Below are 54,508 nucleotides of genomic sequence, written 5' to 3'. Positions count from 1 at the left end.
AAGTTGCCGCCTCCGGCGGTGAAGGCGTCGAGCACGGCGTGAGAGCTCGCGGCATCCGACGTCCAGCCGAAGGTGTTGCCGCCGAGGGCGAGGGGGAAGACGTCGAGGTCGGATGATCCGATGGTGGGCATGCAGCGGGCCTTTCGTCAGGGATGGGGCACTCCTCGTGCAAACCGGAGCGACGGGCGAGGCATTCCCCCGGGACGTCGATCGCCTCTCAGAGGGCCGGGGAACCGAACGCCCGCCCGCCCGGCCGTGCTTCGCCGTGGACCGCATCCGTGCCGCTGCGAACAGGCTTCTCGCTATTGGTTGATGTATCATCTTTCTCATGCACTACGGCCACGCGCTCGAGTTCGGAACCTTCATCACCCCGACGCACGACCCCGCCACCGGGCCCGTCGCGCGGGCGCAGCTGGCCGAACGGTTCGGCTTCGACCTCGTCACCTTCCAGGACCACCCCTATCAGCCGGCCTTCCACGACACGTGGACCCTGATGACGTGGGTGGCCGCTCAGACCGAGCGCATCCGCATCGCCCCGAACGTGCTCAACGTTCCGCTGCGGCCCGCCGCCGTCACGGCCCGAGCGGCCGCGAGCCTCGACCTGCTCTCCGGCGGTCGCTTCGAGCTCGCCCTCGGCGCCGGTGGATTCTGGGACGCCATCGAGGCGATGGGCGGCCGCCGCCTCACCCCGGGGCAGGCCGTCGACGCCCTGAGTGAGGCGATCGACGTGATCCGGGGCATCTGGGACGTCGACGACCACCGCGTGCTGCGCCTCGACGGCGACTACTACAGCCTGAACGGGGCCAAGCGCGGCCCGGCTCCGGCCCACGACATCCCGCTCTGGATCGGGGCGTTGAAGCCCCGGATGCTGCGCCTCATCGGCCGCAAGGGCGACGGCTGGCTGCCATCCCTCGCCTACCTCCAGCCCGGCGACCTGGCCCGCGGCAACACCACGATCGACGAGGCCGCCATCGAGGCCGGGCGGGACCCGCGCGAGATCCGACGCCTCGTCAACATCTCGGGCCGCTTCACGCCGTCGTACGGCGGGTTCCTCAACGGTCCGAGCACGCAGTGGGTCGACGAACTGCTCCCCTACGTGCTCGACGACGGCATCGGCACGTTCATCCTCGCCTCCGACGACCCCGGCACGATGCAGCGCTTCGCCGAGGAGGTGGCTCCGGCACTCCGCGAGGCCGTCGACGCCGAGCTGGCCTCACGCGGAGCCGGCACCGGCGGCGGCGGCGGCGGCGGGACAGCAGCAGCGCGCGTGCGCAGCACCACCGCACTCGCCAAGCGTCGCGATGGCATCGACTACGACGCGGTGCCGGCCTCTCTCGCGGGCTCGGTCATCGAACCCGGCGACGTGAAGTTCTCCCGGGTGCGCTCCACCTACATGCGCGGCGGATCGCCGGGTCTCGTGATCCCGGTCCGCTCCACGGCCGAGGTGGTCGATGCCGTCGCCGTCGCCCGCGCCAACCCGACGGTTCCGCTCGGCATCCGCAGCGGTGGCCACGGCATCAGCGGCCGCTCCACGAACGACGGCGGCATCGTCATCGACCTGTCGGCCATGAATGCGATCGAGGTGACGGATGCCGCGACCCGGCGCGTGCGCCTCGAGCCGGGCGCCCGCTGGATGGACGTCGCAGCCGCCCTCGGCGAGCACGGCTGGGCGCTGAGCTCCGGCGACTACGGCGGGGTCGGCGTCGGCGGGCTCGCCACGGCCGGCGGCATCGGCTTCCTGGTGCGCGAGCACGGGCTCACCATCGACCACCTGCGCGCCGTCGAGATAGTGCTGGCCGACGGCTCCGTGGTGCGGGCCAGCGATGAGGAGAACGCCGAGCTGTTCTGGGCCGTGCGGGGCGCCGGCGCCAACTTCGGCATCGTGACGTCGTTCGAGTTCGAGGTCGACGAGGTGGGCGACGTGGGCTGGGCCCAGCTCACCTTCGACGCCTCGGACACCGCCGGATTCCTCGAGCGCTGGGGCGCACTGGTCGAGGCGTCGCCGCGCGACCTCACCAGCTTCGTGCTCGTCGCGCCGCCCCGCGGTGGACGCGGAGCGACGGCCGTCGTCTTCGCCATGGTCGACTCCTCCGAACCCGACGTGATCATGGACAGGCTCACCCCCTTCGTCGACCTCGGCCCGCTTCTCGACCAGTCCGTCGTGCTCACCAGCTACGCCGGCGTGATGGCCAATGCCAGCGATGCCGCGCACAACGGACAGGGACAGCCGGCATCCAGGTCGGGACTGCTCGACCATGTCGACGCCGACTTCGCCGACGCCGCGTCCCGGTTGATCCACAGCGGGGCCGTGCACTTCTTCCAGATCCGTGCGGCCGGCGGAGCCGTCGCCGACATCGCGCCCGACGCCACCGCCTACGCCCATCGCTCAGCCAACTTCTCCGTCGTCGCCATCGGCGCCGACCACGAGCGCGTCGACGCCGCGTGGGATCGACTCCAGGGGCACTTCAGCGGGCTCTACCTGAGCTTCGACACCGACCTGCGCCCGGAGCGGGTGACGGATGCCTTCCCGCCGGCGACGCTCGCCAGGCTGAGGGCGCTCAAGGCCGAGCTCGACCCGCAGAACCTGTTCCGCGACAACTTCAGCGTGGTGGAACGCACCCCCGCTCGCTGAGGCCCGAGCGCAGCGCGCGGGCGAAGCGCGCCTACAGCTTGTGCACCACCGCGGGAGCGTCCTCGGCGAGGCGCTCGAGCACGGCGCTCGAGATGGAGCTCAGCGCGGTGAGCTGCTCGGGCGTGAGCACCTCGCCGAAGTAGCGCGACACCGCGGCGGCATGGCAGCGCCGTGCCGCGTCGATCGCCTCGCGACCGGCATCCGTCAGCACGATGGTCGTGCCGCGGGCGTCTTCGATGCACGCCTCCTTCGCCACGAGGCCGCGCGCCTCCATGCGTCGCAGCTGGTGCGACAGCCGACTCTTCTCCCAGTCGAGCCCGCAGCGCAGAGCGAGGGCGCGCAACGACTTGTCCTCCGACTGGTCGAGGGCGAAGAGGATGTCGAAGTCGGCCTCGGACAGGCCCGTCGACTGGGTGAGCTCCCGGTTGATGCGACCGGTGAGCTGGGTGCGCAGGCGCTGGAACGACGCCCACGTCTCGTCGACGCTCGAGACTGTCGACTCGGCGGTGCTCATTCCTCGATTCTAAACCGGTTGACGCTGTCATCCAATCGATCGCGAGCCTCGGAGAGGGCGGGCAGGATCGGGTCGTCCGCCGTCGGCTGCGCCTCAGCGGGAGACCCGTCTGGATTCCTCTGCACCTCGACGCGGTGGTGCAACACGGCCATCCGATCGCCCAGGTAGGAGATGACGACGGCGGATGAGGTGCCGACGATCGCGATGCCGCCGACCATCAGCAGGACGGCGTAGGCCCGGCCGCCGAACGTGACCGGATAGGTGTCTCCGTATCCGACCGTCGCGACGGTCACGATGGCCCACCAGATGGCGTCGCCGAACGTGGTGATGGTGGCACCGGGCGCATCGCGTTCGGCATGAAGCGTCGCCAGGGCGATGAAGTAGACGAACACGATCGCGTACGCGGCGGCGTAGGTGATCACCTCTGCGCGGATCCCTGCGCGACTGCGATCGCGGAAGTACGGGATCTGGCGCAACAGCACGAGGACGCGCAGAGCGCGGAACAGCGGCAGGATCACCGACAGGAGGTCGATCGGATTGCCGCGCACGAATCGCCAGCGCAGCGCCCGCGGCGTGAGCAGCAGCCGCACCAGGTAGTCGATGAGGAACACCACCCAGGTGATGAGCAGCTCGACGCCGACGAGGACGTGCAACCACTCGCCGTCGTTCGGAAGCAGCACGAAGAGCGAGTAGAAGAGGATGAAACCGCCGCCGAGCACGACGAGCGGCACCGTGGTCACGGCCTCCCACCGTTCCCGCCGATCGATACGGCGATCGGAGTCCAGCGCGCTCTCGGTGCTGTCGGTCATGCCCATCACGGTAGACGGTCATCCGGCATCCGAACAGGAGGGAGCTACTCCGAGTCGCCACCCGGTGCTGTCGCCTCAACCGTGTCCTGCTCCACGGCGTTGTCCGCCACGGGGTCTGCGGCCGATCCCGGGTTGGCGCCGTTGGCGGTCTCGGGATCGTCGGGAAGGGGTGGGCGCGCGCCCTCGGTTCGAGCAGTGGGCGGGTCGTTCGCATCCGTCATGGCGTCACATCCTGTCGGTCACGCCCGAGTGTAGGCCGCGCGAGGAAACGGGCGCGGGGGGCTTGACAATCTCGTGCGGATCGGCGGGGCGCCCCCTGTCGCACGATGGTCATCCGGCCGCTGCATACTGGGGCCATGACACCGGTCCGTTCCCTCCCCTATCCCCTCGGCGTGACCATCGTGGATGGTGGGATCAACGTCGCCGTCTACTCCGAGACGGCGGATGCCGTTCACTTCTGCGTCTTCGGCGATGACGGCGAGCAGCGCACAGAGCTCGACGAGCGCACGGGCCACGTGTTCCACGGCCGCGTCGACGGGGTCGGCGTGGGCGCGCGCTACGGACTGCGCGTCGACGGACCGTGGGACCCGGCCAACGGCCTGCGCCACAACGTGCACAAGCTGCTCCTCGATCCGCATGCCCGCGCCGTCGAGGGCGAGTACTCCTGGGGCCAGGAGGTCTTCGGACACAACCAGGCCGATCCGCTGCTCATGGACGAGTCCGACGACGCCGGCTGCGTTCCACGCTGCGTCATCGTCGATCCGGCATTCGACTGGGGCGACGACGCTCCACCCGCCATCCCGCTGGCCGACACCGTCGTGTACGAGACCCACGTGAAGGGCTTCACCAAGCTGCACCCCGACGTGCCGGAGGACATCCGCGGCACCTACGCCGGCCTGGCGCATCCGGCAGCGATCGAGCACCTCACCAGCCTCGGCGTCACAGCCGTCGAGCTCATGCCCGTGCACCAGTTCGTGCAGGACAGCCACCTGCTCGAGAAGGGCCTGCGCAACTACTGGGGCTACAACTCCATCGGCTTCTTCGCCCCGCACGGCGAGTACGCCGCGGCCGGCGATGACGGCAGCCAGGTCGGCGAGTTCAAGCACATGGTGAAGTCCCTGCACGCCGCCGGCCTCGAGGTCATCCTCGACGTGGTCTACAACCACACGGCCGAGGGCAATCACCTCGGTCCGACGCTGAGCTTCAAGGGCATCGACAACGCGTCGTACTACAGGCTGGTGGCCGACGACAGGGCCAACTACTTCGACACCACCGGCACCGGGAACAGCCTGAACGTCGGGCATCCGGCGGCACTCGGCCTCATCATGGACTCGCTGCGCTACTGGGTGACCGAGATGCACGTCGACGGGTTCCGCTTCGACCTCGCCACGACCCTCACCCGGCAGGACGGCGACGCGGAGCTGCACAGCGCGTTCCTCACGCTCATCGAGCAGGACCCGACGCTGGCCGGCGTGAAGATGATCGCCGAACCGTGGGACACCGCCGGCTACCAGGTGGGCGGATTCCCGGCCACCTGGTCGGAGTGGAACGGGAAGTACCGCGACGACGTGCGCGACTTCTGGAACGGAGCCGACGGCGTGCTCGGCACCGTGGCCCAGCGCGTGCTGGGCAGCCCCGACGTGTACGAGGCGTCGCGCCGCTCACCGCTGTCGAGCGTCAACTTCATCACGGCGCACGACGGCTTCACCCTCGCCGACCTCACCTCCTACTCGAAGAAGCACAATGCGGCGAACGGCGAGGACGGCAACGACGGCGAGGACGACAACCGCTCCTCCAACAACGGTGCCGAGGGCCCGACCGACAACGCGGCGGTGAACGAGCGCCGCGCACGCCAACGCCGCAACTTCCTCGCCACCCTGCTCCTCTCCGCCGGTGTCCCGATGCTGCTCGGCGGCGACGAACTCGGCCGCACCCAGGGCGGCAACAACAACGCCTACTGCCAGGACGACGAGATCTCGTGGTTCGACTGGTCGTCGACGGATGCCGACCTCCTCGCGTTCACGCAGCAGCTCATCGCGGTCCGTCGCGACAACCCAGCGCTCCGCCCGCCCTGGTTCCGCCAGGCGCCGGAGCACGGCGACACCGACACCGTGGTGACGCTGCGGAGCGACGGCGAGCCGTTCTCCGAGGACGACTGGGCGAACCCCGATGCCCGCTCCATCCTGTTCCTCCTGCAGCACGCCGGAGCCGACAGCTTCGCGCTGGCGCTCAACGCCGCCGAGAACGGCGTCGAGTTCACGATCCCGGCTCCTCCGGGCGGTGCCTGGGAGCTCGTGGCGAGCAGCGACGACGAGCAGGCCGTGACCGGCGAGGGAACGACCATCATCGTGCGCGACGTCTCCTTCACCCTGTTGCGCTCAGCGTCAACCCCCTGACGGACGTCGCACCCGCTGCCTACTCTGCAGACATGACTGACAGCACCGGCACCCAGGACTCCCCCGTCGAGGACGGCAGCGACGACGCGACCATCGAGGAGAAGCTGCGCGGGCTCGTGGCGCAGATCCGCCGCGACTTCCACACCGGAGTGAGCCCCGACCCCGAGGAGGATCTCCGCCGGCGCCTCGGAGACTCCGGCATCGAGATCTCCGACGACGAGTTCGAGAAGCTGCTGGCGGACATCAACGCGGAGTGAGCCGCGATGCCGCAGCGGTTGCCGGCGCTCTCGTTTCGCCGGCGCTAGCCCCAGACGTGCAGGCCGAGGAGCAGCCCGATCACGAGGCCGATCACGGCGTTGGCGATGGCGACCAGGGCTATGAAGCCCATCGAGGCCGTGCGCCGGCCGTCGGCATCCCTCCGACGTTCCCGGCGCGCCCGGCGGGTGCCGCCGCCGTGCCGTGAGCGCTCGTCGAGGATCGACGCACGGATGAAGTCGCGCATGGTCCCGGCCACCTCGTGCGCCGTCGGGCGCGCCGCCGGGTCGGCGGCGGTCATGCCGGCGAGCAGGCGCACCCATTCCTCGGGAAGGCTCTCGGGGATGCGGGGCTGGCGGTAGAGCCTGGCGAGCGCGGCCTCGAGCGGTGCGCCGCGGAACTCGCGCTCACCGGTGATGGCCTCCAGCAGCACGAGGCCGAGCGAGTAGATGTCTGTCGGGGTTCCGACATCCTCGCCACGAGCCTGCTCCGGCGAGATGTACGACGCCGTGCCCAGCACCGAGTCGTGGTTGGTGAAACGAGACCCGTCGATGAACTGGGCGATGCCGAAGTCGGCGAGCTTCGCGATGAGCGTGTAGCCGTAGGCCGCGTCATCCGTCACCAGGATGTTGTCGGGCTTCACGTCGCGGTGCACGATGTCGCGGGCGTGCACGTAGGCGAGGGCATCGGCGACCTGGGCGCCGATGTCGGCGACCTGGCGATGCGTCGGGAGACCCGCACGGAGGCGCGCGGCCAGGGAGCGGCCGGCCACGTACTCCATCGCGATGTAGCGGCGGGAGCGTCCACGGTCGTCGAAGACCCCGGCGTCGTAGATCTCGACGAGACCCGGGTGGTGCAGGGCTCCGAGCAGTTGGATCTCGCGCTCGCGACGCAGCTCGTCGAACGGGCTGCCCGTGTTCTCGCGGAACAGCTTGATGGCGAGGTCGCGCCCCAGTTCGCGGTCGCGCGCCCTGTACACCTCGGCCATGCCACCGCTACCGAGGTGCTCGAGGAACTCGTACCGCGAGGTCGACTGCCGGGTGGGCTCGCCGCTCGGAGTATCGATCGAACCGAGCAACTCGTCCCCCACAATTCAGCCTGCCGACTCGGCCGGATGGCTTCGCCCATGTATCTTACCTGGTTAGCGACCACGCCGAGAACGCGGAAGCCAGAAGACAGCAGGACATGAACGGATGCCTCTTGTCAAGGGTCTGCAGCGCGTTTGCGCGGCACGTAGAGTAGGCGCTCGATCGGGTTCTGGGTGGATTCCCGATCGAGCCGGTTCGTGCGTCACGCCGAGCCTGCCGCGGCCCCTCTCTCAGGCGAGGGGCCGCGCTTCCCCTCCCCGCTCGGGCCGAACGGGTTGTTCGGCGTTCAGCCGGGTTAGGCGTACTCTCACTCTCGTGGGCCTCCTCTACTACGGCGAGATGTCATCGCCCCTCGAATTCGACGACAGGCTGCTCGCGCACCTCAAGGTCGCGATCACCCAGAAGCTGCGTCGCGGCGAGTCCTTCACCCTGTCCTGGGTGCATCCACCCGGACGCGAGGGTGGACGAACCTCCCTCTGGATCGGCCCGGCCAGCTTCATCCGCTACGAATTCGAGACCGCCACGAGCCCCGAGATCAACACCGAGTGGATCGAGCGCCTGCTGCGCGCGGCCAGCACGACAGGTGGGATGGTCATCGTCGGCGAGGACGCGACAGCTCCGCCCACGCCGGACAAGGCCGCGGAACTCTCCGAATAGCAACCCCCTGCCGCCCGGCAGCCGGCGCGGGTAGCGTCGAAGGCATGACTACGACAGCAGAACGCCCCACCACCACGTCGGCCCCGGCCGGAGCCGGCGCCAAGCTCACCCGACGTCAGAACGCCGAGAAGGGCTTCACGGCCTCGAAGAAGCTCACGGATGCACTGCAGGAGGTGCTCGTCGACCTCATCGAGCTGCACCTGCAGGGCAAGCAGGCGCATTGGAACGTCGTCGGCAAGAACTTCCGCGACCTGCACCTGCAGCTCGACGAGATCATCGACGACGCCCGCGAGTTCAGCGATGTCGTCGCCGAGCGGATGCGCGCCCTCCACGGACTGCCCGACGGACGCAGCGACACCGTGGCCGCCACGACCACGCTGCCCGAGTACCCGCACGGCGAGGTCCTCACGAGCGACACCGTCGACCTGATCACGCAGCGCCTCGAGGCGACTGTCGGCACCATGCGCCGCGTGCACGACGACGTCGACGAGGAGGACCCCACCAGCGCCGATGTGCTGCACGCGATCATCGAGAAGCTCGAGCAGTACGCCTGGATGGTCAGCGCCGAGAACCGCACGCCGGCGAAGAAGCGGTAGCCGCCGGGCTGAGCGGTAACCGCGGGCTGACAGCGCCACTAGCTGTCAGCCTGTCCGCCGCTCGCGGCGATGGGCTCGGCCGGCGGCTCGTCGGAGCGCTGCAGGCGATCGCGCAGGTGACGGGCGTACCCGCCCGGTGAGCGGCCGACGAACCGCCCCGAGGTGAGGACCCAGCACTCGTCGGTGTCGACCTCGCGCAACGACGGGTCTGTGCGCAGGCTCTCGACCAGCAGCACGTCCTCGTGCTCGGCGAGGGCCGCGAACCCTCCGACCGAGAGGTAGCTGTCACCCCGCACGCCGAGGTTGGCGCCGTGCACGTGCCCGCCGGCATGGCCGAGCACATGGGTGTCGAGCCACGCCGCCGTCTGCTCCACGGTGAGGTCGGCGAAGTCGGGTCGCACCGTGCCGACGATCAGGTCGGCGCCGTCCTCGGCGATGGCGATCTGCGCGGCGAGCCAGTTGCGTGGCACGACGGAGTCGGCGTCGGTGGTGGCGATCCAGACGTGACCCGGTTCGATCTCCGCGCCGCTGCTCTCCGCTCCTGCGGCGACCCGTGCGAAGACCTCGTCCACTCCGGCTGCGCGCGCCGCGCCCACATTGCGTCCGTCCGTCGTGATCGCGGTGAAACCCGAGGCCGCCGCGATGGCGGCCGAACCGTCCGTGCAGGCGTCGAGGACCAGCACGACGTGCACGGCGGGCGGATGCCGGTGGTGAACGGCGAGCTCGTCGAGGGCCTCGCGCAGCGCCGCCAGGCAGCGCGGGAGCAGCGCCTCCTCGTCGTTGATCGGGATCACGACCCCGATCGCGTCGACGACGTCCCTCCAGAGCCCGTTCACAGGAGGCCGGTCTCCCGCGCGACCGAGGCGCCGGGCGGGCGACGGAAGACCTCGAGCACGAAGTCCTCCTCGCGGTGCTGCACCGTCGCGACGAGTTCCGACCGCGCAGCGATCGCGGCGTGGACATCGTCTCCCGTGAGGGGGTACTCGGAGACCGGATGCCGCCAGTGGCAGGCCACCAGGACTCCGTCGGCGTCGAGGGAGTCCACCACCCGATCCAGGGCGAGATCGAGGTCGGCCCGGCTCCAGTAGTAGCCGACCTCGGAGAGCACCACGAGGTCGAAGTGACCGTCGGGCCACTCGGCCGGCGCCGATGCCACGCGCAGCTCGACGTTCGAGTGCTCGGCCAGGCGCTTCCGAGCCGCGCGCAACGGCTCCGGCGAGATGTCGATGCCCAGCAGCGCATCGGCGCGTCCGGCGAGCGACGCCGTGAGCTTCCCCGTCGAGCAGCCGACCTCGAGTGCAGTCGTGTAGCGCTCGTGCGGCAGTGAGGCCAGCAGGATGTCGCGCTTGCGCTTCTCGTACCAGCGCGTCTCGAAGCCCCAGGGGTCGTCGCGACCGGCATAGAAGTTGTCGAAGAAGTCGCGTTCCAGCGTGGCCGGCTGCGCCGAGGGGGCGGCATCCGTCGCCGCGGTCTCCCGGGTCTCGGGTGTCTCTTCCCGCTGCGCATGGCCGTCAGCGAAGAACACCTCGAACGGGCGCTCGAAGTGGCTGCGCATCTCGACGCCGATCACGGCCTCGTCTCCGGCCTGGTCCGAGAGCGGAGCGGTCTGGCTGACGTGCTCGATCAGGGCCGAGCTCTTGGCCATACGGGTGTCGGCGTCGAGGTCGATGGCCACCATGTCGTTCCACGGGAGGCTGTCGTCGTCGGGGCGGCCCCAGTGCCACATCCAGATCGGGTACTCGAGCAGGGCGCTGCCGGTGTTCTCGGCGGCCTGTCGCGCCGCAGCGGCAGCCGCCCGGTGGTCCCGATGCCCGTCGCCGCTCCACGGGGCGACGATGGTGGCCCCGCCGCCGGCGTCGTTGACGATGCCGACCACGCAGTCGACGACCTCGTCGACGTGGTCGATGAGTTGGCCGTCGGGAATCTCGCAGTGGTGGATGACGGCATCCGGCGCCAGGTGATCGATGGCCTTCCGCATCTCCCGGCGACGGATGCGACTGAGCTGCCACGGCGTGTGGGTCGGCGACGAGGGGTGCGAGGCCTCGCCATCGGTCGCGACCACGATCGAGATGCGCGTGCCGTTGCGGCCGGCGCTCTCGATCAAGCCGCCGGCGCCCAGGGTCTCGTCATCGGGATGCGCGGCCAGCACCACCAGGTGTTCGATCGGCCTGGCGTAGCGCGGCAGGCGCTGCCAGCGATCGGCATCCGCCCACTCCGATTCGAGTGTTCCGGTCTGGGAGCTGTCGAACGTCACCACGGTGCACCTCCGGCCTCGAGCAGCGCACGGCCGAGGGCCGCATCGTCGCGTTCCGCATGGTGTTGCCTCAGGTAGATCTGCAGGTCGGCCACCCGGCTCGCGTGGGCCTCGTCGGCGACGAGGGGCAGCGGGCCGAGGGCATGCGCGACATGGGCGAGCGTGGTCTCGGCGGCCGCGGCCACGATGGACCGCACCCGCTTCGCGATCACGCTCGGCCGCTGCGACGGCTCGGCCGCCCCGTCGACCACGGCCGACGCGTCGGCGAGCGCAGCCCGCGCCGTGTCGACGGCGACGTCGACGGCCCCGAGGTGGGCCAGCCCGATCTGGTCGGGCTCCCGGGCTTCGGATGCCGCGTACAGCGTGCGGGCCAGACCGACGGTGCCACCCCACCAGCACGCCGCCACCCCGATGCCGCCCCAGGCGAAGCCGGGCCGCTGGAGGTACCAGCCGTCGTCGCCGACGGGGACAGCGGGCACCCCGTCGAAGGTGACGGGTGCGCTCACGATGTCGGGCAGCCCGCGTGAGACCCACGGGCCGTCGGATGCCGTCACGCCGTCGTGGCGCAGGGCGACGGCGAACAGTCGCCTGCCGTTCTCGGTGTGAGCCGTGACGAGGGCATGGGACAGGCGACTCGCGAGGGAGCACCACGGCTTCACGCCGTCGAGCTGCCATCCGTCCGGGGTGGCGACAGCGGTCACCCGCACGCCGGGTCCCTCGGCGGCGAAGACGCCCCAGGTGCTCTCGTCCGTCGCGCCGATGCCGGAGAAGGTCGACGCGATGTCGACGATGCCCGCCTGCTCGAGGATGGCGAGGGCGTCGAGGTGCGGCTCGAGGGTGCGCGCCGCGGCCAGGTCGACAGCGGCCACCGACGCCAGCAGTTCCCAGACCAGGGCCGTGTCGCCGAAGCCCGGCCGCGGGAGCTCGATGCCGATCGCCGCACTCCAGTCGAGGAGTGCCTGGACTCCGGCATCGCGGCCCGGCAGGGTGGAGAGTGCGGCCTCGAGGATCGGCGGATTGTCCTGCCATCCCGGAGCCCCCAATGACACGGCTCGGGCAGCGGGACCTCCCGAGGCGAGCCCGGCAGTGTCGGGGGGCGCCGTCGGCGCGGACAGTGTCTGGGGAAGCATTCGAGGAGACTACGCCGGAGCCCGGTTCCATCATCAGGGGGTTGACGCGACGCCATCCATGACCATCGCCTGCGCTCGATCCGCCGAAAACGTGCACGGAATGGCGAAACCGTCGACGGCGGAAGTGAGATGCTTGCCCGGTGGGAGAACTGATCTACGGGGCCGGCACGTCATACGAGATGGATGACCGCACGCTGGCGCACATCAAGGTGGCGACGGGGCTTCGGCTTCGGCGGCAGGAGTCGTTCTACGTGTCCTGGGCCATCCCGTCGAACCAGGGTTCCGGCCGCATCAGCATCTGGGCATCGCCGTCGATCCCGCTGCAGTTCCACTTCTCGGGATCGCGCCCGCCCGAGCTCAACCGTCAGTGGCTGCAGGCCCTCGACGCCAGCGCCTTCAGTGAGGGCGGCATGCTCGTGATGCGCGAGAGCGACGCCGCGTCCTACCTCCAGCTCGAAGCCGAGCGCACGGCCGCTTCCGGCGATACGCGCTGAACGCCCACCGGTCCTGACGGCCGGGCGAGCGGCCCGCTCCGTCAGCGCCGATCGAAGCGCCCGGATCGCTCCTGGCGCGAGGGCCTCGTGGAGTGGCGGGTCGCTGACGTCGCCGCTGGCGCCGAGCCGGCGGCATCCGTCACAGCGGGATGCTCCGGCGGGAGGGCATGACGAGAGCCCGCCGCGGCCAACGCCACGTTCTTCGCCTCCCACTCGCGCAGCACCTGCTGCTCCGAGCTCAGGATGCGGTACTCCGGGCAGGCCGTGATCGACTTCCCGCAGGTGCAGGTCGAGCCACCGCTCGCCGCACTGTGGAGGACACCGAGACGCCACAGCACCGCCATGATGCGATCGGTGCGGCGGTTCGCCAGCTCCGTCGCCCGTTCGGCACGGCGTACGAGGTCGCTCTGCAGCTGTTCGCGCACCCCGGATGCGGGAGCCGCGTCGAACTGGCCGATCACCGTGGCCGACAGATCGGCGACCGTGGCCTCCAGCTCCGCGATCGAGCGCGCGGCGGCGGCGGCATCAGCCGCCGCCAGCGCTTCGGCCTCCGACGCGGCGATGGCCTGCGCCTCGCTGATCGCCGACCAGAGCGCGATGTGCGCGAGGTCGCGCCGCTCGGCCTTCTCCGGTCCGAGGTGCGATCGGCAGTGCACGCAGACGACCTGGTCGGAGTCCGCGGTGAAGGTGAACGGCTGCAGCGAGCCGCAGCAGAGGCAGCGCGCCTCGAGCGGAGTGTGCAGGGGGTAGTCGTGGGGCATCGAGCCCAGACTATGCGGCGCGAGGCTCCGAAGCGACGAGGTCCGGCCGAGCGCCCCAGCAGTGCCGGCGAGCGCGACGTCGAAGCCTCCGCCGCGTGCAGGGGAACATTCCGCACGCACGGCTCAGCGTCGCGATAGCGTGACCTCGACGCTCGCACGCGATCGACCCATGAACCCGAGATGAAGGGAAGCGGATGCCCCAGGCCATCGGAGCGCTCCTGCCCATCGCCCTGGCCATGGCCCTGAGCTCGGTCCCCTTCCTGACCACGGTCGTCCTGCTGCTGTCGCCGAAGCGCGGCCGCACAGCACTGCCGTACCTGATCGCCTACCTCGTCGGCCTGTTCGTCGTGGCCGGGGCGCTCAGCTTCGGCCTCGCCGCCCTGCCTCGCCGCGTCAAGCTCGGGACGACCGTCGCCATCGTCGAGATCGTGATCGGCCTCCTGCTCGTGGCGGTCGGGGTCATCCATTGGCTCCGCACCCGTGACCGCGAACCGGCGTCGACGAACGCCCTCCTCGACCGGGTGTCGACCTTCGGCGTCGGCGCGTCCATCGGGTTCGCACTGCTTCTCAACATCCGACCGAAGGCCATCCTGCTCGCCACCGCGGCCGGCCTCGCCCTCGGCACGGCCAAGCTGTCGCCCACCGAGTTGGTGACGTGCCTGGTGATCTACACGGTGCTGAGCTCGGTGACGGTGAGCGTGCCCGTGATCATGACTCTCGCCCGGCCGGACTCGATGGGGGAACGGCTGCTGCGCATGCGCGACTGGATCCTCGCCAAGAGCGGCGTGATCACCTTCATCGTGACGATCACAGTGGGCGTCACCATCTTCGGCGTCGGACTGGGCGACCTCTGAGTCGACCCGGCGCCGACGTCAGTGCTGACCTTCGGCCGTCATCTCGAGGTCGGATGCCGGCGGAACACGCTGCGTGGCGATGGCCGTGCCGGCAGCGGCGCACACCAGGCCGATGGCCAGCACCTGCACGACGGTGAACTGCTCGGCCAGGATGAGCCATCCGAAGATGGCGGCGATCACGGGCCCGAACGACGTGATGATGGCGTACACCCGTGCCGGGATGCGCCGCAGGATGAAGGTGTCGAGACTGTAGGGCAGCGCCGAGGACAGCACGCCGATCGCGAGGAGCAGGCCCAGCACCCGCCAGTCGATGACCGAGACGTCGAGGGTGATCAGCGCAGCCGGCACGAGCAGCACCAGGCTGACGATGCTGGCGACGGTGAGGCCCTCGAGGCCGGGGAGCTTGAGGGCGACCCGCCGGGTCAGCAGGATGTAGGCCGCCCAGCTCGCCGCCGCTGTGAGCGCGAGCGCGACGCCCAGCGCGTTGATGGTTCCGTCGAGCCCGGTGAGCAGCACGACGCCGATCCCGGCCGCTATGGCGCAGACGACGTCGAGCGCGCGACGCGACGCCGTGAGGGCGAGCAGCAGGGGTCCGAGGAACTCGATGGTCGCGGCGACGCCCAGGCCGAGCAGGTGCACCGACTCGTAGAACGCGAGGTTCATCACAGCCAGCACGACGCCGAGGGCGAGGGCGGGCCACAGTCGCGTCCAGGTGAGTTCGGCCCGCTTCGGCCTGTAGAGCGGGAGCACCACCACTGCCATCACCAGTTGGCGCACGGCCACGACGACGAACGATCCGACGATGGGGATGACGACGCCGGCCAATGACGAGCCGAAGTTGATGCTGACCTCTGTGCCCACCTGGGTGAGCGCGCCCACCGTCGCCCGCCGCGAATCCGGGGCGGCACCTGGGACCTCGGTCACCGCCTCGTCCGTCACCAGTCGATCCTACGGGCACGCCGCGAGGCGGTCTCGACCCGCGGATGCAGCAGTGCCAGACTCGCAGGAGCATCGACCGCGAACGGAGGGGCGTATGGGCACTGACACCGACGGCGTCGCTCCGCGCGACCAGCGAACCCACCCCGACATCAGGCTCGACCAGCCGGTCCTGCCCGCGGACCATCACGCCGCGGATGCCGAGGCCGACGACGTCGCCGACGCCCCGCCGAAGACGGGCGAGACCCTGCTCACGGTCATCATCGCCTTCGCCGCCAACGTCCTCATCGCCGTGGCCAAGAGCGTGGCCGCCGTCATCACCGGCTCAGCATCGATGGTCGCCGAGGCCGCGCACTCCTGGGCCGACGCCGGAAACGAGGTGCTGCTGCTCATCGCCGAGAGGCGATCGCAGCGCCCGGCCGACTCCCGGCATCCGCTCGGCTATGGCAAGGATGCCTACATCTGGTCGATGTTCGCGGCCTTCGGGCTCTTCACCGCCGGCGCCGTGCTGTCCATCCAGCACGGAATCCAGAGCCTGCTCGAACCCGAGCCCGCCACGGACTACGTCATCGCCTACGTGGTGCTCGGGGTCTCCTTCGTGCTCGAGGGGATCTCGTTCATCAGGGCCCTCCGCGAGGCGCGAGCGGCGGCCCACGAGCTGAACCGCGGCACCCTCGACCACGTCATCGCCAGCTCGAACCCGACGCTGCGAGCAGTGTTCGCCGAGGACGCCGCCGCCCTCATCGGCCTGGCCATCGCGTTCCTCGGCATCCTGCTGCATCAGCTCACCGGATCGTCGGCGTTCGATGCCATCGGTTCGATAGCAGTGGGGGTGCTGCTCGGTGTCGTGGCCGTGCTGCTGATCGCCCGCAATCGCGCCTTCCTGCTCGGCGAGGCCATCGGTGAGGCCGACAGGCAGGCCGTGCTCTTGCGCCTGCTCGCCCGGCACGACGTCGATCGCGTCACGAGCCTGCACGTCGAGTTCATCGGGCCGGGCCAGCTGTTCCTCATCGCCGCCGTCGACCTCGCCGGCAACGTCGCAGAGGACGCCCTCGCCGTTGAACTCCGCCGCATCGAGCGCGAACTCGAACGCGATCCCCACCTGGCCCGGGTGGTGCTGACGGTCTCCGCCGCCGACGAGGCCTCGCTGGAGGTGCCGGCGACGCGCCGGTCGACGCCGTGACAGCCCCGAAACATACTCATGGGAGCATGAGTTCCACGCGGATGGCGAAGGGAGCGGCGATGGCGACGGAGAACCCGGAGCGCCCTGCAGCTGCATTCCCGCCCCGTCATGGACGGCTGCGCCGCCCGCACGCCGTCGTCACGGTGCTCAAGGCCGCTGGCATCGCGGTAGCCGTCGCCGTGGTCGCCGCCGGCGGGATCGGCGCGTTCGAGCTCAATGACCTCGGCCAACGAGTCGCCGACAACGGCATCGACATCTCCAACGGAGCGGATGCGGCCACCGCGACGCCGCTGCCCGTGCCCCGGATCGGAGCGATCGAGGGCGGCTTCAACTTCCTGCTGGTCGGCACCGACAACGACGCCGCCCAGGGCGACGCCTACGGGGTGCGCGACGCCACCCTCAACGACGTGAACATCCTCCTGCACGTCTCGGCCGACCACACCTCCGGCGTCGTCGTGAGCCTGCCCCGCGACCTCATCGTTCCGCATCCCGAGTGCGTCGATCCGGATACCGGCGAGGAGTTCTACGCGATGTCGGGCCGCCCGCTCAACGAGGCCTGGTCGCGGGGAGGCCTCGGTTGCGTCGTGGCGACGGTGTCCGAGCTCACAGGCCAGACTATCCCCTACGCCGGAACCGTCTCCTTCAACGGCGTCATCGCCATGACCGACGCGATCGGCGGAGTCCCGGTCTGCGTCGAGGAGGCCATCGACGATCCCGATGCCGCCCTCGTGCTTCCGGCCGGCACCAGCACGATCTCCGGGGCGACCGCCCTCGGCTTCCTGCGCAGTCGTCACGGAGTGGGCGACGGCAGCGATCTCAGCCGCATCTCCTCGCAGCAGACGTACATGTCGTCGCTGATGCGCACCATGAAGAGTGCCGACACCCTGGGCGACCTCAGCAAGCTCTACGGACTCGCGCGAGCCGCCGCGTCGAACGTGAAGCTGTCGAGCAACCTCACGAGCCTCGACTCGATCGTGGCGATGGCGTATGCCCTGAAGGACATCGACCTCGACCACCTCGTCTTCGTGCAGTATCCCGGCGGGACGGGCGATGCCGACTATCCAGGCAAGGTGGTGCCGTACACCGACCTCGCCGACGAGCTCTTCGCCGCCATCGCGGCAGACCAGCCGTTCAGCCTCGACGGCGACTCGCTCGGTCGCGGAACAGTTCTCGACCCGAACGCGACTCCGACGCCGGTGGCGCCGACCCCCACCCCCACGCCGACCGAGGACCCCGAGGTCATCGCGGCGGCCGCGCCGGCTGCTGCTGCGCCGGCAGCAGCTCCGGCGCAGGTCATCTCGGGCCTGAAGGGCATGACGGCCACGACGCAGACCTGCGCAGCGGCCTACAGCGGCTGAGCGACGCCGCGGCCACCCGCGCACCCGTTCCGCCGGGTGACGCAAGGGGGTGAATCCGGCGAGACGCGGGCGTACTGTGAGGAAGGCGACGACCAGTCGCATGGGTGGGAAGGATGACGATGGCGATCAACGACGAAGACATCACGAACGAGGCCGCGACCGGCGGCGAGGGCGTCGCAGACGGCGGAGCCAACCCGGGCGGCCACGACGGCGGCGCCGACGGCTCGGCATCGGGCGGAGAAGGCCCCGCAGACGGCGGAGCGAACCCCGGAGGCCACGACGGCGGAGCAGACGGCTCGGCCGGCGAGGGCACGGCCGACGGCGGAGCGAACCCCGACGGTCATGACGGCGGCGCCGACGGCTCTGCCTGAGATGAACGACACGGAACGCGGGCCGGGCGACCGGCCCGCGCTTTCGCGCTGCATCCGAATTCCGGTCGACGAGTTCGCCCGTGACTACTGGGGTCGGAAACCGCTCCTGTCGGAGGCCGCGACGTTGTCCGGCACCTTCGACGACCTGTTCTCCACGGATGCCGTCGACGAACTGGTGACCGAACGCGGGCTGCGCACGCCGTTCATCCGTATGGCGCACGAGGGCTCGGTGTTGAAGCCGGCCTCGTACACCGCCCCGGGCGGTTTCGGCGCCGAGATCGGCGACCAGGTCAGCTCCGACAAGGTGCTGGCGGAGTTCGCCGGCGGAGCCACGATCGTGCTGCAGGGCCTGCACAGGCTGTGGCCGCCGCTGATCGACTTCACCCGGCGCCTCATCGACGACATCGGGCATCCGGCGCAGGTAAACGCCTACGTCACGCCGGCGTCGTCCCGCGGCTTCGACCCGCACTACGACGTGCACGACGTCTTCGTGCTGCAGATCAGCGGCGAGAAGCACTGGCGCATCCACGCGCCCGTTCACATCGATCCGCTGCGCGACCAGCCGTGGAGCGATCACAGCGAAGCCGTCGGCGAGGCGGCCTCGCACGAGCCGGTGATCGATGCCGTGCTGCGTCCGGGCGACGTGCTCTACCTGCCCCGCGGCTGGATCCACTCGGCCGAGGCCCTCGGCGACACCTCGGTGCATCTCACGATCGGCATGGCCGCGTACACGCGAGCCGACATCGTGCAGACCCTCGTCTCCGTCGCCGGCGACTCCCCCGCCCTGCGCTCATCCCTTCCGCTCGGCATCGACCTGGACGACCCGGCGTCGATGCGGACCATCGTCGAGCAGACCCTCCAGGACCTGCTCGGCGTGCTGGGCGCGTCGATGGCGGATGCCGACACGACGGGCAGGGTCGCACGCCGCCTGGCATCCAGGCTGACCGACGCCACCCGCCCCGAGCCGATCGCACCTCTCGCCACGGTCGCGGCTGCGGCCAGGCTCGACGGCGCGAGCCGGGTGCGGTGGCGCGGATCGCTGGGCGCCCGACTCCACGAGGCCGACGGCCGGGTGCGGGTGGTCTCCCGGCTCGCGACGCTGTCACTGCCCGGGGAGGCCGGCGCGGCGCTGCACCACCTCATCACCGGACGCGAGAGCGTGGTCTCCGAGCTTCCCGGCCTCGATGAGGCCGACGCCGTCGTCGTGGTGCGACGGCTGCTGCGCGAGGGCTTCCTCGTGTGGCTCCAGTGACGGCCGGGAGCACCGTGACCGCCGACGACGCCGACGAACCCTTCGGCGATGGCGGATGGCAGCCGTGCAGCGACCGGGCCCGGCAGCGTGGCGACGCCCTGGCCGGCACGGGTTCGCGGGGCCTGCAGTGGTTCCTCATCGAGATCTCGGGGCCGTGGGGCTCCCGCGCGTTCCTCGATCCCCCGTTCGACACCACTCTCGGGCGGGCGCTGATCCACCGCATCGAGGGCGCCGGCATGCGAGCTCTCGCCATCAGACGCACCGGACGCCGACCTGAGCAGACCACATGGTCGTGGGCGAGTGTCGATTCCCGTCCCGGCCACGAGTCGGTGCGATGGGGATCCGTCGACAGGCCGGAGGACCTGCTCGACGTGCCGCTCGACGGCTCGACGGGAGTGGCATCCGACCGGAGGATCTTCGCCGTCTGCGCCCACGCGCGTCACGACCAGTGCTGCGCCGTGCGTGGACGCCAGGTCGTCACGACGCTGTCGCGGGCCTTCCCCGAGGAGACGTGGGAGTGCTCGCACCTCGGCGGCGACCGTTTCGCCGGCACCCTCGTGATGCTGCCGCACGGCCTCTACTACGGCAACGCCGATGACGATGATGCGGTGCGGATCGGCGAGGCCTACCTCGACGGGCGGGTGGTCGAGGAGCACTACCGCGGCCGCAGCTCACTGTCGCATCCGGTTCAGGCGGCGCAGCACTACGCGCGTCTGGCTCTCGGCGACGACGGAATCGACGCGTACCCGCCCCTGGCCGAGCGATCTGGGACGGCGACCGGGGGCGGCTGGACCGTGACGTTGGGGACGGATGCCGGCCCCGTGACCGTCGAGCTCGCCGAGACCGAGTCCGAGCCGCTGCTCTCGACCTGTTCCGCCACCCGCCGCCTGCGGGTGCGGCAGTGGGAGCTCGCATCGCTGACGGCGCCTCCGGCGATCTCCGCTCGCTGACCAGCTCAGACCTTCGGAAGCAGGTCGGCGGTCGCCGGATACGCCTTCTGGGTGGGGCAGGTGTCGAGGATGCGCTCGATGGCGTCGTGCTCCGCCTGCGTCACCCACAACCCGTAGACGGACTTCACCGAGACCTGCCTGGCGACGTAGCTGCAGCGGATCGACTTCTGCGCCGGCAGCCAGGTCGCCGCGTCGCCGTCGCCCTTCTGCATGTTGGAGTGCCCGTCGACGGCCAGCAGGTTGAGCGGATCGTTCGCCAGGGCCTCGCGCTGAGCCTGCGTCAGCTGCTGGGCCCCGGTCTGCCAGGCGTTCGACAGCGCGACGAGGTGGTCGATCTGCACGAGCGCGCTCGTGCCCTGTCCGCGCACGAAGTCGATGGTCGTGCCGGTGTACGGCGAGACCAGGATTCCCGTCATGACCTTGCAGGGTCCCGACGTCGCGATCTCTGTGAGGTCGCGGGCGAGGACGTCGTTGCGGGTGTCGCAGCCGTTGTGGTCGACGTCCTTCCAGGCGTTGCCGAAGTCGCCCTCGCGGTCGTAGCCGGTCTTCGGGGCGCGACCCTTGATCTGCAGGGTCTCCAGGGCCGCCAGTGCCGTGCCGACGGGAGCCGGCGTCGTCGTGGAGTCCGGTGTGGCGGTCGGGCTCGCGCTGGGCGTCGCCGACGTGGTCGGGTTCTCGCTCGGGGCGACGTCGGTCGGCATCGACGTCGGCGACGGCGTCGGCGCTGAAGCGGCATCCGTCGCGACCGATTCCGCCGCAGCGCCCTGCGCAGCCGGACCACCGGCATCGGGGCCGGAGATGCCGGCGCCGACGGCGACACTGACGATGGCGATCAGGGAGGCGGCGAGCACCGAGGCGACGGCGACGGCTCGCCGGCGCAGACGACGCGTCGGGCCGGACGGGGTCGACGCGACGCGCGTCGAACGCGACGACGGAGGCGGGGGCGTCGTCGACGTCGGCCGGGGGCGCGGGGGCGGGGGATTCATGTACGGAAGTCTCGGCAGGATGGTGATGGTGATGCTGGCAGATCGCCTCCGCGACGCTATCAAGGGGCGGCTGGGGAAACGCCCGGCACCGCTCTGAATCGTCTCGTTGTGGGGGTGCCGTCACAGGAGTACGGTGCAGACAGCATCTGGTGATGCCCTCGCGACAGTCCGTCGACCCGAACGTCTCTCTCGCTGTTCCCTCCACGCACAAGGACGTGCCATGTCACTCCAGCGGAACCTCCACACCCTCTCGCTCTCCGTCGCCACGGCGGCCGTCCTCGTCGTCTCCGGCCTGTTCGGTTCGGTCGGCGCCCAGGCGGCCACTCCGCCACCGGGATCGATGGCCGCACTCGGCGATTCGATCACGCAGGCGCTCGACAGCTGCGGCTACAAGGACTGCCCGGCGAACAGCTGGTCGACGGGGACCTCGACATCGGTGGTGTCCCATGCCAGCCGACTGCGGTCAGCCGGCGCCACCACTCTGGTCGTCTCGAACGACGCCGTCTCGGGCAGCACCTCGGCCAGCCTGCTCGCGCAGGCGCAGAAGGCCGTCGCGCAGAAGGCGCAGTACGTGACCATCGAGATCGGTGCGAACGACGCGTGCACCCCGACTGTCGCCGCGATGACGCCTGTCGCCACCTACGAGGCGAACGTGCGGGCGGCTGTGGCCCTCATCGCCACCTCGCTTCCATCGACCAGGGTCTTCGTGGCGAGCGTGCCGAACCTGAAGACGTTGTGGGCCGTGAACAAGGGCAAGCTGGGGGCCCGTCTCGTGTGGGCAAGCGCCCGGATCTGCCAGTCCATGCTCGCCCGGCCCACGAGCACGTCAGCCACGGACACTGCGCGACGGGATGCAGTCCAACAGCGTGTGACCGAGTTCAACGCGGCTCTCGTGCGGGTGTGCGCGAGCTTCGCCGGCTGCAGCACCGACCGCGGCGCCCTGGCAGGCTACGCATTCACCTCAGCCGACATCTCGACGCTCGACTACTTCCATCCGAGCGTGAAGGGTCAGGCCAGGATCGCGGCGTTGACCTGGCCTGTCTCTCCCTACGCTGTCGCACCCTGAGGCCGCGGCGGTCCGAGCTCTAACCGCGCAGCGCCAGCACGAACGGCAGCACGGCCGGAACGCCGGCGCGCCGCAGCTCCCGCGCGGCCACTGTGATGGTCCAGCGGCTGTCGACGAGATCGTCGACGAGGAGCACGGGGCCTGACGCCGCCGCCAGGTCGAGGGTGGAGCTGTCGAAGCGATCCCACAGTCCTCCGAGCCTGTACACGCTGTTGCCGCCGGGCTCTCCCGTCGGTCCACCGTTGCGGGTTCCGAGCTCGCCGAGGTAGGGCAGGCGGCCGACCGACGCGAGTCCCCGGGCGAGGGAGTCGACGAGGAGCGGATGCCGCCGCGACGGCATGGCGATGACGCCTACGGGCCTGTCGCTCCAGCCCCACTCGGCCAGCACCCGCACGCACGCGTCGAGGAGCGCCGGCGTCACCGGCGCATCGGGGGCTCCCGCGGCGAAGGTGCTGCGCAGGGTTCCGCCCCAGCCCAGGTCGGTGAGCCGGGCGAGGGCGCGACCCTCGAGCATCCGTTCCTCCGCCGGGATCCGTCCCTTCACCGGCACACCGAGCTTGTCGGCGCCCGTCGGCCATTGCGCCCGTGGATCGATGGGAACACCGACGCGATCGAGGGCCGTCGATGCCGTCGCGGCGGCTCCCTCGGCGAGGTCCTGCGGGAACCAGACCCCGGCGCAGTTGTCGCAGCGGCCGCACGGCGCGGCGGTCTCGTCGTCGAGCGCACGCTGCAGGAACTCCATGCGGCATCCCGTCGTCGTCTCGTAGTCGAGCATGTGCTGCTGCTCGGCCGTGCGTTCGGCCGCGATGCGCGCGTAGCGCTCGGCGTCGTAGGTCCACGGTTGACCGGTGGCGACCCAGCCACCCTGCACGCGCTTGACGGCACCGTCGACGTCGAGCACCTTGAGCAGCAGTTCGAGCGGGGTGCGACGGATGTCGACCAGGGCCTCGAGCGCCGGGGTCGACGTCGGCGTCGATGATGCTGCGAGCTCGGCGATCACGCGCTCGGCGCGGATCTGGTTGGGCATCGAGGCCGTGGCGAAGTAGTGCCAGATGTCGGGGTCCTCTCGGCCCGGCAGCAGCAGCACGTCGGCGTTCGCCGTGGCACGGCCGGCTCGGCCGACCTGCTGGTAGTAGGCGACGGGCGACGAGGGTGCGCCGAGGTGCAGCACGAATCCGAGGTCGGGCTTGTCGAAGCCCATGCCGAGAGCGCTCGTCGCGATGAGCGCCTTCACCTCATTGCGCTTGAGCATGCCCTCCGACTCCTCGCGCTCGGCCGGGTCGGTCTGGCCGGTGTAGGCCCGCACATCATGGCCGGCCTGACGCAGCAGCCTGGCGGTGTCTTCGGCGGCGGCCACGGTGAGCGTGTAGATGATGCCGGATGCCGGAAGCTCGCCCAGATGGCTGAGCAGCCAGGCCAGCCGGGCCTGGGCGTCGGGCAGGCGCAGCACGCCGAGGCGCAGCGAGGCTCGCGCGAGCGGACCCCGGATCGTCACGACGTCGACCGCCGTGCCGTCGGCACCGGCGCCGAGCTGCTCGGCCACGTCGGCGACGACGCGGCTGTTGGCCGTGGCCGTCGTCGCGAGCACGGGGACCGACGCCGGCATGCGGGCAATGAGCTCACGTAGTCGCCTGTAGTCGGGCCTGAAGTCGTGGCCCCAGTCGCTGATGCAGTGCGCCTCGTCGACGACGAGCAGGCCGACGCGCTGCACCAGGGCGGGAAGCTGCTGCTCGCGGAACGAGGGGTTGTTCAGGCGCTCAGGCGAGACCAGCAGCACGTCGACCTCGTCGGCGGCCAGCTGGGCCAGCACGTCGTCCCACTCGTGAGCGTTCGTGGAGTTGATGGCGACGGCACGCACCCCGGCGCGGGCGGCGGCGGCGATCTGGTCGCGCATGAGGGCGAGCAGCGGGGACACCAGGATGGTGGGGCCGGCGCCACGTTGGCGCAGAAGCAGCGTGGCGACGAAGTAGACGGCCGACTTCCCCCAGCCCGTGCGCTGCACGACGAGGGCCCGTCGGCGGGCGTCGACGAGAGTCTCGATCGCCTCGAACTGGCCGTCGTGGAAGTCGGCCTTGTCATTGCCGACCAGCCGTCGCAGCACCTCGAGCGCTGCATCCTTCGTCGATTCGGTCATCAGGCCATGGTCGCAGCATCGGCCGACAGTCGCTCGCACACCATGCGCCCGGGCGGCTCCGACCCGGCGGTCCGACGAACGCTACTTCTGGCAGATCGCGTCGGCCTTGAGCTTGTCGGCCATCTGTTCGGCCGACCAGGGCAGCTCGATGACGGGCTTGTCGAGCGCCGACTCCTTCGCGGCGGCGGTTCTGGCACCGAGCGAGGCCAACTGCAGCGCGAGGTTCTGGGCGAAGTCGGCGCCGGCCGTGGCGTTGTTCAGCATGACGACGACGGTGAGGCCGCTGTCGGGATCCGAGTACGCCGCGCTGATGTAGCCGCCGAAGCTGGCCGAGCCTCCGCGCAGCGGGCCGATCTGGGTTCCGCCATAGCCCCTGCCCTCCCACTGCGGTGCCGAGCCGCCGAGAGGCACCGTCTGCCACTGCTTCGTGTGGGTCTTCTCGGTGAGCGTCGTTCCCGAGGCGAGGGACTGAACGAGGGTCTTGAGCTCGGGGACGGTCGACACCGCGCCGCCGGCGGTGCCGGCCATCGACGGCGAGAGCGTGGAGACGTCACGCACGGCATCGCATTTCAGCGCGCCGTCTGCTGACGGGACGAGGTAGCCGGCCGGGTGCTCCCCGGGCACCGTCACCTCGGAGTCCGCGGGGATGCCGGTCTGCTCGAGTCCGAGCGGATCGAGCACGTACTGCTTCTCCAGATCCGCCCAGCTGCGCCCCGTCGCCGCCTCGAGGGCGAGGCCCAGGAGCATGTAGCCGCCGTCCGACCGCGCCCACTTCTCGCCGGGGGCGCCGGTGCGCGGCAGGGCGAGCGCGTTGGACACGATCTCGATGGGCGGCCACGGCCGCTCGGGGTTCTTCGTGAACTGCGAGCCGAGCGCCGAATGCGTGTCGGCGATGCCCGAGGTGCCCTGGCAGAGCTGCCCGAGGGTGATGCCCTCGGTTCCCGGGATGGACGGGAGCACATGCGAGACGAAGTCGTCGAGCGTCACGGTCTTCTCGTCGACGAGACGCATGAGCACCGTGCAGGTCATCCCCTGCGTCAGCTCTCCGATGCGGAAGTGCGTGTCCGTGGTGACGGGCTTCTTGTCCTTGATGCCGAGCTGGCCTGTTGCGGCGAGCCACTGCCCCGCCCACGGGGCCCACACTCCTGCGACGCCGCCGGTGGAGTCGGACAGGGCTACAGCCGTCTTCAGGGTGTCGCTGAGAGATTCCTCAACGCTCTTGTCGAACGGCGTGTCGACCTGCTCGGGGAGGGCCGCACGAGCGGCTCCGGTGGCGGAGCAGGCCGTTGCCAGGAGGGCGACGGCGGCGAACATCGCCGCTGTGGCGAAGCCACGAGTCCTGGTCCTGCCGGTCACTTCGATCCCCCTCGAGTTCCGCTCACCTGATCTTATCCGCGCGCGTGAACCGGGCCGGTCGGACGGGGTAACGAACAGCTCCCAATCCGATCCCGTCCTCCGCGGCGAACCATCTGAGCGCGACAGACGTCACGCATGATCAGCGCGGCGGATGCCGCGTCGACAGGAAACTGGAGGCGAAAGCCATGAGTTCATCACCCAACCGCATCGTCGGTGTCATCTTCGGAGCCGTCTACCTTCTCGTCGGCGTGCTCGGCTTCTTCGTGACCAGCGGAGTCGACTTCGTCGCCACCCGCGGAGGCCTGCTCCTCGGCATCTTCGAGGTGAACCCGTTCCACAACATCGCCCACCTGCTCATCGGCGCCGTCCTCCTCATCGGCGGCCTCTCGGGTGTGAAGGCGGCGAAGGGCGTGAACACCGTGATCGGTGCCGCCTACCTGCTGCTCGGCATCGTCGGCTTCTTCCTCGCCGGCACCTCCGCCAACATCCTGGCGCTCAACACGCCTGACCACTTCCTGCACCTCGCCAGCGCGATCCTGCTGCTCGGCGTCGGTCTGGGAGCCGAGCGCGCCGTTCGTCAGAACGCGGCCGTGGCATAACGCCATGAGCGCTCGGATGAGCCGCCCGCGCCCCTCGATCGGAGCGGTCCCCCCGGCCGCCCCGATCGAGCCGGCCGCGACGACCCCGGCCCAGGTCCCGTCGACGAGGTCGCCGTTCCCGTCGGCATCGTCGCTGGGCCTGGCCTGGCCACCGCTCGCGGCCCTGGGCGCGGGTCTCGTCCATCTCGCCGTCGCGGCGAGCGCCCCCGTCTTCCTCGCGGGTGCGCTCGTGCTGCTCGGCGTCGCCGAGATCACGTGGGGCATCGCGGTGCTCCGAACCTCGCGCCTCCTGCTCGTACGCCTGGCCCTCGTGGTGTCGGCGTCGTCGTCGGCGCTCTGGGTGGCCGTGGCCTTCTCGCTCGTGGCCGTCGGAGCCGCCGAGCCCGCGGCATCCGTCCCCCTCTTTCCCCTCGTGGCTGCGAGCGTGTTCACCCTGTCCGTCGCGGCCATCTGCGCTCGATCGCTGCGGCGCGCGGATGCCGCAACCACTGTAACCGGATCAACCGGTTCGACTTCGTCCGCTGTCCCCGCCCCGCCTGCTGCGTCCGCGGGCGGTGGTTGGCGCTTCGTCGGGGCGTTCGCGGCGAGTGCCGCCCTCGTGTCGGCCATCGCGACCCCGGCCCTCGCCGCCACCGAGGCCGGGCAGTACGCCCACCCGCACGGTGAGCACGGTGTGGAGCTCGTCGTGCCGGGTCACGAGCACTGACGCAGACGGGGTCGACGCGGGCCTCAGAGTGCGGCGTCGGCCTCGATCGCCGGGATCTGCTGAGCAGTGTCCATGAAGCGGCGCACGTCGTCATCGACGATGATGTCGCTCGGTCGCAACGGGCGCGTCAGGTAGAGCCCCTCCAGCCGCGTCAGGCGGCTGAGCGCCACATAGGTCTGGCCCGGGCTGAACGCCCGCGGACCGAGGTCGACGATGGCGGTGTCGTAGCTCGCCCCCTGGGACTTGTGGATGGTGACGGCCCAGGCCAGACGCAGCGGGAACTGCGTGAACTCGGCGACGATGTCCTTCGACAGCTTCTTGGTGGCGGCGTTGTAGGTGTACTTGAACTTCTCCCACGTGGCCGGCTCGACGTGGTGGACCTCGCCGTCGACCTCCACCTGAACCGTGTCCGTGATGCCCGTGACGACGCCGATGGTGCCGTTCACCCAGCGCGGCCCCCCGTCGATGGCCGAGTCGTTCCGCAGGAACATGACCTGCGCCCCCACCTTGAGCTCGAGCTTGAGGTCGGCGGGGTAAGCGCGCCCGGCGAAGTCGCCGGAGATGTCGGCCTCGTTCGCCTGCGACCTGCCCGTCAGGCGCGCCAGGGCTGATGCGTTGATGCGGTTGACGGCATCGTTGCGGGTGGCGAGGGTGATGGCGCCCTCCTCCGGCAGCGGACGCCGGGCACCCATGTAGTTGAGCCGACCGCCGATCTCCGCCGTGACCTGCCCGTGCCGGACGGCGTTGAGCATGTGGCGGAACTCGGCATCGTTCTGCCGGTGGATCTGCCCGAGCTCGAAGATGCGCAGGTCGGCCTCTGCCCACACCTTGGCGTCGAAGAACCACATCGACCTGTAATGGTCGGTGAAGTAGGCGCGCTCGTCGGCGTCGCCCGGCACCGGCGCGAGCTGGTACGGGTCGCCGAACAGCACCACCTGCACGCCGCCGAACGGGGTGAACGGCTTCTTGCGGGCCTGCCTGAGGCTGCGGTCCATGGCGTCGACGAGGTCGGCGCTCACCATGCTCACCTCATCGATCACGAGGGTGTCGATGGTGTTCAGCAGCTTCCGCGTGGCGTCGTTCTGGTCGATGTCGTGATCGGCGATGAGCCCGATGGGAAGGCGGAACAGCGAGTGGATCGTCTGCCCGCCGACGTTGAGCGCGGCCACGCCCGTCGGAGCCGCGATGACGATCTGCTTCTCGGTGTTCCAGTTCAGGTGGTTGAGCAGGGTGGACTTGCCCGTGCCGGCACGTCCCGTGACGAAGACATGGTCGCGAGTGGCCTCGATGGCCTCGAAGACCGCGGCCTGCTCGGCCGACAGAGCGGGGACTGACACGGCGGCCTTTCACGACAGGAGACGGTGATCCCACTGTACTGGCCGGGTCGGGTCCGATCCCGAGGTGGGCGTCGACCATAGAATGACCACGTGGAACCGGGGTGGGACGACGAGCGCGACGGCGTGCCCGCATCCGTGCCCCCGCCCGAGCCCCGATCCGGACCGGAGACCGAGCAGGACGCCCCGTCGGACGGCCCTCCGCCCATGCACGGTCCAGAGCCCGAGCCTCCGCTCGTGCACCCGGCCGATGACCCCGACATCGAACCGACGTCGGTTCCGGCGACCAGCCCGTTCGGCATCACCATCCCGGTGCCGATAGTGTCCGACCGCGAGTTGGGCATCGGCCACCACGGAGCGCACGCAGCCGGCGACCCGGGTCCGCGCGTCGGTGCTGTCGTGGCGGGAACCGCCGCCGTGCCCGCTGCCACGTCGGTGGCGCCGCCCAGCCGGGTCACCAACCCCACTGCGGCGGTCCTGATCTGGCTGGCCATCGCCCTGTTGCTCGTCGCCGCCCTGCTGGCTGCCATCGGCGCCCTGAACCGCAGCATCTACAGCGCCGCCGGATTCGTGGAGCAGTACCTCTCGGCCATCGAGGACGGCGATGCCAACGCGGCTCTGGCCATGCCCGGAGTGAGGATAGCCCCCGAGGACCTGGCCTCGGCCGGCCTGCCGCCGAAGTCGGCCGACACCCTGCTGCGCGACTCCGTGCTGCGCGGCCCGAGCGCCGTCGAGTTGGTGAGCGACACCAACGACGACGACGGTCACCACAGCGTGACCTACAAGGTCACCGTCGGCGGCGTGAGCAAGTCCATGACGTTCGACGTGCAGCGCGACGGCAGTTGGGCCGGCGTCTTCCACACCTGGCGCTTCGCCACCAGCCCCATCGCCGCCCTCACCGTCACAGTGCTGCACGACAACACCTTCACCGTGAATGGCCTCACCCTTGATGCTCGGGCCCACGCGGCTCCCGATGCCGAACCGACGTTCAACAACTCGGCCGACTACCTCGTGCTCGCTCCGGCGGTCTACGAGTTCAGCCGTTCCTCGCTGCAGCTCGAGGCTCCGGCGCAGTCGATCCCGGTGACGAAGGTGGGAACCCAGGACGTCACGATCGACGTGCAGCCCACGAAGACCTTCATCGCGGAGGTGCAGACGGAGATCAACGGCTTCCTCGACCAGTGCGCCACCCAGAAGGTGCTGCAGCCGACGGGATGCCCGTTCGGCACCGTCATCGATGATCGCGTCATCAGCGAACCCGTCTGGAGCATCGTGAGCTACCCCGACGTGACGCTGGTGCCCGATGACACGGCCTTCCAGATGCCGTCGACACCCGGCGTCGCCCACATCTCCGTCGGGGTGCAGTCGCTCTACGACGGCGAGGAGTCGACCGTCGAACGCGACGAGGGCTACTCGATGGGTGCGACGGTGGTCATCGGGCCCGACGGCAACCTGAACATCCAGTTGCACTGATCCCGGGCGCCGCACCACGGCGATCGTCGACGAGCGGACGACATCGTCAGCGAACCGAGGTGTCCCGCTTCGCCATGGCCTCGAGGCGGGCGTTGTAGGCCTCGAGCTCGGCCTCGTTCGTGCGGTCGGCATTCCGGTCGCGGCGCTTGGTCTCGCGCTCGTCGGCCCGGCTCCACTGGATGGCCACGGCTATAGCGAGGGCCACCGTCGGGATCTCGCCGACACTCCACGCGATGCCGCCGCCGAGTTGCTGGTCGGCCAGCGCGTCGGTTCCCCACCCCATGGCGCCGTACCAGTCGGCGAGCAGCAGCCCGGTTCCGGTCATGATGGCGAGGCCGAAGAAGGCGTGGAAGGCCATCGTGAGCAGGAGCAGCAGCAGGCGGAACGGGTACGGCAGGCGGTACGGCACCGGGTCGATGCCGATGATGGACTGCACGAAGAGGTAGCCGGTGAGCAGGAAGTGCACGGTCATCCACTCGTGCCCGAGGTGGTCGGTCGTCGCCCAGCTGAACAGTGAGGTGTAGTAGAAGATCCAGAGGCTGGCCGCGAAGAGGATCGCCGCCACGATCGGGTTGGCGATGAACCCGGCGAAGCGCGAGTGCACGGCGAGCATGATCCACTCGCGCCCGCCGCGGCTGCCGTCCTTGCGGGGACGGATGCTGCGCAGGGCCAGCGTCACCGGTGCGCCGGGAACCAGCAGCACGGGCACGGCCATGGTGAGCACCATGTGGGCGAGCATGTGCGTGGAGAAGAGGTACTGGCCGTAGAGGTTGACGGCGCCGTTGGTCACGTAGAACAGCACGACGAGTCCGGCGATCCACGAGATGGTGCGGAAGATCGGCCAGCGGTCACCGCGGCGGTTCAGGCGCCAGACTCCGGCGAGGTAGAAGAACGCGCCGAAGGCGCAGGCCAGCACCCAGAGCAGGTCCCAGTTCCACGCGGTGAGGTAGCGGACGGCCGTGAGCACCGGCGGAAGCGGCTCGCCGGTGAGCAGTTCGGCTGGAGTGCCCGAGCCCGGCGGCGTCTCGGCGATCGGCGTGGCCGTGCGGGCGAGGGCCGCGGCGAGCCCGGCGGCGATGCCCATGAAGGCGAGCTCCACCACGACGAGGCTCCAGAACCAGCCCCGCGCGCTGCCGGCGCCGCCGCTCGTCGAGCGTGCGATGCGACCGATCGCGTAGCGACGCTGCACGGCCCCGAAGCATCCGAGGGCCAGGAGAGCGGCGATCTTTCCGAAGACGAGCACGCCGTAGGGAGTGAGCAGGTTCTGGAAGGTGCCGATGCGCAGCGCGGCGCTGACATAGCCCGATGCCGCGACGACGATGAAGCAGATGAGCGCGACGGTGGAGTACCGGCCGAGCACGGCGATGAGGCGACCCGGCTGCAGCCTGGTGCGCAGCAGCACGATGGTGAGCAGGCCGCCCAGCCAGGCTGCGGCGAAGACCAGGTGCAGGCCCAGCGCGATGATGGCGGCGTTGTGGCCGGCCGTGCCGGCGGCGTGGCCCTGCTGCGCCATGGGGACGAGTGACGCGACGGCGACGACGGTGACGAAGACCAGAGCGGTGTGGTTGCGCACGGCGAAGCACAGCACGGTGACGAGGGCGCCGATGAGAGTCGTCGCGAGCCAGGCCTGACCGAGCGGAATGGCCGTCAGGAACTGGCTGAGGGTGGCGCCGAAGCGATCGTCGAAGGTGAGCGGCGTGTTGGTGACCGAGAGGAACGTCAGGAACCCCGTCGCTCCGGCCGAGACCGTGAAGACGCCGGCGGATGCTGCTGCAACATCGAGCGCCCCGTCGAACTCGTCCTCGTCGGGACTCAGCGCCCAGCAGACGAGGATCAGTGCGCCGATCATGCCGGCGGCACCGAGGTTCACGAACAGCTTCGCTGCCGGCAGGCCCCAGCGCACGACGGCTCCGGGGTCCTCGAGGGCCTGCGGGGCCGCTCCCCCGCCATAGGCGAGAGCCGCGATGAGACTGACCAGCGCCGCCGCCACGAGCACGGCGGGGCCGAGCACTCGGGCGGATCGCTTCACTCGTCAAGTCTACGTTCCAGCACCGATGCTTCCTCCCGCGCGCTGCGTCCTGCGGAGGGCGCGGTCGAGGCGCAGCCGACGCGAGATGTTAACGACGCGAGGGGCCCGGCCGAAGCCGAGCCCCTCGCGGGTGGTGGAGCGAAGACTACTTGGCAGCAGCCTTGAGCTTCGAACCAGCCGAGACCTTGACCGAGTAGCCGGCTGCGATCTCGATGGTGGCGCCGGTCTGCGGGTTGCGGCCGGTGCGTGCGGCGCGGTGGGTGCGCTCGACGGCGAGCCATCCCGGGATCGAGACCTTGACGTCGTTGCCGACCGACTCGGCGAGAGCGTCGAAGAAACCGCCGAGAACGCCGTCGACCGTGGCCTGGCTCTGACCCGTGGACGCAGCGATCTTTGCGACGAGCTCGGTCTTGTTAAGCGACTTGTCAGCCATTGAGTGTCCTCCTCGGACGTACATCTGCGTGCCGACTCGATATCGAGCCGTACAGCTTTTCGAGATGGCGGGGTGGGCGTCTCCGCTTGCCCCTCTGGTCGGATGACCGCCTCGAATGTAACAGAGATCCGCGAGATTCCGCGGATTTCAGGCCCGTATGGGCGTTCGCGACACGCGGAATCGGCCGCATTCGTCACATTCGTCACGCAAGTCGCCCCCGGATGCGGCACATCGGCCGTTCTCCGGCGTTTCAGCGGACTCGCGGCATCCGTTCACGCCTTAACGCACTGAACGGGATGCTCGACCGGAGTCGGGCATCCCGTTCAGGATGATTCAGGCCATCAGGCCGGGCTGGGTGCTACCAGCTCGACTTGGTGATGCCGGGCAGCTCGCCACGGTGTGCCATGTCACGGAAGCGGACGCGCGAGACGCCGAACTTCGTGAGGACACCGCGGGGGCGGCCGTCGATGGCGTCGCGGCTGCGAACGCGGATGGGCGAAGCGTTGCGGGGAAGCTTCTGCAGGCCGACGCGAGCTGCCTCGCGCGACTCGTCGGTTCCGTTGGGGTCGACGAGAGCCTTCTTCAGCTCGGCGCGCTTCGTGGCGTAGCGCGCGACGATGACCTTGCGCTGCTCGTTGCGGGCGATCTTGCTCTTCTTAGCCATATGTTTAGCGCTCCTCGCGGAAGTCGACGTGCTTGCGCACTACGGGGTCGTACTTCTTCAGCACGAGACGATCGGGGTTGTTGCGACGGTTCTTGCGGGTCACGTAGGTGTAACCGGTGCCTGCCGTCGAACGGAGCTTGATGATGGGACGGATGTCCTGCTGCTTGGCCATTAGATCTTCACCCCACGAGCGAGAATGTCCTTGACGACGGACTCGATGCCACGGGCATCGATGACCTTGATTCCCTTGGCGCTGACGTTCAGGGTGACGCTACGGCGAAGCGACGGGACGTAGTACGTCTTGCGCTGCACGTTCGGGTCGAAACGACGCTTGGTGCGTCGGTGCGAGTGCGAGATGTTGTGACCGAAGCCGGGAACGGCTCCTGTCACCTGGCACACTGCTGCCATTGTGATTCCTCCAATACCGAGGGGCGCATGCCCCTCCCAAGATCTCTTGTCGGCATGCCTTCACCCCGGGTTCTTGCGAGTCGGGGAGGCGGCATACGAATCCAGGCGCTGAGATGACGCCTAGCCAAAGGGAGAGTCTACGCCATCGACGGCGTGTCGCGCAAAACGAGGGCGATGTGCGACTACGAGGGCGGCATCCGTTCCGCCGCGAGCTCCGAATCACTCCCATGATCGCAGAGCAGACCTCGGCGGGCTACGCGCCGTTCGGACTCCTCACGCGTGCGGCGGAGCTCGACCTCGACACTCGCACCATCCACACGACCGTCGGCGAGCTCGAGCTGCAGACGGGTCGCCGTGATCGCACCGACGAGACCGCGACGCTGATGCTGCACGGCGCCGCCGGGTCCTGGACCACGTTCACCCCTCTCCTGCAGGCGGCCGAGCTGCGGGGGGACGCCCTCGACAACCTGGTGATCCCCGACATCCCGGGCTGGGGCGCCAGCCCGTTCCCCACGGATGCCGCCCTCTTCACGATCGACGACATCGCCCGGGCGCTCGTGGCCGCGGTGAGGGGGCTCGGCTACGAGCGCTGGCGGGTGGTCGGCCACTCCTTCGGAGCCACCGTCGCCCTGCACATCGCCACCATCGAACCGACCGCGACGACGGCGCTCACCCTGGTGTCACCGACGACGTTCGGGGTGTTCGATGCCGTGCGGCATCCGTCGGCGGCCCTGCTGACGCTCCCCGCCTATGCCGGCATGCGGCGTACGATGCAGCTTCTCGACTGGCACGAGCCGGCCGGCCGCAGCCTCGTGCGCGGCCTCGGCCGGCTCGGGTTCATGCGCGCGCTGGCATCGCCGCTGTTCAGCCATCCGGGATTCATCGACGCCTCGGTCTTCGACGCCATCGCCGAGGAGGTGCGTCCGCACGCGTTCGCACTGGCCTCCGACGCGGCCGCCGTGTACCCGGCCGCCGGCCTGTGGCCCCGCGTCGCCTGCCCGGTGACGGCGATCCGCGGGCGGCGCGACGTGTTCCTCGCGCGCGACGACCTGGAGCGACTCACGGCCGTCGTGCCGCAGACACGCAGCCTCGTCCTGCCTGACACCGGCCATTTCGCCCACATCGAGCGGCCGTTCGAGGTGCTCGACGTGCTCGACGTGCTCGACCGCCAGCCCGCCGAGTAGCGCCGATCGAGGGCCGTGTCGGCCCGGCGCCGGATCCCGCCTGGTTCCGATGCGGGCGCACTCAGCGCTAGGTCGCTTGCGACCCGGCGGTAGCCGTCGCGGCGCGTGAGCAGTCGGCGCACAGGCCGAACACGTCGACCACGTGGGCGGCCTCGGTGAAGCCGTGCTCGCCGGCGACGCGTTGGGCCCAGGCCTCGACCTCGGCGGCGCCGATCTCCACGGTGAGGCCGCAGTTGCGGCAGATCAGGTGATGGTGGTGCCCCGTCGTCGAGCAGGCCCGATAGAGGCTCTCGCCCTCTGGCGACTGCAGCGAATCGGCCTCGCCCTGTTCGGCGAGATCGGAGAGGGCGCGGTAGACGGTGGCGAGCCCGATCGGCGATCCTCCGGCGTGCAGAGCCGAATGGAGGCCCTGCGCGCTTATGAATCCACCCGAGGTGTCCAATGCCGCGCGCACGGCCTCACGCTGCCAGGTGTTGCGCTTCATGCTGTCTCCACTCCGGTTCTCCAGCCTATCCGCGGCATCCGTCGCAGCAGCAGGGCGAGCAGGAAGAACCCTGCAGCCACCAACGCGATGGTCGGCCCCGCCGCGACGTCGGCGACGCGGGAGAGGACGACGCCGATGATCCCGGATGCCGCCCCGATGACGGGGGCGATCACGAACATCCAGCGCGGCGACGGAGCGACCACCCGAGCGGCCGCGGCGGGTGCTGCGATGAGTGCGATGGCGAGGATGGCGCCGACAGCCGGCATGGTCGTGACCACGGTGGCCGTGATGAGCACCAGGGCGAGCAGTTCCATCGGCCACTCGCGATAGCCGGCCGCGGCGTAACCCCGGCGGTCGAAGGTCTGGAAGACGAGTTCCTTGCCGAAGGCGAGCAGCGCCAGAACCGTGACGAACAGCACCGCCGAGGCGAGCACGACGTCGGCCGTGCTCACCGAGAGGATCGAGCCGACGAGGAACGACTCGATCTCCACCGGGACGCCGGGGTTCATGGCCTGGAGCACGACGCCCAGGGCGAATCCGGCCGTGAGCACTATGCCCGCAGCGACCTGGGTGCCCTGGCGTCGCACCCGGCTGATCAGCGCCATGATGCCGACGATGACGACACTGGCGAGCGCGGCACCCAGGGGGATGCTGAGCCCGAGGATGGCAGCGGCCACGGCGCCGGGGAAGGTGGCGTGGGTGAGTGCCTGGGCGAAGAAGACCCGCTTGCGCAGCACCACGATGGTGCCGACGAGGCCGCTGGAGGCGCCGATGACGACAGCAGCCACCAGGGCGAGTTCGAAGTAGCCCATCAGGCGCTCACCTCGACGCGCCTGTCGATGGCCGCCGCGGGTACGCGGGTGCCGCGCACCCTGTCAACGCCCAGTCGGGCGAGCAGCACGATCGCGTACAGGCTCACCAGCGTCAGGACGACGGTGGCGCCAGCCGGGAGGCTCAGTCCGTCGTCGACGGAGACGCCGAAGCCGATGCCGAGACCGATCCAGGCGGCCAGCGCCGTCGCCGCTGCTCCGAGCGGGAAGAGCAGCCAGAGCCGCCGGGTGAGCAGCCGGCCCACGGCACCGGGCACGACGAGGACGGCGAGGACCAGCAGGTTGCCGACGGCGCTCGATGCCGCCACCACGACGAGGGCTATGGCGCCGTTGAGGATGAGGTCGTTCACGAGCGGACGGAATCCGGATGCCTCACTCCCCCGTGCGTCGAAGGCACGGTACAGCTGGGCGGGCAGCGTGGCCAGCACGGCCACGAGCGCCACGGCGCAGAGGGCGACGGTGCGCCAGAGGTCGGCATCCGTCACCGTCAACAGGCGACCGAAGAGCAGGGCGTCGAGCTGGCCGGCGTAGTCGGTCTGGCGCGAGACCACGAGGACGCCGACGGAGAAGAAGCCCGTGAGCACGATGGCTATGGCCGCGTCCGAGGCTACGCCGCTGCGGGTGAGCAGGGTGAGCACGACGGCGGCGACCAGGGCCGTGATGATCGCACCGACCAGCAGCCCGTCGCGGCCGCCGGCGACGAAGCCGATCGCGATCCCGGGGAACACGGCGTGGGTGAGGCCGTCGCTGATGAACTCGAGTCCGCGCAGGTTCACGATCACGCCGACGACCCCGGCCACGACAGCCAGCGCGAGCAGCATGCCGAGCGCGCGCGCCATGAACGGCAGCGAGAACGGCTCGACGAACCAGGAGACGAGCACGTCCATCAGTGGCCCTCGTGCCCCGGCACGACGAGGGTGTGCTCGTCGACCTCGACGCCCACCTCGCCGAATGCGGCCTGGACGTTGGGCAGCGTGAGCACGTCCTCCGTGCGCCCGCAGGCCACCTGCTGCGCGTTGAGCAGCAGCACGATGTCGCAGACGTCACGGGCGAGCTCGAGGTCGTGGGTCGACACGATCACGGCGACGCCGCGGGCCTTCAGCAGCCTCAGCGTCTCGACGAGGGCGTCGCGGTTGGCCTGGTCGAGGCCGTTGAACGGTTCGTCGAGCAGCAGCAGCCTGGGACCGGATGCGAGTGCCCGCGCGAGCAGGCCGCGCTGCTGCTGTCCGCCCGAGAGCTCCCCGAAGCGCGCCTTGGCGCGATGCGCCAGGCCGACTGTGGCGAGCGCGTCGGCCACGGCCGCCCTGTCGGCACGGCCCGGCCACCGGAAGAAGCCGAGGGCGCGGTAGCGGCCCATCATCACGACCTGCTCGAGCGTGATGGGGAACTCGGGGTCCAGCTCGTCGCTCTGCGGCAGGTAGCCGATGCGCCGACGCGAGAGCCTGGCTGCGGCATCAGCCTGCCGGGCGGGGAGACCGCTGCGCGCGGCACCGAAGGCCTCGAAGCCGCCCTCCGTCACTGGGATGAGGCCGAGCAGCCCCTTCAGCAGCGTCGACTTGCCGGAGCCGTTCGGCCCGATGAGGGCGACGGCCTCTCCGGCGTGCACGTCGACGGTGACGCCGTGGATGGCCGGAGCCCCGCCGTAGGAGAACGCTGCGGCACGCAGGCTCAGCACCGGGGCGACGGCATCCGTCACTCCCCCGGCCCCCGACTGCTCGTCTGGTTCCACGTGGGTCATTCTTGCAAGGATGCCGGCAGCGCGGTCGGCGTCACGCCCCACGACTGCAGCAGCATGCGCACGTTGTGCAGTTGCGCATCGATGTAGGTGGCGCCGTCACTCCCCGCCGGGCCGAGCGAGTCTCCGTACAGGGCATCCTCGCCGGAGTAGACCTCGACGCCGGCCTCCTTCGCGATGGTCTGCGCGGTCTTCGGTGAAAGCGAGGTCTCGGAGAAGACGGCCTTCGTTCCCGTGGCCTCGATGTCGGCGACGAGCTTGTCCATCTCGGCGGCGCTCGGCTCCGAGCTGTCGTCGAAGCTCGGGATGACGCTGCCCACGTAGTCGATGCCGTAGGCGTCGACGAAGTAGCTGAAGGCGTCGTGGTTGCTCACGAACAGGCGCTCGGCGGAGGGAACGGTGTCGATGTTGGTGCGCGACCAGTCGTCGAGGGCGGTCAGCTTGGCGATGTAGGCGTCGGCGTTGGCGCGGAAGTCCGCAGCCTTTGCCGGGTACGAGGTGCTGAGCGCCGTGGTGATGGTCTCCACCATCTGCTCGGCGTTCGCCGGATCGGTCCAGATGTGCGGGTTGCCGGCTGCATGATCGTGGTCGTCGGCGTCCGCGGCGTCGTCGTGTTCGTCGCCCTGGGTCTCATCGAGGTCGATCCCGGTGCTGGAGTCGACGGTGACGCCGCTGAAGCCTGAGGCCTCGACGGCGTCGTCGAGCCATTCCTCGAGGCCGGCGCCGTTCTGCACCAGGACGTCGGCCTTCGACAGCGCCATCAGGTCGGCGGCCGACGGGTCGTAGCTGTGCGCGCTCTGGTTGGGCTGGATGAGCTGGGTGACGGATGCCCCATCCCCCGCGATCTCCCGGGTGAAGTCGGCGACCTGGGTGGTCGTGGCGACGACGCGCAGGGTGCCGAGCTGGGCGGCGACTCCGCCCAAGCCGTTGTCGTCGCCGACACAGCCCGTCAACGCCAGGGCAGCGCCGATCGCGGCGGCGATGGTCGCGGTCACTCTGCTGCGTCTCTTCACGGGATCGACGGTAGTGGCTAATGATAATGATTGTCAAAACCAACAGTCGCCCGTCAGGTGTCGCATGGCTCTCGGCAAGCACTCTGCCAGCCTCCTGCCAGCCCACTCACCAGTGCGCCCGATAGCCTGTCGAGGCTCACGCCCTCAAACGAAAGTGACTCATGCGTCGTCGCACTGCGCCCGTTCTCGCCTCTCTCGCCGCCGTGGCGCTCATCGCCACCCTCGCGGCGTGCTCGAGCGACTCGCCGACCCCTGCATCGTCGACGGCCGCCGCTGCCGCCGACGTCGACGTCTGCGCGACCCCGTCGGGGAAGGCATCCGATGCTGTGAAGGTGTCGACAGACCTCAAGGCCGAACCCACGGCGACCTTCGACAAGGGCCTCACCTCCTCCGAGACCGAGCGCACAGTCGTCGTCAAGGGCAAGGGCGACGAGCTCGCCGCCGGCGGCAGCGCCTCGGTCGCCTACGTGGTCTTCAACGGCACCACCGGCGACAGGATCGACGCGGCCGGGTACGACGGGGGAGTGACGCCCACCTTCACGGCCAGCGTCAACTCGTTGATGGCCGGCCTCGCCAAGTCGATCGGCTGCGTGACCGAGGGCTCGCGCGTCGTCTCGGTCATCCCGCCCGCCGACGCCTTCGGCACGACCGGCAACTCCGACCTCGATGTCGCGGCGGATGACTCCCTCGTCGTCGTGCTCGACGTCAAGGATGTCGTTCCGAGCAAGGCGTGGGGCGCCGACCAGCCCGCACCCGAGGGCCTCCCGACGGTGAAGCTCGCCAAGGACGGCACCCCCGCCGTGACCCTGCCCAAGGGCGACGCCCCCACCGAGCTGAAGATCGGCGTCCTCAAGAAGGGCGACGGCGCCGTCGTCGCCGATGACGCCACAGTCACCGTGCAGTACCAGGGCACCAAGTGGTCTGACGGATCCATCTTCGACCAGAGCTGGGGCCGCGGCGCGAGCTCGTTCGCCCTCTCCGGCGTCGTGCCCGGATTCGCGAAAGCCATCGCCGGCCAGACCGTCGGCTCGCAGGTCGTCGTGGTCATCCCGCCCGCAGAGGGCTACGGCGAGAAGAGCGACAGCAACACCGCCGAGCTCGCCGGCGAGACCCTCGTCTTCGTGATCGACATCCTCGCGACAAGCTAGCCTCCGCCCGAGCATCCGAAGCCCCGTCGTTCCTCGGATCGGCGGGGCTTCGTCGTGTCCTGTTCGCGCGGCGAGCCGCCCACGCCATCGATTCCGAGCCGCGCGCCTCGAATTTCAGCCGCGGCGGCACGCTTCGGTAGCGCAGCGTGCCAGCAGGGCACGAGAGCGACCGCGCGCGAGTCGCTCGCCGTACGCTGGATGTCGATGCCCGTCCTCACCCCGCGCCTCCTGCTCGAGCCGTACACCGTCGCCCACGCCGAACGCATGCTGGCCGGCGATCCCGCCGGCTCCGACCGGTGGGCGGACGGCTATCCTTTCGCCGACGAGCTCGACGTCGCCCGCCTGTACCTGCGCATCGTCGCCGAGCATGGCGACCCGGCACCGTTCGGGCCCTTTGTCGTGCGGCTGCGCGGGACGAGCGAGGCGATCGGCGGGGTCGGATTCTTCGGGCCTCCGGATGCCGCCGACGGCGCCGTCGAGTTCGGGTACGGCCTGGTGGCCTCGGCACGCGGCCTCGGCCTCGCGACCGAGGCCGTCGTCGCTGCCCTCGAACTGGCCGCCGAGCATGGAGCCCGCGTCGCGCGCGCCGACACCACGCCGGCGAACGTGGCATCGCAGCGTGTCATGGAGAAGGCGGGCATGACGGAGGTCGAGCGCTCGGCGGCATCCGTCGCTTACGAAGTCAGGTTCTGAGAACTCGCGCCCCGATCGCGCGACACTGCTCGCCGCGCTGTCGACCCTCGGCTGCGCGCCTCCGATCTCAGCAGCGCGTTGCAGTCTCGGCAGCGCACCGCGAGAGCCCCGCCTACTCCAGCAGCAGCGCCGGCTCCTCGATGATCGACGCCACGTCGGCGAGGAAGCGGCTGGCGACATCGCCGTCGACCACGCGGTGATCGAACGACGCACCGATCGTGGTGACCTGGCGCACGCGCACCTCCCCGTCGACGACCCACGGCTTGGGCTTGATGGTGCCGAGCGCCACGATGCCGACCTCGTCGGAGTTCAGGATGGGCGTTCCGGTGTCCATGCCGAAGACGCCGATGTTCGTGATGGTGATGGTGCCGCCGGCCATCTGGGCCGGGCTGGTCTTGCCCTCGCGGGCGGTGATGGTGAGCTGCTCGAGCGCCGAGGCCAGCTGCACCATGCTCATGGCCTGGGCGTCCTTCACGTTCGGCACGATGAGTCCGCGCGGGGTCGCCGCGGCGATGCCCAGGTTGACGTAGTGCTTGACGATGATCTCCTCATCGGTCCACATGGCGTTCACCGTGGGGTTGCGGCGCACCGCCCAGATGATGGCCTTCGCCATCACCAGCAGCGGGGAGATGCGGATGCCGGCGTAGTCGGTTCCGGCCTTGAGGCGCTTCACGTACTCCATGGTGCGCGTCGCGTCGACGTCGACGAACAGGCTCACGTGCGGGGCGCTGTAGGCGCTCTTCACCATGGTCTGCGCGATCATCTTGCGCACGCCCTTGACGGGGATGCGCTCCTCGCGGGTGTCGGGCCACTCCGGCGTCTGGATGTTGCGGAACACGCTCACCTGGCTGGCCTCGCGGATGACGTCGTCGCGGGTCACATCACCGACGGGCCCCGTGGGGGTGACGATCGAGAGGTCGACCCCGAGGTCCTTCGCGAGCTTGCGGATCGGCGGCTTCGCCAGCACGGGGCCGACGGATGCCGCGGGCGCCGGGCGCTCGAGCGGCGCCGCGCTGGTCTGGTGCACCGGCGTCGGGGCGAGGTGCTCGTGCGCCGTCGGGGCTGTGCGCGTGCGGCGTCGGCGGGTGCCGCCGGAGGCCGAGCTGCCATGACCGACGAGCATGGGCTCCGGCTTCTCGGCTTCGCCGGCGGGTGGCGTAACCACATCGACCGGTGTCGCGGCGGCGGGGGGAGCAGGAGCCTGAGCCGGCGCCGACGCCGACGCCGCGCCCGCGGCATCCGTCGCCACCGTGATGATGGCCGTGCCGACATCGACGGTCTGCCCCTCGGCCACGAGCAACGCGCCGACGACGCCCGCGTACGGCGACGGCAGCTCGACCAGAGACTTCGCGGTCTCGATCTCGACGAGCACGTCGTTGACGGCCACGTTGTCGCCGGGGGAGACGCGCCACTGCACGATCTCGGCCTCGGTGAGTCCTTCACCGACGTCCGGCAGGCGGAAGGTCAGGTCGCTCATGGGGAGCCTCTCAGTACGCCAGGGCGCGGTCGACGGCCTCGAGCACCCGGTCGGGGCTCGGCAGGAACTGCGTCTCGACAGCGGCCGGTGGGAAGGGGGTGTCGTAGCTCGACACTCGAAGCACCGGAGCCTGCAGCAGGTAGAAGGCGCGCTCGGCCACGGTCGCGGCGATCTCGGATCCGACGCTCACGAATCCTGACGCCTCCTGGGCGACGACGAGGCGCCCGGTCTTCTCGACCGACGACAGGATGGGGCCGTAGTCGAGCGGTGAGATCGAGCGGATGTCGATGACCTCGAGGCTGGTGCCCTCCTCGGCGGCGATGTCGGCCGCTTCGAGCAGGGTGGTGACCATGGCCCCGTGGCCGACGACCGTGACATCCGTTCCCTGGCGCACGACACGGGTGGCGTGCAGGGGAGTGGGCTGGCTGTCGAAGTCGACGACGCCCTTGGGCCAGTACCGGCTCTTGGGCTCGAAGAACAGAACCGGGTCGTCGCTGCGGATGGCCTGCTGGATCATCCAGTAGGCGTCGTTCGGCGTCGAGGGGCTGACCACGCGAAGGCCGGGGGTGTGCGCGAAGTACGCCTCCGGGCTCTCCTGGTGGTGCTCGATCGAGCCGATGTGTCCGCCGTAGGGCACCCGGATGACGACGGGCATGGTGACGCCGCCCTCGTGCCTGTTGCGCATGCGCGCCAGCTGGGTGGTGATCTGGTCGAACGCGGGGAAGATGAAGCCGTCGAACTGGATCTCGATCACAGGCCTGTAGCCGCGCATCGCGAGGCCGATCGCCGTGCCGACGATGCCGGACTCGGCGAGCGGTGTGTCGAGCACGCGCTTGTCGCCGAACTCCTGGATGAGTCCCTCGGTCACGCGGAACACGCCACCGAGCGGGCCGATGTCCTCGCCCATCATGAGCACCTTGGGGTCGTCGAGCATGGCCTGGCGGAGGCCGGCGTTGATGGCCTTGCCGAGAGGCAGGCTCTCGGTGCCGGTGCGGCGAGCTGGCGCGGTCGCGTCCGAATCGCCTGTGCCGGTGACGGATGCGGCGGGCCTGGTGTCGGTGTCTGTCATGACTGCGCCTCCTCGAAGGATGCCTCGTACGCCTCGAACCAGGCGCGCTCCTCGATGAGGGTCGCGCTGGCCTCGGCGTAGACGTTGTCGAAGATGACGTCCTGGTCGGGTGCCACCACCTCGAGTGCGCGTCGGCGCGTGTCGGCGGCGAAGTCGGCCGCTTCCTCCTCGACGTCGTCGAGGAACGCCTGGGCGACACCACGGTTCTCGAGGTAGGCCTTCAGCCGCACGATCGGGTCCTTCGCGACCCAGTCGGCGAGGTCGGCGTCGAGCCTGTACTTGGTGGGGTCGTCTGCCGTGGTGTGGGCCCCGACGCGGTAGGTCATCGCCTCGATGAGGGCGGGGCCATGCCCTGCCCGGGCGTCATCGAGGTGCTTGGCGGTGACGACGTAGCTCGCGAACACGTCGTTGCCGTCGATGCGGTTCGACCGCATCCCGAAGCCGTGCCCGCGCAGCGCGAACGGCGTGCGTGACTGGCGGCTCGCCGGCACGGAGATCGCCCAGCCGTTGTTCTGCAGGAAGAACACCTGAGGTGTCTGATAGCTGGCGGCGAAGACGAGCGCCTCGTTGGCATCGCCCTGCGACGATGCTCCGTCGCCGAAGTAGACGATCACGGCCTCGTCGCGCTCGGGGTCGCCGGTGGCCGTGGCTCCGTCGAACTGCATGCCCATGGCGTACCCGGTGGCGTGCAGCGTCTGCGACGCGAGCACCAGCGTGTAGAGGTGGAAGTTGCCGTTCTCCTCGGGAACCCAGCCTCCCAGGGTGAGTCCCTTCAGCATCCGCAGCACGTCGACGACGTCGAGTCCGCGCATCTTGCCCACGACGTGCTCGCGGTAGGACGGGAAGATGTGGTCCTGCGGGCGGGTGGCGAAGGCCGATCCCACCTGGGCGGCCTCCTGGCCATGGCTCGGCACCCAGAGCGCGAGCTGCCCCTGGCGCTGCAGGTTGGCTGCCTCGCGGTCGAAGCGGCGGATGACGACCATCTCGCGGTAGAAGCGTTCGTGGTCTGCATCGGTCAGGCGCTCGAAGTACGGCAGGAACTCCTCGGCCGCCTCGTTCGGGGCGAAGGTTCCATCCGGCGCGAGCAGCTGCACCGTCGGCACGCTGAAGTCGTTCGAGTTGGCTGCCATTTCTCTACGCTATCCGCCGGGCGGAGTGCCCTTCTGGTAGAGAGCGCACAATCTCTCCTGAGATCTGTAGGAGTTTGTCCACCGATTCTTCCTCTCCGATCGACACTCGGATGCCTTCAGGTGCGAAGGCGCGCACCACGAGTCCGGCCTCGAAGAGGCGCTCGGCCGCTGCGGTGGTGTGCTCGCCGGTCGGCAGCCAGATGAAGTTGCCCGACGGCTTGGGGGCGTCCCAGCCCTGCTCGATCAGGCCGCTGTAGACGGTGTCGCGGCGGGCGACGATGTGGCGCACGCGCTCGAGCAGTTCGTCCTCGGCGTCGAGTGAGGCGATGGCGGCCGCTGAGGCCTGGCCCGTGACGGACAGGGGGATGGCCGTGGCACGGGCGGCATCGAGCACGGCCACGGGCCCGAGCGCGTATCCGACTCGGAGGCCCGCCAGTCCGTACGCCTTGGAGAAGGTGCGCAGCACGACGAGGTTCTGGTGGCGAGCCAGCAGCGGGACGCCGTCGACGGCACGGGGATCGGTGACGAATTCGGCGTAGGCCTCGTCGAGCACCACGAGGACGTCCTCGGGGACGTCGGCGATGAAGGCCGAGAACTCCTCGGCCGAGACGACCGATCCCGTGGGGTTGTTGGGGGAGCAGACGATCACGAGGCGTGTGGCGTCGGTCACCGCAGCCGCCATCGCCGGGAGGTCGTGGGCATGGTCGGCGCGATTCGGCACCTGCACGCTGGTGGCACCGGCCACGGTGACGAGACCGGGGTAGGCCTCGAAGGAACGCCACGAGTAGACGACCTCGTCGCCGGGGCCGGAGGTGGCGAGGATGAGCTGGGCGAGCAGTGCGACGGACCCGGCGCCGATGTGCACCTCGTCCGCGGTGCGGCCGAAGCGCTCCGCGAGCTTCTCCCGCATGGCCAGAGCGCTGGCGTCCGGGTAGCGGTTGAAGTCGGATGCCGCGGCGACGGCCTCTCGAACGCCGGGAAGCGGGTCGTAGGGGTTCTCGTTGCTCGACAGCTTGAAGCCGTCCGGCGCGGCGGCCCGCCCCTGCCTGTAGGCGGGGAGCGCGGCGATCTCGGGGCGCAGGCGGATGCCGGCGGACGGCGCAGCAGGAGTGGGGGGTGTCGCAGCGGTCACGCTGACGAGTCTAGACACGGCCGATTCCACGGCGGGCATGCGATTCAGGCTGAAGATCCGCGGGGCCACGGATGTTCGATGCCATAGTTGAGGAATGGCATTCTTCCTGCGTCTCATCGTCAACGCCCTGGCGCTGTGGTTGACCACGGTGATCGTCTACGGCGGTGTGCACATGACCCCATACGAGGACACCCCCGTCGCCACTGTGCTCACCTACCTGATCGTCGCCCTGATCTTCGGCCTGGTGAACGGCATCATCGGCACCGCCATCAGGATCGTGGCCTTCCCGCTCTACATCCTCACGCTGGGCCTGTTGTCGCTCGTCGTCAACGCTCTGCTGCTGCTCCTGGTGTCGTGGATCAGTGGCCTCATGGGCTTCGGGCTCACCGTCGACAACTTCTGGTGGGCCGTGCTCGGAGCACTCGTGCTCTCGATCATCGCCGCGATCCTCGGCATCTTCATCCGCCCGCGCGCCGCCGACTGACGACCCGGAACGAGAGCTCGGCGACCCGCAGCGTCACCGCCGCTCGCCCCGCCACCAGCTTGCCGCTCCGACACCGGCCCCTGCACCCGCCGAGGCCCCGATGATGCTGTCGCGCACCGCCGCCAGCCGTGGATCCTGCGCGGCATCGACCATCGCCGCGGTCTCCTGATACGACGTCAGCGCGTGGGCCGGCACCGGACCCTCGGTCGGCCCGCTTCGCCCGGCGAGGTACTCCCGCCGCGCGACCAGGTGCTCCGGCGAGGGATCAGCGTCGCCGTAGCCGCCGAGGGCCGGCACGATGTCGTCACTGTGCTCGATCTGCAGCAGCGGGATGTCTGCGGGCACCGCGAGCTGGGCGATCGGCGCCCCGGCCGTCACCAGGCCCGAGACGTCGTAGCGGCCGTCGTTCGCGAGTTGCGCGGCGAGGAGTCCGCCCTGCGAATGCCCGACGGCGACGATGCTGTCGCCCTCGGCGACGCCGGCCTGGTCGAGGGCATCGAGCACGGCGCGGTAGGAGCCCGAACCCGCTCCTGCCACGGCGTGCACATCGGAGGTGAGGTCCCAGGGCTCGGTGGAGCCGACAGGATCCCACGAGATGGTGCCGCCGATGTAGGCGACCCAGTGCGGATCGTCGCCACCGTAGCGCTCCACGCGCACCTGCGGTCCCCCGGGCACCGACGGAGGCACCCGCGTGACCATCTCGGCGACGCTGACCGGCGCCACCACTGCGGCGCCCGCTGCTGGACCGATTGCGGCACCGCGACGCGTCCGGGTCGGCAGGCGTGAACCGTCGGCGGTCACCTGGCCGACGCGCACCGGCGTCTCCCGGACGGCGCCGACCATGCCCGCGAGCACCGTGAGACCGAAGGCCGACGTGCCGACGCCGAACACGTCGAGTCCGGAGTCGCCCAGCGCCTGGCTGAGGGGGTACGGCAGCCGCACGACACCACCCGCCGCGTCGTCGACAGACGACACCAGCATCCGCATCAGGGCCACCGACTCCGGTGAGTTGAGCAGCCGGGAGTTGCATTCCAGCCAACCCGCCGGATCATCGACGGGCCGGCCGAGCAGTCTGTTCACCCCCTGCACGAAGAACCAGGCCAGCACCACGTCGACGGCCAGCAACCCGCCACCCCAGAGCAGCGCCGGCAGCATCCCCACGGCGAGGAAGCCGCCCACCCAGCCGGCGAATCCGCCGAGAGCCTGCTGCAACCCGAGGCTGCGGCGTTCCACCTCGCCGTATCCCTCGGCCGAGCGATCAAGGGCGTCGGCGATGCTGCCGGCATCCGCTGACACTGTGCGAGCCGCCGAGCATGCGTCATCGAGGGCGATCACCAGCCCGCTCGACCCGCCGAGCCAGGCGAGAGTCCCCAGGGCCTGCGTCCAATCGGTTCCGGATGCCGAGATGCTGCGCAGCCGCGCCGCGAGGGCCGACAGCTCCTCGGTCGCGACAGCCGTCGAGCCACCTCCCGACACCATCAGCGGACCGCCCGGTGCCGGGGCGCCGTCGAGTGCGGAACTGACGCTCACCCGGCACCCGGCGATCCGGTCGCATCGAGCGCGTGCAGTCGGTATCGCACGAGCGCCGCCGCCTCGTCGATGCGCGCCGAGAGTGTCCCGAGTTCTCCACGGAGTTCGGCCACCCTGACGGCGCACGCGTCCCTGGCCGGGGAGTGCCAGACGCCGGGCTCGAGCACCGCCAGGCCGATGGCGTCGTCGACCTCGACTCGCAGTCGCGCCAGCACGCGCGCCTGGCTCTCGAGGTCGACCCGCTCAGCCGGGGTGAGCAGCGCATCCGTGCCGATCGGCTGCATCCGTCACCCCCTCGTCTGCGTCATGCACTGATGCGAGCCTGGCGACCTCACGGACCCAGGGGAGGATGCCGAGCCCGATCGGGGGGCGAGTGGTCACGCTCCGCCACTGTGCAGGAGTCCCGCCGTCGGACAGAATGGGTGCCATGCCCGCTGGCCCCACGGACGACGCGACGCCGTTCCGCATCTCTTTCGTGTGCACCGGCAACATCTGCCGATCGCCCATGGCCGAGGTGACCATGCGCGAACAGGTCGCCCAGGCCGGACTGTCGGCGCAGGTGCAGGTGTCGTCGGCCGGCACCGGCGATTGGCACGTCGGCGAGCGGGCCGACGAGCGCACCATCGCGGCGCTGCACGAGCACGGCCTCGACGGCTCCCAGCACCGTGCCAGGCAGTTCGATCCGCTCGCCTTCGACGACTACGACCTGGTCGTCGTGTTCGATCGCTCGCAGGAGAGGATCCTGCGCAACTGGGCCCAGAACGACGATCAACGCGACAAGGTGCGGATGCTGCTCAGCTTCGACCCCGAGCAGGCAGCGCTGCGCGATGTGCCCGACCCGTACTACTCCGACCGCGACATGTTCGATGCCGTGCTCGTGATGATCGAGCGTGCCACGGCATCGCTGTTCCGGCAGTTGGCCCCGGCACTCCGGCAGCAGGGCTGAACTCAATCCCGCAGCAGGACCTGCGTCACCGCGTGCCGGCCGATGGCGGCGATGGGCCCGTCGCCGTCAGTGGACTCGGCCACGGCCGATGCCCAGATCAAGGCCCACGCCCGAGCACGCTGCCAGGTCGCCTCGTCGCGCCGCCCCAGCTCGTCGATGCGCGCCCTGAAGGCCGCTCGACCTGCTGCGTCGAAAGCCAGCCACGCCACGGCGAGGTCAGTCGCCGGATCGCCGGCCGTGAGATCGCCGAAGTCCACGACCGCCACGAGCGACGCGTGGTCGGCGAGGTCGGCGTGGTCGGCGAGGTCGGCGAGGTCGGCGAGGTCGGCGCTGGAAGGGGGAGCGGCATCCGTCACCACGATGTTCGCCGGATGCAGGTCGCCGTGCACCCACTGCGGTGGCCCGCTCCACGGCTCGACCTGCACGAGGTGGTCCCAAAGCACGGCCAGCTCGGCGGCGTGCTGCATCCGGCCTCCGGCCAGCCGATCCCACACGACGTCCTCACGCTCGGCGAGCGGCACTCCCCGGTAGGGGTTGTGCGGTGCGCCGCTCGGAGCCGGAACGGCGAGGGCGTGCACGAACTCGGCCAGTGCCTGCGCCATGCCCGTGCGCTCGGCCGGGTCGATGGACGCCGCCGACCTGCCATCGAACCACGGCACGATCGACCACGGCCACCCGAACTCCGGCGTCGGGCTTCCGGCGTGCACCGGCAGCGGGACCGGTGTCGGCACGCGCTCAGCGATGGACGGCAGCCAGAGCTGCTCGTGCTCGATGAGGTGGGCGGCCGAGCGACGCCGCGGCATCCGCACGGCGAGGTCGTCGCCCAGCCTGAAGACCGCGTTGTCCCAGCCGTTGGCGACCAGGCGCAGCGGTCCGGCGAGGTCGGGACGCTGGGCCCGCACGAGGCGATCGACGAGATGCGGATCGACGTCGATGTCGGCATCCGGAGCATCGGGCACAGCGGTTCCCCTCTCCGCGGGATCGATCGGGTGCCACGACGCCACCGATGCCTTTGGGATGCCCACGCTTTCTTGGGATGATAGGGGAGTCGGCGCTGCGGCGCCCACCTCCTCCTTCCCCCTCCCGAACTCAGACAGGGATCCTCCATGAGCCTGCCCGCCCAGCCCCTCAGCCCGCTCGACGGCCGCTACCAGAGCGCAGTCTCCGAACTGGGCGAGTTCCTCTCCGAGGCCGGACTCAACCGTGCGCGCGTGCACGTCGAGGTCGAGTGGCTCCTCTACCTCACCGACCGCAGCTTCTTCGGTTCCTCCCCGCTGACGGATGCGCAGAAGTCGGCGCTCCGTGCTCTCGCGAGCGACTTCGACCAGGCCTCCATCGACGCCATCGGTGCCCATGAGGCTCGCACCCGCCACGACGTGAAGGCCGTGGAGTACTTCGTGCGGGATGCGCTGCACGTGCTCGACCTCGACGCCATCGCGGAACTCACGCACTTCGCCTGCACCAGCGAGGACATCAACAACCTCTCTTACGCCCTCATCGTGCGCGACGCCGTCACCACGGTCTGGCAGCCGAAGCTCGCCGCCGTCATCGACGCCATCACCGCCCTGGCGATCGAGCATCGTGCCGTGCCGATGCTCGCGCGCACCCACGGCCAGCCGGCGACGCCCACCACGATGGGCAAGGAGCTCGCGGTGTTCGCCCACCGCCTGGCCCGGGTCTCGGCTCAGGTGCAGGCGTCGGAGTACCTCGGCAAGTTCTCCGGAGCGACCGGAACCTTCGCCGCGCACCTGGCTGCTGCTCCGGATGCCGACTGGCGCGCGATCTCCCGCGAGTTCGTCGAGGGCCTCGGCCTGGACTGGAACCCGCTCACCACGCAGATCGAGTCGCACGACTGGCAGGCCGAGCTGTACGGCCGCATCTCGCACGCCAACCGCATCCTGCACAACCTGGCCACCGACATCTGGACCTACATCTCGATGGGCTACTTCCGGCAGATCCCCGTCGCCGGTGCGACGGGGTCATCGACCATGCCGCACAAGATCAACCCGATCCGGTTCGAGAACGCCGAGGCCAACCTCGAGCTCTCCTCCGCCGTGCTCGACTCGCTCGCGGCGACGCTGGTGACCAGCCGCCTGCAGCGCGACCTCACCGACTCGAGCGCCCAGCGCAACATCGGCGTCGGATTCGGGCACTCACTGCTCGCGCTCGACAACATCCAGCGCGGCCTGCGCGAGATCGCCCTCGCCGAGGAGGTTCTCGCCGCAGACCTCGACGGCAACTGGGAGGTTCTCGGCGAGGCCGTGCAGACGGTCATCCGGGCCGAGGTCGCCGCCGGCCGCTCATCGATCGAGGACCCGTACGCCAAGCTCAAGGACCTCACCCGCGGCCACCGCATCGGCGCCGCCGACCTGGCCGAGTTCGTCTCCGGGCTCGACATCGGCGACGAGGCAAAGGCTCGCCTGCTGGCGCTCACGCCTGCCGGCTACGTCGGGCTGGCCTCCGAGCTGGTCGACTACCTGGGCTGACCCGCGTTCCTGCGCCGGTCCCCGAGACCCTCAGTGCCCTCGGGTGCCGGGGGTCTCGCCGTCGGTGCCGGTCTCGCCGAGCGGGCCGGGGGTCGAGCCTGCAGCATCCGCCGCGCCCTGATTCTGCTCGGCGATGTCGGCGTTCTCCGTCTCATCGGGCTTCAGCGTGATGGCGAACATCGCCAGCACCACCAGCACGATGATGAACACGGCGCCGGCTCCGATCGCGGCGAGCACGGGCTCCCGCGTGACCATGAGTACGACGAGCCCGAGGAACACGGCGGCGATGGCAGCGCCGCCGACCATCTCCAGCGGACGGAGAACGTCGCGACGACTCGGCTGCGGAACGGGGGACTGGCTCATGCGACTTCTTCGGTTTCGGGGGTGACGCGGGCGCCGTCCCATTTGAGGGAGAACCCCGCGATGGCGAGGTAGACGCCGAGGATCACGAGGTAGGCGCCGAGGAGGCCCACGGCCACCACGGCGTTGGGTGGCAGCAGCAGGTACGCGATGGCGAAGATCGCCGTCAGTGCACCAGCGGTGATCCAATCGCGCGCCACGCTCGGACGGCGGGCAGCGGCGTCGGTGCTGGCACTGGTGCCGGCCAGGGCGCGGTCCGTGCGACCGCGCTCACGGATGCCGGCGTAGAGCTCGACGAACCCTGTGATCGCAGCCCAGACACTCACCAGGTAGAGGTAGAGCGGGAGTCCGGCGCCCTGGAAGCTGAGCGCCAGAAGGCCGGCCACTGCAGTGACGATGCCGTTCATGAGGAACAGCGTGCGTGCGAGGCCCGACAGGGTGCGAAGCGCCAGCGCTCCGAGGACGACGCCGGAGACGACGGCCCAGCATCCGAAGACGACGAGTCCGAAGTCGGCCGAGTGATCGGGGATGAAGGTGATCGCTATGGCCGGGAGGAACGCGAGAACGGCTCGCACCACGGGGACGATCCAGTACCGCGCTGAATAGGCGGCGGCATCCGAGTGGGCCACGCAGCGACCTTTCGAGAGGAATTCGGGAATCGTGTCCCAGTCTAATCGCGCTGGGGAGGCCGTCGACGTCGGCCGTGGATGCACGTGGACGGGGCGGTTTGCGAAACAGGGGCAGGGTGCGGCGCGAGACGCCGGCGCGGGGGAACGAGCGTGCAGCGCGGACGGCCGGGTGGAACGGTTCCGGTTTGGACATCACGCCCCCGCCTTCACGGTCGCAGCGCCGGACCCACGGTAGCTCCCGGTCCGAATGTCGTCGAGGATCGACTCCCCGACCGGTGCCCACTCGAACGTCCTCCTCGCCTTGTCACCGGCGAGGGTGCCCGGAGCACCGAGGATGAGCGAGAGGGGGCCGAGCACCGCTGTCGCTCTCTCGCGGGGAAGGGAGACGGCCTGCGCCCCGGTGCTCGCGCTGATCGCTTCCGCGAGTTCCCGCATCGTGAATCGATGCTCCCCTTTCGCGTTGAACACGCCGGGCGTCGGCCGCCCGAGGACGGCGACGTACAGGTTCGCGAGGTCGTCGACGTGGATCGCATCCCAGGGCTGGGCACCGTCTTCGACGAAAGCGGCCGCACCCGTCGTTGCGGCGGCGCCGATCAGCCCGGTCACGAGGCCAGAACCCGCGCGTCCGTGCACGAGAGCGGCCCGGATCACGATCGGAGTGATGCCCGCAGCGCTCAGCACGACACGCTCGGCCTGGATTTTGACGGGCTGCGCGCTACGCTCCGGCAGGAGTGCGTCTTCGTCGCGAGGCTGGCCGGGATCGATCCCGTAGACCAGTCCCGTACGCGTGTACAGCACCGGCTTGTCGATTCCAGACGCACCCGCACCTGCGACAAGGGCGGTGACTGCGCTGAGCTCCGTCGCCGCCTCGGACATGCTCCCGTCGAATCCCGCATGCACCACCGCATCCGCCGACGTGGCAGCAGTGCGAAGCACGTCGGTATCGTCCAGCGAACCGCGGACGGCGTTGGCGCCTGCATCGGTCAGCCGTTCGGCACCCGCGGCGGTACGCGCGAGCGCGCTGACGTCGTGCCCTGCGGCAAGCAACCGTTCCAGCAGAACCGAACCCACGTACCCGGTGCCGCCTGTGAGGAAGATCCTCATCTCTCATCCTTTCCGTGCGGGACACTGCCCGGACAGGAACGACGCTAAAGTGTGACGCTAACGTCAATGTCAAGATGGAAGGTGCGGCGTCATGAGAATCGGAGAGCTCAGTCGCCAGACCGGCGCGAGTCCCCGTGCGATCCGCTACTACGAACAGACCGGTCTGCTGCAGTCCGAGCGGCAGTCGAACGGATACCGCGAGTTCGATGACACCGCCATCCAGATCGTCACCACGATCCGCACCCTCTTCGAACTCGGCTTCCCATCAGAGCTCGTCTCCCGCGTGCTCCCCTGCACCGGAGAAGCCGGCCCCATCGCCGGGGAGTGCAGCGCCCTGATGCAGCGTGTCATCGAGATCCGCGACGAGATGGACGAGAAAGCCCGACGCCTCGACGCCACCCGCGACCAGCTGACCCAGTTCCTCGAGACCGCGGATCAGCGATAGCGGCAGTCACCAACTCGCAGCCGGGACGACCTCCCAGGGCTCCTACGCCTGCGCGAGGTCCGCGAAGCGCGAGAAGTGGCCGTGGAACGCGACGGTGACAGTACGGGTCGGGCCGTTTCGGTGCTTGGCCACGATGAGATCGGCCTCGCCAGCGCGCGGATTGTCCTTCTCGTAGGCGCTCTCGCGGTGGAGCAGGATGACCATGTCGGCATCCTGCTCGATCGAGCCGGACTCGCGCAGGTCGGAGATGGCCGGCAACTTGTCGGCGCGCTGCTCTGGTCCACGGTTCAGCTGCGAGAGCGCGATGACCGGAACCTGCAATTCCTTCGCGAGCAGCTTCAACGCGCGGGAGAACTCCGAGACCTCCTGCTGGCGGCTCTCGACGCGCTTGCCGCTCGTCATGAGCTGCAGGTAGTCGATGACGACCATCTTGAGGCCGATGCGCTGCTTGAGGCGGCGGCACTTGGCGCGGATCTCGACGAGAGTGAGGTTGGCCGAGTCGTCGATGTAGAGCGGGGCGTCATTGATGCGACCGCGGGTCGAGGCGATCGTGGTCCAGTCGCGGGAGTCGACGGTTCCCTTGCGCATGCTCTGCAGGGGAACGGATGCCTCGGCCGCGAGCAGGCGCATGGCGATCTCGGAGCGGCCCATCTCGAGGGAGAAGAAGATCGTGGGCATGTTGTTGCCGATGGCGGCGGCGCGGGCGAAGTCGAGGGCGAGCGTCGACTTTCCGAGGGCAGGACGCGCGGCGACGATGATCATCTGGCCGGGGTGGAAGCCGTTGGTGAGGTCGTCGAGGTCGGCGAAGCCCGTCGGCACGCCGGTCATCTTGCCGTCGGTGTGCTTCGCGGCCTCGATCTCGTCGATGGCCACGGTGACGGCATCCGTGAGGGGAACGTAGTCCTCGGTCTCGGTGTTGCCGTTCACCGCGTAGATCTCGGCCTGGGCATT

58 protein-coding genes (2 of these 58 only partly in view) are annotated in these 54,508 nt (G+C 69.9%); 23 read left to right on the top strand and 35 right to left on the bottom strand.

The annotated features are described in order from the left end of the window. Window positions 1–131, bottom strand: the start of a protein-coding gene (locus tag ASF30_RS19835; RefSeq protein WP_055910840.1) for an aldo/keto reductase. It extends 823 nt beyond the left edge of the window; 131 of the gene's 954 nt are visible here — the first part of the coding sequence; its start codon is at window positions 129–131; its stop codon lies beyond the left edge, outside the window. 197 nt (window positions 132–328) lie between these two features. Here ASF30_RS19835 and ASF30_RS19830 point away from each other — a divergent pair, with 197 nt between their 5' ends. Continuing rightward, on the top strand, window positions 329–2,632 hold the full coding sequence (locus tag ASF30_RS19830) for an LLM class flavin-dependent oxidoreductase (RefSeq protein WP_055910838.1): 2,304 nt from the start codon (window positions 329–331) through the stop codon (window positions 2,630–2,632). Window positions 2,633–2,663: 31 nt separating this feature from the next. Here ASF30_RS19830 and ASF30_RS19825 read toward each other — a convergent pair whose 3' ends face one another. From ASF30_RS19825 to ASF30_RS22905, 3 genes are read right to left on the bottom strand one after another with little or no spacing between them, the layout of a single operon-like run. Further along, the gene (locus ASF30_RS19825; RefSeq protein ID WP_055910836.1) at window positions 2,664–3,146 is read right to left on the bottom strand and encodes a MarR family winged helix-turn-helix transcriptional regulator; all 483 of its coding nucleotides are present in this window, start codon (window positions 3,144–3,146) and stop codon (window positions 2,664–2,666) included. Then, window positions 3,143–3,955, bottom strand: coding sequence for a potassium channel family protein (locus tag ASF30_RS19820; RefSeq protein ID WP_162240783.1), 813 nt, complete (start codon window positions 3,953–3,955; stop codon window positions 3,143–3,145). Before ASF30_RS19820 ends, ASF30_RS19825 begins: the two co-directional genes overlap by 4 nt. Window positions 3,956–3,999: 44 nt before the next feature. Then, window positions 4,000–4,176, bottom strand: coding sequence for a hypothetical protein (locus tag ASF30_RS22905; protein WP_157497543.1), 177 nt, complete (start codon window positions 4,174–4,176; stop codon window positions 4,000–4,002). A gap of 135 nt (window positions 4,177–4,311) precedes the next feature. On the opposite strand from ASF30_RS22905, the gene glgX reads away from it, so the two are divergent. Then, a complete protein-coding gene (glgX, locus tag ASF30_RS19815; protein WP_055910832.1) occupies window positions 4,312–6,351 on the top strand; it encodes a glycogen debranching protein GlgX in 2,040 nt (679 codons plus the stop codon). 32 nt (window positions 6,352–6,383) lie between these two features. Beyond that, the gene (locus ASF30_RS19810) at window positions 6,384–6,608 is read left to right on the top strand and encodes a hypothetical protein (RefSeq protein ID WP_055910830.1); all 225 of its coding nucleotides are present in this window, start codon (window positions 6,384–6,386) and stop codon (window positions 6,606–6,608) included. A 44-nt stretch (window positions 6,609–6,652) separates the two neighbouring features. Here ASF30_RS19810 and ASF30_RS19805 read toward each other — a convergent pair whose 3' ends face one another. After that, window positions 6,653–7,696, bottom strand: a complete 1,044-nt coding sequence (locus tag ASF30_RS19805) for a serine/threonine-protein kinase (RefSeq protein ID WP_055910828.1) — start codon at window positions 7,694–7,696, stop codon at window positions 6,653–6,655. 313 nt (window positions 7,697–8,009) lie between these two features. Here ASF30_RS19805 and ASF30_RS19800 point away from each other — a divergent pair, with 313 nt between their 5' ends. Both ASF30_RS19800 and ASF30_RS19795 read left to right on the top strand, forming a co-directional pair. After that, window positions 8,010–8,351, top strand: a complete 342-nt coding sequence (locus tag ASF30_RS19800) for a DUF7882 family protein (protein ID WP_055910826.1) — start codon at window positions 8,010–8,012, stop codon at window positions 8,349–8,351. 44 nt (window positions 8,352–8,395) lie between these two features. Continuing rightward, window positions 8,396–8,947: a Dps family protein gene (locus ASF30_RS19795; protein WP_055910825.1), complete on the top strand. Its 552-nt coding sequence runs from the start codon at window positions 8,396–8,398 to the stop codon at window positions 8,945–8,947. Between the two features lie 38 nt (window positions 8,948–8,985). On the opposite strand, the gene ASF30_RS19790 is transcribed toward ASF30_RS19795, so the two are convergent. From ASF30_RS19790 to ASF30_RS22900, 3 genes are read right to left on the bottom strand one after another with little or no spacing between them, the layout of a single operon-like run. Further along, a complete protein-coding gene (locus ASF30_RS19790; RefSeq protein WP_235480414.1) occupies window positions 8,986–9,783 on the bottom strand; it encodes a glycosyltransferase in 798 nt (265 codons plus the stop codon). Further along, entirely contained in the window at window positions 9,780–11,201 is a 1,422-nt protein-coding gene (locus ASF30_RS19785) for a bifunctional PIG-L family deacetylase/class I SAM-dependent methyltransferase (RefSeq protein ID WP_235480413.1), read from the bottom strand. Before ASF30_RS19785 ends, ASF30_RS19790 begins: the two co-directional genes overlap by 4 nt. After that, a complete protein-coding gene (locus ASF30_RS22900) occupies window positions 11,198–12,331 on the bottom strand; it encodes an acyl-CoA dehydrogenase (protein ID WP_235480412.1) in 1,134 nt (377 codons plus the stop codon). The genes ASF30_RS19785 and ASF30_RS22900 overlap by 4 nt, the downstream gene beginning before the upstream one ends. Before the next feature lie 140 nt (window positions 12,332–12,471). On the opposite strand from ASF30_RS22900, the gene ASF30_RS19775 reads away from it, so the two are divergent. After that, window positions 12,472–12,825: a DUF7882 family protein gene (locus ASF30_RS19775; protein WP_055910820.1), complete on the top strand. Its 354-nt coding sequence runs from the start codon at window positions 12,472–12,474 to the stop codon at window positions 12,823–12,825. A gap of 41 nt (window positions 12,826–12,866) precedes the next feature. On the opposite strand, the gene ASF30_RS19770 is transcribed toward ASF30_RS19775, so the two are convergent. Next, window positions 12,867–13,586 carry a hypothetical protein gene (locus ASF30_RS19770; RefSeq protein ID WP_055910818.1) on the bottom strand — a complete coding sequence of 240 codons (720 nt, stop codon included), beginning with the start codon at window positions 13,584–13,586 and terminating at the stop codon, window positions 12,867–12,869. A 194-nt stretch (window positions 13,587–13,780) separates the two neighbouring features. Between ASF30_RS19770 and ASF30_RS19765 the strand changes: the two genes are divergently transcribed. Further along, complete coding sequence (locus ASF30_RS19765) at window positions 13,781–14,440, top strand: GAP family protein (protein WP_055910817.1); 660 nt, start codon at window positions 13,781–13,783, stop codon at window positions 14,438–14,440. Between the two features lie 18 nt (window positions 14,441–14,458). Here the strand turns inward: ASF30_RS19765 and ASF30_RS19760 are convergent, their stop codons facing one another. Then, window positions 14,459–15,379 carry an EamA family transporter gene (locus tag ASF30_RS19760; protein WP_235480411.1) on the bottom strand — a complete coding sequence of 307 codons (921 nt, stop codon included), beginning with the start codon at window positions 15,377–15,379 and terminating at the stop codon, window positions 14,459–14,461. Window positions 15,380–15,473: 94 nt separating this feature from the next. On the opposite strand from ASF30_RS19760, the gene ASF30_RS19755 reads away from it, so the two are divergent. The 5 genes from ASF30_RS19755 (at window position 15,474) to ASF30_RS19735 (ending at window position 20,490) form a co-directional block, all read left to right on the top strand. After that, window positions 15,474–16,559 (top strand): cation diffusion facilitator family transporter, encoded by a 1,086-nt coding sequence (locus tag ASF30_RS19755; protein WP_082468154.1) that lies wholly within the window; start codon window positions 15,474–15,476, stop codon window positions 16,557–16,559. A 26-nt stretch (window positions 16,560–16,585) separates the two neighbouring features. After that, window positions 16,586–17,917: an LCP family protein gene (locus ASF30_RS19750; protein ID WP_235480410.1), complete on the top strand. Its 1,332-nt coding sequence runs from the start codon at window positions 16,586–16,588 to the stop codon at window positions 17,915–17,917. 119 nt (window positions 17,918–18,036) lie between these two features. Continuing rightward, entirely contained in the window at window positions 18,037–18,288 is a 252-nt protein-coding gene (locus ASF30_RS19745; RefSeq protein ID WP_055910815.1) for a hypothetical protein, read from the top strand. 1 nt (window position 18,289) lies between these two features. Then, a complete protein-coding gene (locus ASF30_RS19740; RefSeq protein ID WP_055911084.1) occupies window positions 18,290–19,540 on the top strand; it encodes a cupin domain-containing protein in 1,251 nt (416 codons plus the stop codon). A gap of 14 nt (window positions 19,541–19,554) precedes the next feature. After that, the gene (locus tag ASF30_RS19735) at window positions 19,555–20,490 is read left to right on the top strand and encodes a sucrase ferredoxin (RefSeq protein ID WP_055911082.1); all 936 of its coding nucleotides are present in this window, start codon (window positions 19,555–19,557) and stop codon (window positions 20,488–20,490) included. A 5-nt stretch (window positions 20,491–20,495) separates the two neighbouring features. Here the strand turns inward: ASF30_RS19735 and ASF30_RS19730 are convergent, their stop codons facing one another. Continuing rightward, a complete protein-coding gene (locus tag ASF30_RS19730; RefSeq protein ID WP_082468152.1) occupies window positions 20,496–21,476 on the bottom strand; it encodes an HNH endonuclease family protein in 981 nt (326 codons plus the stop codon). A gap of 220 nt (window positions 21,477–21,696) precedes the next feature. Here ASF30_RS19730 and ASF30_RS19725 point away from each other — a divergent pair, with 220 nt between their 5' ends. Continuing rightward, entirely contained in the window at window positions 21,697–22,542 is an 846-nt protein-coding gene (locus tag ASF30_RS19725; protein WP_055910813.1) for an SGNH/GDSL hydrolase family protein, read from the top strand. Between the two features lie 19 nt (window positions 22,543–22,561). Here ASF30_RS19725 and ASF30_RS19720 read toward each other — a convergent pair whose 3' ends face one another. Together ASF30_RS19720 and ASF30_RS19715 are read right to left on the bottom strand one after the other, a co-directional pair. Continuing rightward, window positions 22,562–24,676: a RecQ family ATP-dependent DNA helicase gene (locus ASF30_RS19720; protein WP_055910811.1), complete on the bottom strand. Its 2,115-nt coding sequence runs from the start codon at window positions 24,674–24,676 to the stop codon at window positions 22,562–22,564. A gap of 81 nt (window positions 24,677–24,757) precedes the next feature. After that, complete coding sequence (locus ASF30_RS19715; RefSeq protein WP_055910809.1) at window positions 24,758–26,032, bottom strand: serine hydrolase domain-containing protein; 1,275 nt, start codon at window positions 26,030–26,032, stop codon at window positions 24,758–24,760. Window positions 26,033–26,217: 185 nt separating this feature from the next. Between ASF30_RS19715 and ASF30_RS19710 the strand changes: the two genes are divergently transcribed. Both ASF30_RS19710 and ASF30_RS19705 read left to right on the top strand, forming a co-directional pair. Beyond that, window positions 26,218–26,631, top strand: a complete 414-nt coding sequence (locus tag ASF30_RS19710; protein ID WP_055910806.1) for a DUF4383 domain-containing protein — start codon at window positions 26,218–26,220, stop codon at window positions 26,629–26,631. A gap of 4 nt (window positions 26,632–26,635) precedes the next feature. Beyond that, window positions 26,636–27,337 (top strand): hypothetical protein, encoded by a 702-nt coding sequence (locus ASF30_RS19705; protein ID WP_157497541.1) that lies wholly within the window; start codon window positions 26,636–26,638, stop codon window positions 27,335–27,337. Between the two features lie 23 nt (window positions 27,338–27,360). Here the strand turns inward: ASF30_RS19705 and ASF30_RS19700 are convergent, their stop codons facing one another. After that, window positions 27,361–28,674 (bottom strand): ATP-dependent DNA helicase, encoded by a 1,314-nt coding sequence (locus ASF30_RS19700; protein ID WP_055910802.1) that lies wholly within the window; start codon window positions 28,672–28,674, stop codon window positions 27,361–27,363. 90 nt (window positions 28,675–28,764) lie between these two features. On the opposite strand from ASF30_RS19700, the gene ASF30_RS19695 reads away from it, so the two are divergent. After that, window positions 28,765–30,144, top strand: coding sequence for a hypothetical protein (locus ASF30_RS19695; RefSeq protein ID WP_082468150.1), 1,380 nt, complete (start codon window positions 28,765–28,767; stop codon window positions 30,142–30,144). Window positions 30,145–30,190: 46 nt separating this feature from the next. Here ASF30_RS19695 and ASF30_RS19690 read toward each other — a convergent pair whose 3' ends face one another. The 5 genes from ASF30_RS19690 to rpmB all read right to left on the bottom strand — a co-directional run bounded on the left by ASF30_RS19690 (window position 30,191) and on the right by rpmB (window position 33,678). Beyond that, complete coding sequence (locus ASF30_RS19690; protein ID WP_200918497.1) at window positions 30,191–32,173, bottom strand: cytochrome c oxidase assembly protein; 1,983 nt, start codon at window positions 32,171–32,173, stop codon at window positions 30,191–30,193. A gap of 145 nt (window positions 32,174–32,318) precedes the next feature. Beyond that, the gene (locus ASF30_RS19685) at window positions 32,319–32,606 is read right to left on the bottom strand and encodes an HU family DNA-binding protein (protein ID WP_055823789.1); all 288 of its coding nucleotides are present in this window, start codon (window positions 32,604–32,606) and stop codon (window positions 32,319–32,321) included. Window positions 32,607–32,964: 358 nt separating this feature from the next. Further along, entirely contained in the window at window positions 32,965–33,270 is a 306-nt protein-coding gene (rpsN, locus tag ASF30_RS19680) for a 30S ribosomal protein S14 (RefSeq protein ID WP_055823792.1), read from the bottom strand. A gap of 4 nt (window positions 33,271–33,274) precedes the next feature. Then, window positions 33,275–33,442 carry a 50S ribosomal protein L33 gene (gene rpmG, locus ASF30_RS19675; protein WP_021760158.1) on the bottom strand — a complete coding sequence of 56 codons (168 nt, stop codon included), beginning with the start codon at window positions 33,440–33,442 and terminating at the stop codon, window positions 33,275–33,277. Further along, window positions 33,442–33,678: a 50S ribosomal protein L28 gene (gene rpmB, locus ASF30_RS19670; protein ID WP_055823794.1), complete on the bottom strand. Its 237-nt coding sequence runs from the start codon at window positions 33,676–33,678 to the stop codon at window positions 33,442–33,444. The genes rpmG and rpmB overlap by 1 nt, the downstream gene beginning before the upstream one ends. Before the next feature lie 227 nt (window positions 33,679–33,905). Between rpmB and ASF30_RS19665 the strand changes: the two genes are divergently transcribed. Further along, window positions 33,906–34,862, top strand: a complete 957-nt coding sequence (locus tag ASF30_RS19665) for an alpha/beta fold hydrolase (RefSeq protein ID WP_162240782.1) — start codon at window positions 33,906–33,908, stop codon at window positions 34,860–34,862. A 67-nt stretch (window positions 34,863–34,929) separates the two neighbouring features. On the opposite strand, the gene ASF30_RS19660 is transcribed toward ASF30_RS19665, so the two are convergent. The 5 genes from ASF30_RS19660 to ASF30_RS19640 are packed head-to-tail and all read right to left on the bottom strand — an operon-like array spanning window position 34,930 to window position 38,924. Further along, the gene (locus tag ASF30_RS19660; protein ID WP_055910800.1) at window positions 34,930–35,346 is read right to left on the bottom strand and encodes a Fur family transcriptional regulator; all 417 of its coding nucleotides are present in this window, start codon (window positions 35,344–35,346) and stop codon (window positions 34,930–34,932) included. Further along, on the bottom strand, window positions 35,343–36,158 hold the full coding sequence (locus tag ASF30_RS19655) for a metal ABC transporter permease (RefSeq protein ID WP_055910798.1): 816 nt from the start codon (window positions 36,156–36,158) through the stop codon (window positions 35,343–35,345). The genes ASF30_RS19660 and ASF30_RS19655 overlap by 4 nt, the downstream gene beginning before the upstream one ends. After that, window positions 36,158–37,063: a metal ABC transporter permease gene (locus ASF30_RS19650; RefSeq protein WP_055910797.1), complete on the bottom strand. Its 906-nt coding sequence runs from the start codon at window positions 37,061–37,063 to the stop codon at window positions 36,158–36,160. Before ASF30_RS19650 ends, ASF30_RS19655 begins: the two co-directional genes overlap by 1 nt. Next, complete coding sequence (locus ASF30_RS19645; protein WP_082468146.1) at window positions 37,063–37,914, bottom strand: metal ABC transporter ATP-binding protein; 852 nt, start codon at window positions 37,912–37,914, stop codon at window positions 37,063–37,065. Before ASF30_RS19645 ends, ASF30_RS19650 begins: the two co-directional genes overlap by 1 nt. Beyond that, window positions 37,911–38,924, bottom strand: coding sequence for a metal ABC transporter substrate-binding protein (locus ASF30_RS19640; RefSeq protein ID WP_082468144.1), 1,014 nt, complete (start codon window positions 38,922–38,924; stop codon window positions 37,911–37,913). Before ASF30_RS19640 ends, ASF30_RS19645 begins: the two co-directional genes overlap by 4 nt. Before the next feature lie 161 nt (window positions 38,925–39,085). On the opposite strand from ASF30_RS19640, the gene ASF30_RS19635 reads away from it, so the two are divergent. Both ASF30_RS19635 and ASF30_RS19630 read left to right on the top strand, forming a co-directional pair. Continuing rightward, on the top strand, window positions 39,086–40,072 hold the full coding sequence (locus tag ASF30_RS19635) for an FKBP-type peptidyl-prolyl cis-trans isomerase (RefSeq protein WP_055910794.1): 987 nt from the start codon (window positions 39,086–39,088) through the stop codon (window positions 40,070–40,072). 204 nt (window positions 40,073–40,276) lie between these two features. Beyond that, window positions 40,277–40,765: a GNAT family N-acetyltransferase gene (locus tag ASF30_RS19630; protein ID WP_200918496.1), complete on the top strand. Its 489-nt coding sequence runs from the start codon at window positions 40,277–40,279 to the stop codon at window positions 40,763–40,765. A gap of 112 nt (window positions 40,766–40,877) precedes the next feature. On the opposite strand, the gene ASF30_RS19625 is transcribed toward ASF30_RS19630, so the two are convergent. From ASF30_RS19625 to ASF30_RS19610, 4 genes are read right to left on the bottom strand one after another with little or no spacing between them, the layout of a single operon-like run. Next, the gene (locus ASF30_RS19625) at window positions 40,878–42,242 is read right to left on the bottom strand and encodes a dihydrolipoamide acetyltransferase family protein (protein WP_055910790.1); all 1,365 of its coding nucleotides are present in this window, start codon (window positions 42,240–42,242) and stop codon (window positions 40,878–40,880) included. Window positions 42,243–42,252: 10 nt separating this feature from the next. Then, window positions 42,253–43,311 (bottom strand): alpha-ketoacid dehydrogenase subunit beta, encoded by a 1,059-nt coding sequence (locus ASF30_RS19620; protein WP_082468142.1) that lies wholly within the window; start codon window positions 43,309–43,311, stop codon window positions 42,253–42,255. Continuing rightward, the gene (locus tag ASF30_RS19615; RefSeq protein WP_055910788.1) at window positions 43,308–44,441 is read right to left on the bottom strand and encodes a thiamine pyrophosphate-dependent enzyme; all 1,134 of its coding nucleotides are present in this window, start codon (window positions 44,439–44,441) and stop codon (window positions 43,308–43,310) included. Before ASF30_RS19615 ends, ASF30_RS19620 begins: the two co-directional genes overlap by 4 nt. Window positions 44,442–44,445: 4 nt before the next feature. Beyond that, window positions 44,446–45,528 carry a histidinol-phosphate transaminase gene (locus tag ASF30_RS19610; protein ID WP_055911064.1) on the bottom strand — a complete coding sequence of 361 codons (1,083 nt, stop codon included), beginning with the start codon at window positions 45,526–45,528 and terminating at the stop codon, window positions 44,446–44,448. A 139-nt stretch (window positions 45,529–45,667) separates the two neighbouring features. Here ASF30_RS19610 and ASF30_RS19605 point away from each other — a divergent pair, with 139 nt between their 5' ends. After that, window positions 45,668–46,057: a phage holin family protein gene (locus ASF30_RS19605; protein ID WP_055910786.1), complete on the top strand. Its 390-nt coding sequence runs from the start codon at window positions 45,668–45,670 to the stop codon at window positions 46,055–46,057. 33 nt (window positions 46,058–46,090) lie between these two features. Here the strand turns inward: ASF30_RS19605 and ASF30_RS19600 are convergent, their stop codons facing one another. Beyond that, window positions 46,091–47,587: a hypothetical protein gene (locus ASF30_RS19600; RefSeq protein WP_055910784.1), complete on the bottom strand. Its 1,497-nt coding sequence runs from the start codon at window positions 47,585–47,587 to the stop codon at window positions 46,091–46,093. After that, window positions 47,584–47,871 carry a hypothetical protein gene (locus ASF30_RS19595; protein ID WP_055910781.1) on the bottom strand — a complete coding sequence of 96 codons (288 nt, stop codon included), beginning with the start codon at window positions 47,869–47,871 and terminating at the stop codon, window positions 47,584–47,586. The genes ASF30_RS19600 and ASF30_RS19595 overlap by 4 nt, the downstream gene beginning before the upstream one ends. A 134-nt stretch (window positions 47,872–48,005) precedes the next feature. Between ASF30_RS19595 and ASF30_RS19590 the strand changes: the two genes are divergently transcribed. Further along, the gene (locus tag ASF30_RS19590) at window positions 48,006–48,533 is read left to right on the top strand and encodes a low molecular weight protein-tyrosine-phosphatase (protein WP_055910779.1); all 528 of its coding nucleotides are present in this window, start codon (window positions 48,006–48,008) and stop codon (window positions 48,531–48,533) included. A gap of 2 nt (window positions 48,534–48,535) precedes the next feature. Here the strand turns inward: ASF30_RS19590 and ASF30_RS19585 are convergent, their stop codons facing one another. Beyond that, window positions 48,536–49,558, bottom strand: a complete 1,023-nt coding sequence (locus ASF30_RS19585; protein WP_235480408.1) for an aminoglycoside phosphotransferase family protein — start codon at window positions 49,556–49,558, stop codon at window positions 48,536–48,538. An 81-nt stretch (window positions 49,559–49,639) separates the two neighbouring features. Between ASF30_RS19585 and purB the strand changes: the two genes are divergently transcribed. After that, window positions 49,640–51,019, top strand: coding sequence for an adenylosuccinate lyase (gene purB, locus ASF30_RS19580; RefSeq protein WP_055910775.1), 1,380 nt, complete (start codon window positions 49,640–49,642; stop codon window positions 51,017–51,019). A 30-nt stretch (window positions 51,020–51,049) separates the two neighbouring features. Here purB and ASF30_RS19575 read toward each other — a convergent pair whose 3' ends face one another. The 3 genes from ASF30_RS19575 to ASF30_RS19565 form a co-directional block, all read right to left on the bottom strand. After that, entirely contained in the window at window positions 51,050–51,382 is a 333-nt protein-coding gene (locus ASF30_RS19575) for a hypothetical protein (protein WP_121003401.1), read from the bottom strand. After that, window positions 51,379–52,008 carry an HdeD family acid-resistance protein gene (locus ASF30_RS19570; RefSeq protein WP_055910773.1) on the bottom strand — a complete coding sequence of 210 codons (630 nt, stop codon included), beginning with the start codon at window positions 52,006–52,008 and terminating at the stop codon, window positions 51,379–51,381. The genes ASF30_RS19575 and ASF30_RS19570 overlap by 4 nt, the downstream gene beginning before the upstream one ends. A gap of 192 nt (window positions 52,009–52,200) precedes the next feature. Beyond that, entirely contained in the window at window positions 52,201–53,112 is a 912-nt protein-coding gene (locus ASF30_RS19565; protein ID WP_055910771.1) for an NAD-dependent epimerase/dehydratase family protein, read from the bottom strand. 91 nt (window positions 53,113–53,203) lie between these two features. On the opposite strand from ASF30_RS19565, the gene ASF30_RS19560 reads away from it, so the two are divergent. After that, window positions 53,204–53,557 carry a MerR family transcriptional regulator gene (locus tag ASF30_RS19560; protein ID WP_055910769.1) on the top strand — a complete coding sequence of 118 codons (354 nt, stop codon included), beginning with the start codon at window positions 53,204–53,206 and terminating at the stop codon, window positions 53,555–53,557. Between the two features lie 42 nt (window positions 53,558–53,599). Here the strand turns inward: ASF30_RS19560 and dnaB are convergent, their stop codons facing one another. Next, window positions 53,600–54,508, bottom strand: the 3' portion of a protein-coding gene (dnaB, locus tag ASF30_RS19555) for a replicative DNA helicase (RefSeq protein ID WP_055910767.1). 465 nt of this gene lie beyond the right edge of the window; 909 of the gene's 1,374 nt are visible here — the last part of the coding sequence; its start codon lies off the right edge, out of view; the stop codon is at window positions 53,600–53,602.

The organism is Leifsonia sp. Leaf264, from assembly GCF_001422325.1.
GTDB lineage: Bacteria > Actinomycetota > Actinomycetes > Actinomycetales > Microbacteriaceae > Orlajensenia.
This window is presented reverse-complemented; position numbering and strand designations above follow the sequence as displayed.

Excerpts from the sequence above, each read along its gene's own strand:
- ASF30_RS19830 (WP_055910838.1), top strand. The coding sequence starts at position 329 with ATGCACTACGGCCACGCGCTCGAGTTCGGAACCTTCATCACCCCGACG.
- ASF30_RS19825 (WP_055910836.1), bottom strand. The coding sequence starts at position 3,146 with ATGAGCACCGCCGAGTCGACAGTCTCGAGCGTCGACGAGACGTGGGCG.
- ASF30_RS19820 (WP_162240783.1), bottom strand. The coding sequence starts at position 3,955 with ATGACCGACAGCACCGAGAGCGCGCTGGACTCCGATCGCCGTATCGAT.
- ASF30_RS22905 (WP_157497543.1), bottom strand. The coding sequence starts at position 4,176 with ATGACGGATGCGAACGACCCGCCCACTGCTCGAACCGAGGGCGCGCGC.
- glgX (WP_055910832.1), top strand. The coding sequence starts at position 4,312 with ATGACACCGGTCCGTTCCCTCCCCTATCCCCTCGGCGTGACCATCGTG.
- ASF30_RS19810 (WP_055910830.1), top strand. The coding sequence starts at position 6,384 with ATGACTGACAGCACCGGCACCCAGGACTCCCCCGTCGAGGACGGCAGC.
- ASF30_RS19795 (WP_055910825.1), top strand. The coding sequence starts at position 8,396 with ATGACTACGACAGCAGAACGCCCCACCACCACGTCGGCCCCGGCCGGA.
- ASF30_RS22900 (WP_235480412.1), bottom strand. The coding sequence starts at position 12,331 with ATGCTTCCCCAGACACTGTCCGCGCCGACGGCGCCCCCCGACACTGCC.
- ASF30_RS19770 (WP_055910818.1), bottom strand. The coding sequence starts at position 13,586 with ATGCCCCACGACTACCCCCTGCACACTCCGCTCGAGGCGCGCTGCCTC.
- ASF30_RS19765 (WP_055910817.1), top strand. The coding sequence starts at position 13,781 with ATGCCCCAGGCCATCGGAGCGCTCCTGCCCATCGCCCTGGCCATGGCC.
- ASF30_RS19755 (WP_082468154.1), top strand. The coding sequence starts at position 15,474 with ATGGGCACTGACACCGACGGCGTCGCTCCGCGCGACCAGCGAACCCAC.
- ASF30_RS19750 (WP_235480410.1), top strand. The coding sequence starts at position 16,586 with ATGAGTTCCACGCGGATGGCGAAGGGAGCGGCGATGGCGACGGAGAAC.
- ASF30_RS19745 (WP_055910815.1), top strand. The coding sequence starts at position 18,037 with ATGGCGATCAACGACGAAGACATCACGAACGAGGCCGCGACCGGCGGC.
- ASF30_RS19740 (WP_055911084.1), top strand. The coding sequence starts at position 18,290 with ATGAACGACACGGAACGCGGGCCGGGCGACCGGCCCGCGCTTTCGCGC.
- ASF30_RS19730 (WP_082468152.1), bottom strand. The coding sequence starts at position 21,476 with ATGAATCCCCCGCCCCCGCGCCCCCGGCCGACGTCGACGACGCCCCCG.
- ASF30_RS19725 (WP_055910813.1), top strand. The coding sequence starts at position 21,697 with ATGTCACTCCAGCGGAACCTCCACACCCTCTCGCTCTCCGTCGCCACG.
- ASF30_RS19720 (WP_055910811.1), bottom strand. The coding sequence starts at position 24,676 with ATGACCGAATCGACGAAGGATGCAGCGCTCGAGGTGCTGCGACGGCTG.
- ASF30_RS19710 (WP_055910806.1), top strand. The coding sequence starts at position 26,218 with ATGAGTTCATCACCCAACCGCATCGTCGGTGTCATCTTCGGAGCCGTC.
- ASF30_RS19705 (WP_157497541.1), top strand. The coding sequence starts at position 26,636 with ATGAGCGCTCGGATGAGCCGCCCGCGCCCCTCGATCGGAGCGGTCCCC.
- ASF30_RS19685 (WP_055823789.1), bottom strand. The coding sequence starts at position 32,606 with ATGGCTGACAAGTCGCTTAACAAGACCGAGCTCGTCGCAAAGATCGCT.
- rpsN (WP_055823792.1), bottom strand. The coding sequence starts at position 33,270 with ATGGCTAAGAAGAGCAAGATCGCCCGCAACGAGCAGCGCAAGGTCATC.
- rpmG (WP_021760158.1), bottom strand. The coding sequence starts at position 33,442 with ATGGCCAAGCAGCAGGACATCCGTCCCATCATCAAGCTCCGTTCGACG.
- rpmB (WP_055823794.1), bottom strand. The coding sequence starts at position 33,678 with ATGGCAGCAGTGTGCCAGGTGACAGGAGCCGTTCCCGGCTTCGGTCAC.
- ASF30_RS19665 (WP_162240782.1), top strand. The coding sequence starts at position 33,906 with ATGATCGCAGAGCAGACCTCGGCGGGCTACGCGCCGTTCGGACTCCTC.
- ASF30_RS19660 (WP_055910800.1), bottom strand. The coding sequence starts at position 35,346 with ATGAAGCGCAACACCTGGCAGCGTGAGGCCGTGCGCGCGGCATTGGAC.
- ASF30_RS19655 (WP_055910798.1), bottom strand. The coding sequence starts at position 36,158 with ATGGGCTACTTCGAACTCGCCCTGGTGGCTGCTGTCGTCATCGGCGCC.
- ASF30_RS19650 (WP_055910797.1), bottom strand. The coding sequence starts at position 37,063 with ATGGACGTGCTCGTCTCCTGGTTCGTCGAGCCGTTCTCGCTGCCGTTC.
- ASF30_RS19645 (WP_082468146.1), bottom strand. The coding sequence starts at position 37,914 with ATGACCCACGTGGAACCAGACGAGCAGTCGGGGGCCGGGGGAGTGACG.
- ASF30_RS19635 (WP_055910794.1), top strand. The coding sequence starts at position 39,086 with ATGCGTCGTCGCACTGCGCCCGTTCTCGCCTCTCTCGCCGCCGTGGCG.
- ASF30_RS19630 (WP_200918496.1), top strand. The coding sequence starts at position 40,277 with ATGCCCGTCCTCACCCCGCGCCTCCTGCTCGAGCCGTACACCGTCGCC.
- ASF30_RS19625 (WP_055910790.1), bottom strand. The coding sequence starts at position 42,242 with ATGAGCGACCTGACCTTCCGCCTGCCGGACGTCGGTGAAGGACTCACC.
- ASF30_RS19620 (WP_082468142.1), bottom strand. The coding sequence starts at position 43,311 with ATGACAGACACCGACACCAGGCCCGCCGCATCCGTCACCGGCACAGGC.
- ASF30_RS19615 (WP_055910788.1), bottom strand. The coding sequence starts at position 44,441 with ATGGCAGCCAACTCGAACGACTTCAGCGTGCCGACGGTGCAGCTGCTC.
- ASF30_RS19605 (WP_055910786.1), top strand. The coding sequence starts at position 45,668 with ATGGCATTCTTCCTGCGTCTCATCGTCAACGCCCTGGCGCTGTGGTTG.
- ASF30_RS19595 (WP_055910781.1), bottom strand. The coding sequence starts at position 47,871 with ATGCAGCCGATCGGCACGGATGCGCTGCTCACCCCGGCTGAGCGGGTC.
- ASF30_RS19590 (WP_055910779.1), top strand. The coding sequence starts at position 48,006 with ATGGGTGCCATGCCCGCTGGCCCCACGGACGACGCGACGCCGTTCCGC.
- purB (WP_055910775.1), top strand. The coding sequence starts at position 49,640 with ATGAGCCTGCCCGCCCAGCCCCTCAGCCCGCTCGACGGCCGCTACCAG.
- ASF30_RS19575 (WP_121003401.1), bottom strand. The coding sequence starts at position 51,382 with ATGAGCCAGTCCCCCGTTCCGCAGCCGAGTCGTCGCGACGTTCTCCGT.
- ASF30_RS19565 (WP_055910771.1), bottom strand. The coding sequence starts at position 53,112 with ATGAGGATCTTCCTCACAGGCGGCACCGGGTACGTGGGTTCGGTTCTG.
- ASF30_RS19560 (WP_055910769.1), top strand. The coding sequence starts at position 53,204 with ATGAGAATCGGAGAGCTCAGTCGCCAGACCGGCGCGAGTCCCCGTGCG.